The organism is Sphingomonas sp. GM_Shp_2 (genome assembly GCF_026540875.1).
In the GTDB taxonomy this organism is placed as follows: Bacteria; Pseudomonadota; Alphaproteobacteria; order Sphingomonadales; family Sphingomonadaceae; genus Sphingomonas; species Sphingomonas carotinifaciens.
In genome coordinates this window covers 1-42,426 of record NZ_JALNUQ010000035.1, presented here as the reverse complement: position 1 = coordinate 42,426, position 42,426 = coordinate 1, and the positions used below count along the sequence as shown (strand labels likewise).

General features: G+C 67.6%; 50 protein-coding genes. 12 read left to right on the top strand and 38 right to left on the bottom strand.

Going from position 1 to position 42,426, the window contains the following annotated elements; translation table 11 throughout:
- Both OXR08_RS12600 and OXR08_RS12595 read left to right on the top strand, forming a co-directional pair.
- The coding region (locus OXR08_RS12600) for an ectonucleotide pyrophosphatase/phosphodiesterase (protein ID WP_267350305.1) at window positions 1-1,159 on the top strand (1,159 nt) is incomplete at its 5' end.
- A gap of 15 nt (window positions 1,160-1,174) precedes the next feature.
- Window positions 1,175-1,621 carry a MaoC family dehydratase gene (locus tag OXR08_RS12595; RefSeq protein WP_267350303.1) on the top strand — a complete coding sequence of 149 codons (447 nt, stop codon included), beginning with the start codon at window positions 1,175-1,177 and terminating at the stop codon, window positions 1,619-1,621.
- Between the two features lie 5 nt (window positions 1,622-1,626).
- Here the strand turns inward: OXR08_RS12595 and OXR08_RS12590 are convergent, their stop codons facing one another.
- The 6 genes from OXR08_RS12590 to petA all read right to left on the bottom strand — a co-directional run bounded on the left by OXR08_RS12590 (window position 1,627) and on the right by petA (window position 5,944).
- Window positions 1,627-2,193 (bottom strand): hypothetical protein, encoded by a 567-nt coding sequence (locus tag OXR08_RS12590; protein WP_149682102.1) that lies wholly within the window; start codon window positions 2,191-2,193, stop codon window positions 1,627-1,629.
- 95 nt (window positions 2,194-2,288) lie between these two features.
- Complete coding sequence (locus tag OXR08_RS12585) at window positions 2,289-2,477, bottom strand: hypothetical protein (RefSeq protein ID WP_112382136.1); 189 nt, start codon at window positions 2,475-2,477, stop codon at window positions 2,289-2,291.
- 60 nt (window positions 2,478-2,537) lie between these two features.
- Window positions 2,538-3,074, bottom strand: coding sequence for an adenine phosphoribosyltransferase (locus OXR08_RS12580; protein ID WP_267350301.1), 537 nt, complete (start codon window positions 3,072-3,074; stop codon window positions 2,538-2,540).
- Between the two features lie 111 nt (window positions 3,075-3,185).
- Entirely contained in the window at window positions 3,186-4,034 is an 849-nt protein-coding gene (locus OXR08_RS12575; protein WP_112382134.1) for a cytochrome c1, read from the bottom strand.
- A 31-nt stretch (window positions 4,035-4,065) separates the two neighbouring features.
- Complete coding sequence (locus OXR08_RS12570; RefSeq protein WP_112382133.1) at window positions 4,066-5,349, bottom strand: cytochrome b/b6; 1,284 nt, start codon at window positions 5,347-5,349, stop codon at window positions 4,066-4,068.
- A gap of 10 nt (window positions 5,350-5,359) precedes the next feature.
- Window positions 5,360-5,944, bottom strand: a complete 585-nt coding sequence (gene petA, locus OXR08_RS12565; protein ID WP_174236627.1) for a ubiquinol-cytochrome c reductase iron-sulfur subunit — start codon at window positions 5,942-5,944, stop codon at window positions 5,360-5,362.
- A 171-nt stretch (window positions 5,945-6,115) separates the two neighbouring features.
- Between petA and OXR08_RS12560 the strand changes: the two genes are divergently transcribed.
- From OXR08_RS12560 to OXR08_RS12550, 3 genes are read left to right on the top strand one after another with little or no spacing between them, the layout of a single operon-like run.
- The gene (locus tag OXR08_RS12560; protein ID WP_267350299.1) at window positions 6,116-6,571 is read left to right on the top strand and encodes a tRNA (cytidine(34)-2'-O)-methyltransferase; all 456 of its coding nucleotides are present in this window, start codon (window positions 6,116-6,118) and stop codon (window positions 6,569-6,571) included.
- Window positions 6,572-6,600: 29 nt separating this feature from the next.
- Window positions 6,601-7,476: an oxygen-dependent coproporphyrinogen oxidase gene (gene hemF / locus OXR08_RS12555; RefSeq protein WP_267350298.1), complete on the top strand. Its 876-nt coding sequence runs from the start codon at window positions 6,601-6,603 to the stop codon at window positions 7,474-7,476.
- Window positions 7,467-8,060, top strand: a complete 594-nt coding sequence (locus OXR08_RS12550) for a GNAT family N-acetyltransferase (RefSeq protein ID WP_267350296.1) — start codon at window positions 7,467-7,469, stop codon at window positions 8,058-8,060. Before hemF ends, OXR08_RS12550 begins: the two co-directional genes overlap by 10 nt.
- Here the strand turns inward: OXR08_RS12550 and OXR08_RS12545 are convergent.
- Window positions 8,030-8,776, bottom strand: a complete 747-nt coding sequence (locus OXR08_RS12545) for a hypothetical protein (RefSeq protein WP_267350294.1) — start codon at window positions 8,774-8,776, stop codon at window positions 8,030-8,032. The two genes, OXR08_RS12550 and OXR08_RS12545, sit on opposite strands and share 31 nt — an antisense overlap.
- Window positions 8,776-9,636 (bottom strand): hypothetical protein, encoded by an 861-nt coding sequence (locus OXR08_RS12540; protein ID WP_267350292.1) that lies wholly within the window; start codon window positions 9,634-9,636, stop codon window positions 8,776-8,778. Before OXR08_RS12540 ends, OXR08_RS12545 begins: the two co-directional genes overlap by 1 nt.
- Before the next feature lie 133 nt (window positions 9,637-9,769).
- On the opposite strand from OXR08_RS12540, the gene lipB reads away from it, so the two are divergent.
- From lipB to OXR08_RS12525, 3 genes are all read left to right on the top strand, one after another.
- Window positions 9,770-10,432 carry a lipoyl(octanoyl) transferase LipB gene (lipB, locus tag OXR08_RS12535; RefSeq protein WP_267350290.1) on the top strand — a complete coding sequence of 221 codons (663 nt, stop codon included), beginning with the start codon at window positions 9,770-9,772 and terminating at the stop codon, window positions 10,430-10,432.
- An 88-nt stretch (window positions 10,433-10,520) separates the two neighbouring features.
- Window positions 10,521-10,796, top strand: a complete 276-nt coding sequence (locus tag OXR08_RS12530) for a hypothetical protein (RefSeq protein WP_112382128.1) — start codon at window positions 10,521-10,523, stop codon at window positions 10,794-10,796.
- Between the two features lie 264 nt (window positions 10,797-11,060).
- A complete protein-coding gene (locus OXR08_RS12525; RefSeq protein WP_112382127.1) occupies window positions 11,061-11,768 on the top strand; it encodes a hypothetical protein in 708 nt (235 codons plus the stop codon).
- Between the two features lie 40 nt (window positions 11,769-11,808).
- Here OXR08_RS12525 and OXR08_RS12520 read toward each other — a convergent pair whose 3' ends face one another.
- The 9 genes from OXR08_RS12520 to parE all read right to left on the bottom strand — a co-directional run bounded on the left by OXR08_RS12520 (window position 11,809) and on the right by parE (window position 21,228).
- On the bottom strand, window positions 11,809-12,336 hold the full coding sequence (locus OXR08_RS12520) for an AAA family ATPase (RefSeq protein ID WP_267350287.1): 528 nt from the start codon (window positions 12,334-12,336) through the stop codon (window positions 11,809-11,811).
- Window positions 12,336-12,968: a 7-carboxy-7-deazaguanine synthase gene (gene queE / locus OXR08_RS12515; protein WP_267350284.1), complete on the bottom strand. Its 633-nt coding sequence runs from the start codon at window positions 12,966-12,968 to the stop codon at window positions 12,336-12,338. The genes OXR08_RS12520 and queE overlap by 1 nt, the downstream gene beginning before the upstream one ends.
- Window positions 12,969-12,972: 4 nt before the next feature.
- On the bottom strand, window positions 12,973-13,668 hold the full coding sequence (queC, locus tag OXR08_RS12510; RefSeq protein WP_267350282.1) for a 7-cyano-7-deazaguanine synthase QueC: 696 nt from the start codon (window positions 13,666-13,668) through the stop codon (window positions 12,973-12,975).
- A 204-nt stretch (window positions 13,669-13,872) separates the two neighbouring features.
- Entirely contained in the window at window positions 13,873-14,781 is a 909-nt protein-coding gene (locus tag OXR08_RS12505) for an Hsp33 family molecular chaperone HslO (protein ID WP_112382123.1), read from the bottom strand.
- Window positions 14,782-14,904: 123 nt separating this feature from the next.
- A complete protein-coding gene (gene argF / locus OXR08_RS12500; protein ID WP_267350279.1) occupies window positions 14,905-15,828 on the bottom strand; it encodes an ornithine carbamoyltransferase in 924 nt (307 codons plus the stop codon).
- A 51-nt stretch (window positions 15,829-15,879) separates the two neighbouring features.
- Window positions 15,880-17,070: an aspartate aminotransferase family protein gene (locus tag OXR08_RS12495; RefSeq protein WP_267350277.1), complete on the bottom strand. Its 1,191-nt coding sequence runs from the start codon at window positions 17,068-17,070 to the stop codon at window positions 15,880-15,882.
- Window positions 17,071-17,159: 89 nt separating this feature from the next.
- Entirely contained in the window at window positions 17,160-18,344 is a 1,185-nt protein-coding gene (locus OXR08_RS12490; protein WP_150131769.1) for a hypothetical protein, read from the bottom strand.
- A gap of 374 nt (window positions 18,345-18,718) precedes the next feature.
- Window positions 18,719-19,252 carry a hypothetical protein gene (locus OXR08_RS12485; protein ID WP_267350275.1) on the bottom strand — a complete coding sequence of 178 codons (534 nt, stop codon included), beginning with the start codon at window positions 19,250-19,252 and terminating at the stop codon, window positions 18,719-18,721.
- A complete protein-coding gene (gene parE, locus OXR08_RS12480; protein ID WP_267350273.1) occupies window positions 19,249-21,228 on the bottom strand; it encodes a DNA topoisomerase IV subunit B in 1,980 nt (659 codons plus the stop codon). Before parE ends, OXR08_RS12485 begins: the two co-directional genes overlap by 4 nt.
- A 162-nt stretch (window positions 21,229-21,390) precedes the next feature.
- Between parE and OXR08_RS12475 the strand changes: the two genes are divergently transcribed.
- Window positions 21,391-22,260 carry an outer membrane beta-barrel protein gene (locus tag OXR08_RS12475; protein WP_112382118.1) on the top strand — a complete coding sequence of 290 codons (870 nt, stop codon included), beginning with the start codon at window positions 21,391-21,393 and terminating at the stop codon, window positions 22,258-22,260.
- A 241-nt stretch (window positions 22,261-22,501) separates the two neighbouring features.
- Here the strand turns inward: OXR08_RS12475 and OXR08_RS12470 are convergent, their stop codons facing one another.
- Window positions 22,502-23,170, bottom strand: coding sequence for a GcrA family cell cycle regulator (locus tag OXR08_RS12470; protein ID WP_149682115.1), 669 nt, complete (start codon window positions 23,168-23,170; stop codon window positions 22,502-22,504).
- A gap of 81 nt (window positions 23,171-23,251) precedes the next feature.
- On the opposite strand from OXR08_RS12470, the gene OXR08_RS12465 reads away from it, so the two are divergent.
- Complete coding sequence (locus tag OXR08_RS12465; protein WP_112382116.1) at window positions 23,252-24,103, top strand: ABC transporter permease; 852 nt, start codon at window positions 23,252-23,254, stop codon at window positions 24,101-24,103.
- Between the two features lie 30 nt (window positions 24,104-24,133).
- On the opposite strand, the gene OXR08_RS12460 is transcribed toward OXR08_RS12465, so the two are convergent.
- From OXR08_RS12460 to OXR08_RS12445, 4 genes are all read right to left on the bottom strand, one after another.
- Entirely contained in the window at window positions 24,134-24,463 is a 330-nt protein-coding gene (locus tag OXR08_RS12460) for a TM2 domain-containing protein (RefSeq protein WP_235903988.1), read from the bottom strand.
- Window positions 24,464-24,565: 102 nt separating this feature from the next.
- On the bottom strand, window positions 24,566-25,354 hold the full coding sequence (locus OXR08_RS12455) for a LysR family transcriptional regulator (protein ID WP_149682117.1): 789 nt from the start codon (window positions 25,352-25,354) through the stop codon (window positions 24,566-24,568).
- A complete protein-coding gene (apaG, locus tag OXR08_RS12450; protein ID WP_112382285.1) occupies window positions 25,351-25,749 on the bottom strand; it encodes a Co2+/Mg2+ efflux protein ApaG in 399 nt (132 codons plus the stop codon). The genes OXR08_RS12455 and apaG overlap by 4 nt, the downstream gene beginning before the upstream one ends.
- Window positions 25,750-25,801: 52 nt before the next feature.
- On the bottom strand, window positions 25,802-27,010 hold the full coding sequence (locus OXR08_RS12445) for an aminotransferase class I/II-fold pyridoxal phosphate-dependent enzyme (RefSeq protein WP_149682118.1): 1,209 nt from the start codon (window positions 27,008-27,010) through the stop codon (window positions 25,802-25,804).
- A gap of 88 nt (window positions 27,011-27,098) precedes the next feature.
- Between OXR08_RS12445 and OXR08_RS12440 the strand changes: the two genes are divergently transcribed.
- On the top strand, window positions 27,099-28,334 hold the full coding sequence (locus tag OXR08_RS12440) for a phospholipid carrier-dependent glycosyltransferase (protein ID WP_267350267.1): 1,236 nt from the start codon (window positions 27,099-27,101) through the stop codon (window positions 28,332-28,334).
- Between the two features lie 194 nt (window positions 28,335-28,528).
- Complete coding sequence (locus tag OXR08_RS12435) at window positions 28,529-28,774, top strand: hypothetical protein (RefSeq protein WP_267350265.1); 246 nt, start codon at window positions 28,529-28,531, stop codon at window positions 28,772-28,774.
- Window positions 28,775-28,781: 7 nt separating this feature from the next.
- Here OXR08_RS12435 and OXR08_RS12430 read toward each other — a convergent pair whose 3' ends face one another.
- The 16 genes from OXR08_RS12430 to OXR08_RS12355 form a co-directional block, all read right to left on the bottom strand.
- On the bottom strand, window positions 28,782-29,882 hold the full coding sequence (locus tag OXR08_RS12430; RefSeq protein ID WP_267350263.1) for a glycosyltransferase family 2 protein: 1,101 nt from the start codon (window positions 29,880-29,882) through the stop codon (window positions 28,782-28,784).
- Entirely contained in the window at window positions 29,882-30,925 is a 1,044-nt protein-coding gene (gene leuB, locus OXR08_RS12425) for a 3-isopropylmalate dehydrogenase (protein WP_267350261.1), read from the bottom strand. The genes OXR08_RS12430 and leuB overlap by 1 nt, the downstream gene beginning before the upstream one ends.
- Before the next feature lie 56 nt (window positions 30,926-30,981).
- Window positions 30,982-31,713 carry a DNA repair protein RecO gene (gene recO / locus OXR08_RS12420; protein ID WP_267350259.1) on the bottom strand — a complete coding sequence of 244 codons (732 nt, stop codon included), beginning with the start codon at window positions 31,711-31,713 and terminating at the stop codon, window positions 30,982-30,984.
- 6 nt (window positions 31,714-31,719) lie between these two features.
- Window positions 31,720-32,604 (bottom strand): GNAT family N-acetyltransferase, encoded by an 885-nt coding sequence (locus OXR08_RS12415; RefSeq protein WP_267350257.1) that lies wholly within the window; start codon window positions 32,602-32,604, stop codon window positions 31,720-31,722.
- A complete protein-coding gene (locus OXR08_RS12410) occupies window positions 32,601-33,566 on the bottom strand; it encodes a polysaccharide deacetylase family protein (RefSeq protein WP_267350256.1) in 966 nt (321 codons plus the stop codon). Before OXR08_RS12410 ends, OXR08_RS12415 begins: the two co-directional genes overlap by 4 nt.
- A gap of 56 nt (window positions 33,567-33,622) precedes the next feature.
- Complete coding sequence (gene uvrC / locus OXR08_RS12405) at window positions 33,623-35,542, bottom strand: excinuclease ABC subunit UvrC (RefSeq protein ID WP_112382107.1); 1,920 nt, start codon at window positions 35,540-35,542, stop codon at window positions 33,623-33,625.
- Window positions 35,543-35,589: 47 nt separating this feature from the next.
- The gene (locus OXR08_RS12400; protein WP_267350254.1) at window positions 35,590-36,243 is read right to left on the bottom strand and encodes a hypothetical protein; all 654 of its coding nucleotides are present in this window, start codon (window positions 36,241-36,243) and stop codon (window positions 35,590-35,592) included.
- A gap of 36 nt (window positions 36,244-36,279) precedes the next feature.
- Entirely contained in the window at window positions 36,280-36,600 is a 321-nt protein-coding gene (locus OXR08_RS12395) for a multidrug efflux SMR transporter (RefSeq protein WP_112382105.1), read from the bottom strand.
- 145 nt (window positions 36,601-36,745) lie between these two features.
- Window positions 36,746-37,384 (bottom strand): hypothetical protein, encoded by a 639-nt coding sequence (locus OXR08_RS12390; RefSeq protein WP_267350251.1) that lies wholly within the window; start codon window positions 37,382-37,384, stop codon window positions 36,746-36,748.
- Window positions 37,377-37,871, bottom strand: coding sequence for an ATPase (locus OXR08_RS12385; protein WP_267350249.1), 495 nt, complete (start codon window positions 37,869-37,871; stop codon window positions 37,377-37,379). The genes OXR08_RS12390 and OXR08_RS12385 overlap by 8 nt, the downstream gene beginning before the upstream one ends.
- 60 nt (window positions 37,872-37,931) lie before the next feature.
- Window positions 37,932-38,159: a F0F1 ATP synthase subunit C gene (locus OXR08_RS12380; RefSeq protein ID WP_112382102.1), complete on the bottom strand. Its 228-nt coding sequence runs from the start codon at window positions 38,157-38,159 to the stop codon at window positions 37,932-37,934.
- Window positions 38,160-38,228: 69 nt separating this feature from the next.
- Entirely contained in the window at window positions 38,229-39,020 is a 792-nt protein-coding gene (locus OXR08_RS12375; RefSeq protein ID WP_112382283.1) for a F0F1 ATP synthase subunit A, read from the bottom strand.
- A 30-nt stretch (window positions 39,021-39,050) separates the two neighbouring features.
- A complete protein-coding gene (locus tag OXR08_RS12370; RefSeq protein WP_112382101.1) occupies window positions 39,051-39,368 on the bottom strand; it encodes an AtpZ/AtpI family protein in 318 nt (105 codons plus the stop codon).
- Window positions 39,369-39,845: 477 nt separating this feature from the next.
- On the bottom strand, window positions 39,846-40,226 hold the full coding sequence (locus OXR08_RS12365; RefSeq protein WP_149682130.1) for a YdbL family protein: 381 nt from the start codon (window positions 40,224-40,226) through the stop codon (window positions 39,846-39,848).
- A gap of 1 nt (window position 40,227) precedes the next feature.
- Entirely contained in the window at window positions 40,228-40,404 is a 177-nt protein-coding gene (locus tag OXR08_RS12360; protein ID WP_112382282.1) for a YnbE family lipoprotein, read from the bottom strand.
- 32 nt (window positions 40,405-40,436) lie between these two features.
- On the bottom strand, window positions 40,437-42,426 hold a 1,990-nt coding region (locus OXR08_RS12355), incomplete at its 5' end, for a YdbH domain-containing protein (protein ID WP_267350245.1).

Below are 42,426 nucleotides of genomic sequence, written 5' to 3'. Positions count from 1 at the left end.
CGTCACCATCCTCGTCTCCATCGACGGCTTCCGCCCGGACTATCTGAACCGCGGCGTCACCCCTCACCTCTCCGCCCTGGCCCGAACCGGCGTGTCCGCATCGATGCGCCCGTCCTTCCCGTCCAAGACCTTTCCCAATCACTGGACGCTGGTGACGGGCATGGTTCCCGATCGCCACGGCATCGTCGCCAACGGCTTTACCGATCCCGCCCGGCCGACCGAGCCCTTCACCATGGCCTCGGACGATCCTTTCTGGTGGAACGCCGCCGAGCCGATCTGGGTCACCGCCGAGAAGGCCGGCATCCGCACCGCGACGATGTTCTGGCCCGGCTCCAACGTCGCCTGGGGTGGCACGGCGGCCCAAGCATGGCCGCATCGCATCACCGGCGGCACCCGACCGACCGATTGGCAGCAATTCAATCAGCAGGTGAACGACCGCCAGCGCGTCGACGCCGTGATCGACTGGTTGCGTCGCCCGGCCGAAACCCGCCCACGCCTGCTCACGCTCTATTTCGATGAGGTCGATACCGCCGGCCACCAGAACGGCCCCGATGCGGCCGAAACGACCCAGGCGATCGCCGCCGTCGATCGGGCGATCGGCGAGCTGGTCGAGGGTCTGGCCCGCCTGAACCAGCCCGCCAACCTCGTCATCGTCGCGGATCACGGCATGGCCGCGACCAGCAGCACGCGCACGATCGCGCTCGATACGCTTCTTGACCCGGCCGATTACGTCCTGAACGACAGCGGCCCCTACGCCACCTTCACGCCTGTGCCGGGCCATGAGGCGGCGCTTGCCGCCCGCCTCCTCAGCCGGCATCCCCATATGCAGTGCTGGCGCAAGGAGGCGATGCCGGCCCGCTTCCGCTATGGCCGCAACCGCCGGATCCCGCCCTTCCTGTGCCTCGCCGAGACCGGCTGGACGATCAGCGCCAAGGCGCCCGATCGCCCCACCAGCGGCGGCACGCACGGCTATGATCCGGCCGATCCGACCATGGCGGCACTGTTCATCGCCCACGGCCCCGCCTTCATCCCCGGACGACGCCTCGCCCCCTTCGACAACCCGGCGGTCGCCCCCCTCCTGCGCGACCTCATCGGCCTGCCCCCCGGCCAAGGACTCGACGGAACCGACGCCCCGTTCCAAAAGGTGTTGCGGCAATAAGCGAGGGAGGTGCGGATGCAGTATTTCGAGGACATCGCGGTCGGCGACCGCGCCAGCTTCGGTCGCTACCCCGTCCAGCGCGACGAGGTGATCGCCTTTGCCGAGAAATATGATCCGCAACCCTTCCACCTGTCGGACGAGGCCGCCGCCAAAACCCATTTCGGGCGGCTGGCCGCCAGCGGCTGGCATAGCTGCGCGATGATGATGGCGATGATCGTCGAACATGGCAGGGACCATCGCCAGGCCGGGCTCGGCTCCCCCGGCCTTGACGAGCTTCGCTGGCTGAAGCCCGTCTATCCCGGCGACACGCTACGCTGCGAAAGCGAGGTGCTGGCGGCCCGCGCCTCCGAAAGCCGCCCCGCCATCGGGCTGCTCAAGACGCGGGTGACGGTGTTCAACCAGGACGACATCGCGGTACTGTCCTGCGTGTCCAACATCATGATCGCCCGCCGCCCGGACTGATCGTCTCAGCGGCGGCCCCGCCAGTTGCGGCCACGATCCCCGCGATAGCCGCCGCGGTTCACCGCACGGTTCTCGCGGCGCAATTCGCGGCGATCCTGCCGCACGTCGCTGCGATATTCGCGTCGGGCGTCGCGGCGTCCCTGCTGGAACTGATCGCGCGTGATCAGCCCGTTGCGATAGGCCTGCCGATTCTGCCGCAGGTCGCCGCGATAGTCGCGGCGTTCGCGGCGGACGTCGCGGCCGAAATCGGCCCAGTTGTCGCGAATGGCATCGTTGCGGAAGCCACGGCGCTGGCCCTGCCAGTAATTGCGCTGACGATCGTTCCAGCGGAACGGCCGGCGGTCGCGATCATAGACGTAGATGCCGGTGCCCGGATAATAGAAGTCGTTGTACCAGCCATAATAGGACGGAACGTAACCGCCGCCGAAGCCGCCGCCATAGGGATAGGCGTCGTAATAGCCCCGGCCATACCCCAGCGACGTGCCGCCATAGCCATAGCCGTCGGCACAGCCCGACAATGCCGCCACGAACCCCATGGCCAGACCGGCCAAGCCCAGACGCTTCAACACCATCGAACCTCTCCCGAACACGAGGATGCGGCCAAGATACGCGCCGCCTATGGCGATGCAACTCGGCGCGCTTCGATGTTGTTCCGGAAAGCCCGCGTCTACCCTCGCGCGATCGCGACCAGCGCGTCGATCACGCTGCTCCCGGCCAGCGGCCCGAACAACAGCATCAGCAGGTTGAAGCCGATGACCCAGGTCAACACCTTCTCCTCGCGCCGGCTGATGCGGCGGGGCGGCGGCGCCGGGGGCCAGGGCGGTGGTGGCGGCTGATCGCGAAAATCGACGAACATGGGGCAACTCCCGGCGGCCAGTCCTCTGCCCGCTGCGGGATCAACGCATCGTCGCGCGCGTCAGTGCCCGGGAAATGCGATCAGCGACGCCACCGCCACGCCGTCCGCCCGCAAGGCATCGGCTCCGCCCAGATCGGGCAGGTCGACCAGGAACTGCGCCTGCACCAACTCGGCCCCTGCCTTGGCCAGCAACCGCACCGCCGCCCGCGCCGTCCCCCCGGTCGCGATCAAATCGTCAACCAGCAGCACCCGTGCACCCGGCGCAAAGGCATCGGCATGGATCGCGATCCGATCCTGTCCATATTCCAGCGCATAATCCTCGGCGATCGTCGCCCCGGGCAGCTTGCCGTCCTTGCGGATCAGCAGCACGCCGGCGCGCAAAGGCGCCGCCAGCGCTGCGGCAAACAGGAAGCCGCGCGCCTCGATCCCTGCGACGAGGTCGATCGGCCCCGGCACCGCCGCGGCCATGCGGGCGATCGCGGTGGCAAAGCCATCGGCATCGAGCAGCAGCGTGGTGATGTCGCGAAACTGGATGCCGGGCTTCGGAAAATCCGGGATCGTGCGGATCAGCGCCTTCAGGTCGTCATTCTGGGCCATGTCCGCGCCCGTGGCAAAGCCGGCCGGGTCTGTCGAGCGTGAATATGCCGGACCGAGCCCGTTATGCCATCATGCACGGGCTTTTGGGCGGGGCACAGCGGCCCCGCCCGCTCAATGCTTCACGTCGCGCCAGACATTCTGGTACGCGCCCCAGGCGAGGACGCAGAAGATCGCGATGAAGATCATCGCCGCGAAACCTGCCGCATGGCGCTTTTCCAGATTCGGCTCGGCGGTCCAGGTCAGGAAGGCGGCGACATCCTTGGCCATCTGGTCGCGGGTCGCAGCGGTGCCGTCGCTATACTGGACCTGTCCGTCGCTGGTGATCGGCGGCGGCATCGCGATGTTCAGGTTCGCGAAGTACGGGTTGTAGTGCAGCCCTTCCGGCGTCTTCACGTCCGGGAATTCGCGCAGCAGCGCGGCCGGCTGCGGCCGATAGGCATCGGGCCCGACCAGCGAGTAGATATAGTTGCCGCCGTCATGCCGCGCCTTGGCCATCAGCGACAGGTCGGGCGGCAGCGCATTGTTGTTCGCGGCGCGCGCAGCGACCTCGTTGGCAAAGGGCGAGGGGAAGCGATCGGACGGGATGTTCTTGCGCGTCGTCGCCTCGCCCGTCTCCGGATTGATCGTCGGCTGCTCGATCACCCACTGGTTGGCGATCGCCTTCACCTCGGGCTCGTTATAGCCCAGGGCCGCCAGGTCGCGGAACGCGACGAGGCGCAGCGAGTGGCAGGCGGCGCACACTTCCTTGTAGACCTGGAAACCGCGCTGCAACTGGCGCCGGTCGAACCTGCCGAAAATGCCGTCGGATGCCAGATGCGCCTCGCGCGGATGCAGGTGGAACTCCTCCTCCGCTGTCGGGGCGGGCGGCTCCGAGATCAGGCCGGAGACGCTGCCCCACAGCGCGATGGCGAGCACCAGCGTGAATGCGGCGCCGACCAGGAATGCGATCGTACGAACCATGATGTTGTCGGTCCCCTCTCCGGTTCGTGTCTTACGCGAGCGCGGTCTTGGCCGGGCTCGTGCCGCCATGCTTGGCCAGCACCGCCTCGGTGATCGAGTTGGGCAGCGGGCGCGGACGCTCCGACCGTGCGATCAGCGGCAGGATCACCAGGAAGTGCAGGAAATAATAGCCTGCGGTGATCTGGCTGAGGATGATGAAGAACGGCGTCGCCGGAGACCCCCCGCACCAGCCGAGCAGCAGCACGTCCACCACCAGGATCCAGAACGCGATCCGCGCCTTGGGCCGGAAGTTGTTCGACCGCACCGGCGACGAGTCGAGCCAGGGCAGGAAGAACAGCAGCAGGATCGACCCGAACATCGCCAGCACGCCCCACAGCTTGGCCGGCAGGATGAAGTCGGCGGTGAAGGCGCGCAGGATCGCGTAGAATGGCCAGAAATACCATTCGGGCACGATATGCGCGGGCGTGGAAAGCGGGTTGGCCGGGATGTAATTGTCCGGATGGCCCAGATAGTTGGGGAAGAAGAACAGCAGGAAGGCGAACAGCGCCAGGAAGATGCCCAGTCCGAACCCGTCCTTGGCGGTGTAATAGGGGTGGAACGGCACCGTGTCCTGCTCGCCCTTCACGTCCACGCCGGTGGGGTTGCCCGAACCCGGGATGTGCAGCGCCCAGATGTGCAGGATGATGACGCCCGCGATCACGAAGGGCAGCAGATAGTGGAGCGAGAAGAAGCGGTTCAGCGCGGCATTGTCCGGCGCATAGCCGCCGAGCAGCCAGATGCGGATGGTATCGCCGACCACCGGGATCGCCGAGAAGAAGCCGGTGATCACCTGCGCGCCCCAGAAGCTCATCTGCCCCCAGGGAAGGACGTAGCCCATGAAGGCGGTCGCCATCATCAGCAGGAAGATGGTCACGCCGAGCAGCCACACCATCTCGCGCGGCGCCTTGTATGATCCGTAATACAGCCCGCGGAAGATGTGGATATAGACGACGATGAAGAACATCGACGCGCCGTTGGCGTGCGCATAGCGCAGGAACCAGCCGGCATTCACGTCGCGCATGATGCTTTCGACCGAATCGAACGCCACCGCGCCGTTGGCGGCGTAATGCATCGCCAGCACGACGCCCGTCACGATCTGGATCGCGAGCGCGGCGCCGGCAAGGACGCCGAAATTCCAGAAATAGTTCAGGTTGCGCGGCACCGGATAGCCGGCGCCCACCGCATTGTAGACGAGCCGCGGCACCGGCAGCTTCTCGTCCAGCCAGCGCATCAGCGGCTGCTTCGGCTCGTAATGCTTCGCCCAGGGAAAGCTCATCTGCCGCTCCTCAGCCGACCGTCACGACGGTGTCGGACGTGAATGCATAATCGGGCACCACCAGGTTGGTCGGTGCCGGGCCTTTGCGGATCCGCGCCGCGGTGTCGTAGGCCGATCCATGGCATGGGCAGAAATAGCCGCCGAACGGCCCCTTGTTCTCGCCCTCGCCGGCGCCCAGCGGTACGCAGCCCAGATGGGTGCAGACGCCCAGCGTGATCAGCCAGTTCTTCTTGCCCTCCTTGGTCCGCTCGGCCAGCGTCTGCGGATCGCGCAGCTCGGCGAGCGGTACCGCATCCGCCGCGGCAATTTCCGCCGGGGTCAGGTTGCGCACGAACAGCGGCTGCTTGCGGAAACTGGTCTTGATCGCCTGTCCCGGTGCGATCTTGGACAGGTCGATCTCGGTCGTCGACGCGGCCAGCACGTCGGCGGACGGGTTCATCTGGTTGATCAGCGGCAACACGATCGCCACCGCGCCGACGCCCGCAAAGGACACGGCCGCGATATTGATGAAATCGCGGCGGCGGGGATCATGCACCTCTTCGTGGAACGGCTCCGGCGCCTCGCCCGGTGGTATTACGTTGTCCGCTACCGCCATTCCCGATCCCTCAACCCGTTTGCATCTCGTCCGTCCGGCGGCCTGTCGCCACCGTCGACGCCCCTCCGTCCCCGCGGGAGGCACACAAGTGTTAGCCGCGCCCGCCCCGTTTTGCCAACTGCCAATTTCCCATGCGCGCTTTCCGCGGCGAATTCCGCTAGGGACGCGCCCATGCGGATCGCCCTTTTCGAACCCGATATCGCTGGCAATGTCGGCACCATCCTGCGCACCGCCGCCTGTTTTGGCGTCGGCGTCGACCTGATCGAGCCGATGGGTTTCGCCTATTCGGACCGCGCCCTGGCCCGCGCCGGCATGGACTATGCCCGCGCCGCGCAGGTGGTACGCCATGCCGACTGGGATGCCTTTCGGGCGACAACCCCGGCACGGATCGTCCTGGCTACCACCGCCGGCGCCGTACCGCTGCCCGACATGCGCTTCACCGCCGACGACGTCATCCTGCTCGGCTCGGAAAGCGCAGGGGTGCCGCCGCATGTCCATGCGGCCGTGGACGCGCGCGTCCGCATTCCCATGTGCCCCGGCTTTCGCTCGCTCAACGTCGCCGCCTCCGCCGCGATCCTGCTGGCCGAGGCGCGGCGCCAGACCGGGTGGGACAGGATGACCGATTGACCCCCGCCGCCCCGCCACCGATGACCCCCATGATGACTGCTATGATGAAGACCCGCCCGCTCGACCTGTTGCTCGATGCCGAACAGGACGCCGCCCGCATCTGGTTCGAATCCCTGCGTGATCGCATCTGCGCCGCGTTCGAGGCGATCGAGCGCGAGACCGGCTTCGACGCCGCCTTCGACTATGTCGCATGGGACCGACAGGACCCGTCGGGCATCCCCGGCGGCGGCGGCGTGCGCGGCGTGATGAAGGGCCGCGTCTTTGAAAAGGTCGGCGTCAACGTCTCCACCGTCGGCGGCACCTTCGAGGGCGAGTTCGGCAAGACGATCCACGGCGCGGGCGACGACCCCCGTTTCGTCGCCACCGGCATCAGCCTGGTCGCGCACATGGCCAACCCGCACGTGCCTGCGGTGCACATGAACACCCGCTTCCTGACCACCACGAAGCGCTGGTTCGGCGGCGGTGCCGACCTCAACCCGCCCTTGCCGGTGGCCGGGGACACCGCCGACTTCCACGCCGTGCTGCAGGCCGCCTGCGACGCGCATGATCCGGCGCATTATCCCCGCTTCAAAGCTTGGGCGGACGAATATTTCTACATCCCCCACCGCCAGGTCCACCGCGGCGTCGGCGGCATCTTCTACGATCATCTGGAGGGCGCGTTCGACGCCAATTTCGCCTTCACCCGCGCGGTGGGCGAGGCGTTTCTGGACGTCTACCCCCGCATCGTCCGCCGCCGCATGCACGATGCCTTCACGCCCGAGCATCTCGCCGAGCAGCGCCGCTGGCGCGGGCGCTATGCCGAGTTCAACCTCGTCTATGATCGCGGCACGCTGTTCGGGTTGAAGACCGGCGGCAATATCGATGCGATCCTGATGAGCCTGCCGCCGGTCGCCGAATGGGACTGACGCGGATCGCCGACGATCAGCTCGCCACGATCGTCACCACGCTGGAGATGCGCGAGCGGCCCCGCCCGCGCCCCCTGCCCGATTCGCCGCTGCGGCTGGTGCTGTGGAACAGGCCCGATCCCGCCAAGTACCGCGCCCTGTTCGCGCGCGTCGGCGCGCCGTGGCTGTGGTTCTCCCGCCTTGCGATGGACGACGCGGCGCTGACCGCGATCATCCATGACCCCGGCATCGCCGTCTTCGCCGCCACCGACGCGCGCGGGATCGAGGTCGGCTTTCTGGAACTCGACCACCGCCATGCGAACACGTGCGAGATCGGCTATTTCGGCCTGATCCCCGAACTGGCGGGGGCCGGCCATGGCCGCTGGCTGATGGCGCACGCGCTGATGCGCGCCTGGACGCCGAGCGTCACGCGGGTATGGGTCCATACCTGCACGCTCGACCATCCGAGCGCGCTCAACTTCTACCGCGCCCAGGGCTTCACCGCGACCGGCCGCACGATCGAGACCTTTCCCGATCCGCGCGTGCTCGGCCTGTTGCCGCCGGATGCCGCGCCTCAGATTCCCCTGCTCGCCAGCCGGCGATAGGCGACCACCGCGATCAGCGCCTGTGCCACGGCGGTCGCCGCAACGACCGCCGCCGCGCACGCCTCCACCACCGCCACGCCGATCGGATTGCCGCCGCCCTCCCCGCTCAGCCAGTCGCCCAGCCACAGGAACGGCTGCCCTGCCAGAAACCCGCCCAGATACGTCACCGACGCCAACCCCATCAGCGCCAGCCCCGCCCCCCGGCTCATCCTGAAACTACGCCGGAGCGCACCCGCGGCCGACATCCGCCCCTCCGCGACCAGCGCCGGCCCGGTGACCAGCAGACGCCCGGCGACATACAGGCCCGGCACGATCCACAGCAGCATGCCCGCCCCCGTCGGCAGCGACACCAGCACCATCGCCAACAGGAAGCGCGGCCACAGCCGCGCCGCCCGGGTCAGCGCCTGGCCCACGGTCTGTTGCGGCGCCAGATACAGCAGCAGGATCGCCGCCGTGCCCAGAAAGCCGATCGCATAGGCGAGCAGATACCAGCCGCCATGCGCTGCGCCCCAATCGCTCAGCGCCTGCATCCACGCATCGGTCCGCGCGGGGCCTGCCTCCGCGCCGCTCTCGGGCATCGGCGGCTCGGGTACCAGCAGCGCCAGCGCGAATGCCGGCAGGAAATGAAACACGCCCGCGATGCGCAGCAACAGGTCCCGGTCACGCCGGAACAGGGCCCACGCGTCGCGCAACACGGCGACGGGATCGATGGTCATCAGAATGCCGGAGGCACGTCCTTCTGCAAATCAACGGTCGCGGGCGCCACGACGCCGGCGGTGGCGACATAGAGCCGCGCCACGAAGACATAGGCGATGGTCAGCAACACGGCGTTCACCGCCGCCCCCGCGATCCCGGACAATGCGACCGCGACGCCGCTGGACCCCAGCAGCAACCGGGCGACGACGCCCACTACGCCCTGCGCCGCGAGCAGCACCACCAAAAAAACGATGCCGAACAATATCATGACGCCGACCAGCTTCAGCGTCAGCCCCCGCGTCAACTGAATCGAACGGCGAATCGCGCCCAGCCCCAGCCGCTCGTTCAGCACCACGGCATAGACCAGCATCAGCCGCGCACTGGCCCAGATCGCCAATATCCCTAGGGCCAGCCCATAGAGCGCGATGAACGCCGCCGCACCGCCGGAGAGCCGGGGGATCGCCATCGTATTTCCCTGTGTCGCGGCGGCCGCGGCGAAATCGAAGCCTCCCGCGATCAACGCCGCGAAGATGGGAACGAACAGCACCATGGCGATCACCGCGATCATCAGGGCGATGCCCAGCACGGGCAACAGGCGTGCCCAGCCCTGTCGGCTGGCATCGGCCCGCGTCGTCGCGGGGTGCGTCGCGACCGCCATCACCGCCATCTGCCCCCAGATCATCAGCACCGCCGCGGCCAGTGCGACGAGCGCGGTCAGCCCGCCGTGCAGCACATTGTTCTGGTCCACCACCAGCCCGACCAGCGTCTGGACGACGGACGGCAGGAAGAAGCCCAGCACCGCGATCGGCATCAACACGCCCGTGCGACCGCCCAGAACCTGCGTGGTGCTGTCCCAAATCGCACCGATCTTCACCGTCATGCCGTCCCCCGCTCTGGCGCCTTGCCCTGGCGCCGTACGCTAGCGCACGCCGCTTGCTTTGACCATCGGCGTCGCGCCGGCCGCGGCTGCCCGCATCTTGCATGTCGGGCCGGGCGCGCGCACAGACGCAGGCGTGACCGACATTTCCGATATCGAATGGCGGGTCAGCGGCGGCCTGATCCCCTACCCGCAAGGATTGGCCGAGATGGAGACGCGCGCCGCGGCGGTGCATGACGGCTCTGCGCGCGAACTCGTCTGGCTGCTCGAACATCCGCCCGTCTATACCGCCGGGACCAGCGCCGATCCGGCCGAGCTGGTCGATCCGCGCTTCCCCGTCTTCGATACGGGGCGGGGCGGCCGCTACACCTATCACGGCCCCGGCCAGCGCACCGGCTATCTGGTGCTGGACCTCAACCGGCGCGGACGCGACGTGCGCGCCTTCGTCCATGCGCTGGAGGACTGGCTGATCGCCGCGTTGCGCGAGCTAGGTGTCGAGGCCTACAGCGTGTGCGGCCGCGTCGGCATCTGGACCCGCGACGGCGGGACCGAGGCCAAGATCGGCGCGATCGGGGTACGGGTAAAGCGCTGGGTGACGCTGCATGGCTTTGCCGTCAACATATCACCTGATCTCAACCACTTCGGCGGCATCGTGCCGTGCGGCCTGCCCGATTATCCGGTGACCAGCCTGGCGGCGCTGGGTCGCGAGGGTTCGATGGCAACCTTTGATCGCGCCCTTGCGTTGACATTCCCGGCCTTCCTTGAAACTCTCGCTTTGGCCCGACAAAAGCAGGCTTGAGGGCCAGTCGGTATCCGGGTAATGTCCACCGAGATTTGGGTATTAAGGCCATCAAGCCGTTCCAAATCCTCTATCTAGGGAGCTTCCAATGCGTGCAATCATCTCCAAGGTCCTGACCGGCTCGCTCATCGCCGGCGCAGCACTGGCCGTTTCCGCTTGCGGCGGCTCGAACGAAGCCACGACCGAGAACACCATGGTCACCGACATGAACGCGACCGAGGGCATGGACACCATGACCGACAACATGACTGCCGTCGACGGCACCATGAACGGTGGCATGATGGCCAACGACACCATGGGCAACGACATGATGATGTCGAACGACACCATGATGATGTCGAACACCACCACCAACGCGATGTAATCATCGCCACGGGCCTTCGGGCCTTGGTGTGAAAAGGGCCGTCCGGGCGACCGGGCGGCCCTTTTGCCGTCTGGCGCACCGCCATCGGCCGCCAAATTCCCTTGGGTGCGCCATTATCCTTGCGCAACGATCGGCCATTCCCGCCGCTCCCCGCCTCATCCTTCGGAATCGCACGGTATTCCGCCGATTTCTATTGGGTCGCTTGGCGAAAAGCGGTATATTTTGCGGCGCTGAGGAGCACTCCGGGGGAAGGATCGGATCAAGATGATTGTGTTGCGTACCGCGCTCGCGCTCGGCGCGGCGTCGATGGGTTTGGCGGTGGCGGCGCCGGCTTCGGCGCAGTTCTTTTTGCAGTCGCGCGATTTTTCGGGCGCGCCGGTGCAGGGGGACGAGCCGGGGATTATCGGCCAGCCGCTTCCCGGGGCCACGCCGACCGAGCTTCGCGCCGGCCTGACCTGGACGATGCGCGCCGCGCTCAACGTGGCGGCCTTGCAGTGCCAGTTCGAACCGACGCTGGCCTCCGTCGCCAACTACAACGCATTGCTGGGCGACCATTCGGAGGAGCTGAAGAATACCTTCACCACCCTCGACAAGTATTTCCGCCGCAATGCCAAGACGGTGAAGGAAGGACAGATGGCGCTCGACCAGTTCGGCACGCGCACCTATTCCAGCTTCGCCACCGTGTCCGCCCAATATGGCTTCTGCCAGACCGCGGCCTCGATCGCGCGCGAAGCGGTGTTCGCGCCGCGCGGCGCGTTCGGCGATATCGCGTCGCGTCGCATGCGCGAGCTGCGCAACAGCCTGACGCCGTGGGGCGAACAGCGCTTCTCGCGCTATATCGGCCGCGACTACACCACCATGCCGCGCCTGGACCCGATCTGCTGGAACAAGAAGGCGGAATGGGTCACCAAGAAGTGCGGCTTGCAAAACTGGCCACCCGCCGGCGGCACCGGCCTCGCTGCGCGTCGATAACCGATCGTGAAAAGGGCCGGGGGCATCGCTCCCGGCCCTTTTAACAGCCCAGCGCCGCGCTTACTTGGGCGACGCGCTCGGCTACCGGCGCCGGCGCCACCATGACGATCTCATGGCCCAGCCATGTCAGCGCGCGGTGCAGCCGGTCATATTCCGCTATCGCTTCCGCCAGTCCATGCCGGCGATCGGGGTCGGCGACGTAGATCTCCGGCCATGGCGGCACCAGCAGCACGGGATCATCATAGCGATAGTCCGGCGCGAGCACCGCCGATGGCGGCCGCCCCGCCGCATGATCCAGCGCGACGCGCGCGTCGACGATCCCGCGGTCGAAGATCGTCGTGCCCGCGCCCACCCGCTTGAAGTCGTCGATCGCCATGGCAAGCGCGCGCTCGGCGAATGCCGCCGGGTCCACCCAGGGAAGCGCACGACCATCGCCGGCCTGTTCGGCCGCGATGATGCGTCGTCCCGGCTCCGGCACGATCTGCACGCCCCTTCTGGCGAGTGCGTTCAGCAGCGTCGATTTCCCGCCGCCCGAACATCCCGTCATCAGGATGCGGCGGCGGTGCATCAGCGCAGGCCGAGCAGCTTGTGCGTCTGCAACGACAGCCGCCAGCGCGGCCGCGCCAGCACCATGTCGACGCAGGCCTCGCGATTGGCGTCGGCCCGTGGATCGTCCAGCGGCTGGAGCAGATGATGGGTGAACGCCCATTCCTCCAGCGCTGCCGGGTCCAGCCCTGCCTGTGGCCATACCAGCTTCAATTCGTCGCCCGCGCGCTGCACCACCACGCTGCCCGCCTTGGGGCTGATGCACACCCAGTCGATACCGGCATGCGCCGCGATCGTGCCGTTCGACTCGATCGCGATCGTAAAGCCTGCGCCATGCAGCGCATCGACCAGCGCATCGTCGATCTGGAGCATCGGCTCGCCCCCGGTCAGCACCACGAAGCGGTTGGCGACACCCTCGCCCCAGAAGCCCGCGACCGCGGCCACCAGCGCGCCGGCATCGGCAAACTTGCCGCCGCCCAGGCCATCGGTGCCGACGAAATCGGTGTCGCAAAAGCGGCACACCGCGGTTGCCCGGTCCTGCTCGCGTCCCGACCACAGGTTGCACCCGGCGAAGCGCACGAACACCGCCCGGCGGCCGGCATGCACGCCCTCCCCCTGCAGGGTCAGGAACATTTCCTTGACGGCGTAGCTCATCGGCTCAGCCCTGCGGGTTTACCGCATAGGCGGTGGGATCGGCGATGCCCGCATCCGCAAAGCCCTTGGAGCGCAACCGGCAACTGTCGCACGCGCCGCAATGCAGGTCGCCCGGCGCCGGGTCGTAGCAGGACCAGCTCATCCCCAGGTCCAGCCCCAGCCGCGTACCCTCACGCACGATATCGGCCTTGGTCATGTGCTGCAGCGGCGCCTGGATCTTGAACGGCTCGCCTTCCACGCCCGCCTTGGTGGCAAGCTCGGCGAGGCGCTCGAACCCGGCGATGAATTCGGGCCGGCAGTCCGGATAACCGGAGTAATCGAGCGCGTTGACGCCGATGAACAGGTCGCGCGCGCCCGCCGCCTCCGCCCAGCCCAGCGCCAGGCTCAGAAAGATCGTGTTGCGCGCCGGCACATAGGTGATCGGGATGCCGGGTTGCACCCCGTCCTTGGGCACCGCAATATCGGCGGTCAGCGCCGATCCGCCGAACGCGGACAGGTCCAGCGGCAGCACGATATGCCGCTCCGCGCCCAGTTCGCGTGCGATCCGGGCGGCCGCCGCCAGTTCGACCTGGTGCCGCTGGTTATAGTCGACCGACAGCGCCAGCAGGCGGTATCCCGCCGCGCGTGCCAGGGCTGCGGAAATCATCGAGTCCAGCCCGCCCGATACGAGCGCGACCGCAAGGGGTGCAGTTGATGTCATGATCCGCCCGCCGCTACGCCTGTTGGGCCATGCTTGCAACGAAAAGAAGGGCCGCACCGGCATGGTGCGGCCCCAGAGAACCAGGCTCGAAGAACCCGATCAAGGGAGAAAGCGTGCTGAAAAACTTCAGGCACGCCAGCGCGTTAGCACGGCATTGGTGAAGGCGGAGTTAAGGTACGCTTTCGCACATACCCCCTCGCCCGATCAGGCGGGTTCCTCCACCGGCACCGGGAACTTCGTCGCGCAGAAGGCGCAGTCGACATGGATCATCCCGTCGGCATCCGCCATCTCGCGCCGTTCCTCGACCGAGAAGCGCGCGATCACGCCGGCAATATAGTCCGCCGTGCACCGGCATCCGCGCACGATCGGGGTCGAGGCCAGGACGCGCACGTCCTTTTCCTCGTTGAACAACCGCCAGATCAGCGTTTCCAGCGACACGCCCGCATCGGTCAGTTCGTCCGCGCCGATCGTGGTGCCCAGCGCCACCACATGGTCCCATTCGGGATGGTCCAGCCGGACGTGCAGCCGCTCGCGCCCCACCTCGCCCTCGGGCAGGTGCTGGAGGAACAGACCGCCCGCCACCGTCCGCCCGTCCGCATCCTTGGACACGCCGATGCGCACCAGGCTGGGGATCTGTTCGGACTGAACGAAATAGGCCTCCGCCGCATCGGCCAGCCGTGCGCCATCGAGCGGCACGATGCCCTGATACCGCTCGCCCGTCGTCGCCAGGTCGAAGGTGATCGCCAGATAGCCCTGCCCGAAGAGCGCGAACAGCGTCGGCTCCGCCGGCAGTTCCGCCAGCCGCTCGGCATCATACTGGATATAGCCGCGCAGCTCGCCGCCCCGGTAATCGCAGACCAGCAACTGCACCACGCCGGTGTCGCTGCGCGTTTGGATGGTCAACTGCCCGTCGACATCCTTCAGCGTCGCGCCGATCAGCGCGGTCAGCGTCAGCGCCTCGGTCAACAGCGCCTCGATCGCAGGGGGATAGGCATGGGCCGACAGGATCGTGTCCAGCACCGGCCCCAGCCGCACGACGCGGCCACGCGCATGGCGTTCCGGGATGGTGAAGCCCAGCGTGCGGTCGAAGTCGGGAAGCGTCGTGTCGTGCATCGGTCTGTCCTTGGCGCCGCGTCCATCCCCCCGCCGGTCGCAACCGGCGCGGCAGGCACGCGCACGCATGAAGGGGGAAGAAGTCTCGCCCCTAGATGGGACGCACCCCCCGCCCCCGCAAGTTCAGCCGATCTGGCCCATGCACCAGCGCAGCACCGCCTTTTGCGCGTGCAGCCGGTTCTCCGCCTCCGCCCAGATCAGCGACTGCGGACCGTCGATCACGTCCGCGGTCACTTCCTCGCCGCGGTGCGCGGGCAGGCAGTGCAGGAACTTCGCATCGGCCTTGGCGAACGCCATCAGCTCGGGCGTGACCTGATAGGGCGCAAGCGCCGCCAGTTTCGCCTCGGCATGCGTCTGCCCCATCGAGATCCAGGTGTCGGTGACGACGATGTCCGCGCCCTCGACCGCCTCGCGCGGGTCGAGCACCACGCGCGCCCGCCCCGACGCCGCGGTGATCGCGGCCTCGTGCGGCGCATATTCGGGCGGGCACGCCGCCACCACGTCGAAGCCGAGCAGCCCGCCCGCCTCCACGATCGAGGCGAGCACGTTGTTGCCGTCGCCCAGCCACGCGACCTTCATGCCCGACAGCGTCTTGCCCGCCTCCTGGATGGTCAGCAGGTCCGCCATGATCTGGCAGGGATGCGACGCATCGGTCAGCCCGTTGATCACCGGGACGGTCGCATAATGCGCCATCTCCTCGACCTTGGCATGGTCGTCGGTGCGGATCATGATCGCATCGGTATAGCCCGACAGGATGCGCGCGGTATCCGCGATCGACTCGCCCCGGCCCAGCTGCATGGTGCCGGCATCCATCACGATGGAGGTGCCGCCGAGCTGGCGGATCGCCATGTCGAAGCTGACGCGGGTGCGCGTCGAGTTCTTTTCGAAAACCATCGCCAGCACATGGCCGGCCAGCGGCGCATCGGCATCGGCGCGCCCCTTGGTGAAGCCGGCGCGCGCGGCCTTGCGCGCCGCCGCATCGGCCAGCATGGCGACGACGCCATCGGTCCCCGCATCGGCGAGGTTCAGGAAGTGACGGAGGCTCATCGGATCAACTCCTTTTCGCCCCGGCCACGATCCGGGGCGAAACAATCATCATCAATCGTCGGCAACGGGCACATAGACCCGCGCGGCGTCGGACAGCTTGGTGGCGAACTCGGCGACATGGCTTTCGTCGATCACCAGCGGCGGCAGGATGCGCACCACATTCTCGCCAGCCGATACCAGCAACAGGTTATGCTCGTCGCGGCAATGCGCGACGAAGCGGCGGCTGTCGCTCTTCATCTTGAGGCCGAGCATCAGGCCATGGCCGCGCACTTCCTCGAACAGATGATCGTGATTGGGGATCATCTGCTCCAGCGTGGCGCGCAGTCGCTGACCCATCGCCTCGACCTGCTCCAGGAAGCCCGGCTCCTGCAACACGTCCAGCACCGCCTCGCCTGCCGCCATGGCCAGCGGATTGCCGCCATAGGTGGAGCCGTGCGTCCCTGCGACCATGCCCTTGGCCGCTTCCTCGGTGGCAAGGCACGCGCCCAGCGGGAAGCCGCCGCCAATGCCCTTGGCCACCGCCATGATATCGGGCGTTACGCCGTACAGTTCATGGGCGAAGAACTTGCCGGTGCGGCCATAACCGCACTGCACCTCGTCCAGCACCAGCAACAGGCCGTGCTTGTCGCACGCCTCGCGCAGGCCGCGCAGGAACGCGGGGCTCGCCGGGCGCAGGCCGCCCTCGCCCTGGATCGGCTCCACCAGGAAGCCCGCGGTATTGTCGTCGATCAGCGCCAGCGCCGCATCCAGATCGTCGAACGGCGCATAGGCGAAGCCTGGCAGCAGCGGCTCGAACCCGTCGCGCATCTTGGCCTGGTTGGTAGCGGAAATCGCCCCCAGCGTCCGGCCATGGAACGCGTTGTTGAAGGTGATCAGCGTGTGCCGCTCGGGATTGCCATTGGCATAGTGGTAGCGGCGCGCGGTCTTGATCGCGCATTCCACCGCTTCCGCGCCCGAATTGGTGAAGAACACCGTATCGGCAAAGGTCGCATCCACCAGCCGCTGCGCCAGATGCTCGCCCTGCGGGCTGCCATACAGGTTCGACACGTGCATCAGCGTCGCCGCCTGATCGGCGATCGCCTTGACCAGCTTCGGGTGGCCGTGGCCCAGCGCGTTCACCGCGATGCCGCTGGCAAAATCCAGGAACTGCTGCCCGTCTTCGCCATACAGATACACGCCCTCGCCTCGGACCGGACGCACCCCGCACCGTGGGTAGACGGGCATCAGGGCGGTGATGGTCACGGGCGTGCTCCTTCAAACAGCAAGGGCGACCCGTGGTGGGCCGCCCGGAGCGGTGTGTTAGCGGAGATGGGATAGGGGAATCAACACCGCTACGAGGTGGCGGGCGTCGTGGCCGATGCCTGCTGCTGCGGCAGGCTGATATCGATCACCTCCACGCGGCGCTGCGACGAGCGGACGGGAATGCGGCTGCGCAGGGAGTCGCGGCTCCGGCCGAAGGGCACGAAGTCCGCCACGAAACTGTATCGCTCCACCCGCGCCAGGCCACCCGCCGGAATCGTGGACGGAGCATAGCGCCGGTCGCGCAAGCCGCGCGTGGCGATTTCCACCCAGCGTTCATCCACCTGCTCGGCGCTGCGCAGCGTCTCCACGTCTGTCACCCGGCCATCGGGCGCGATGTGAAAAGCGACATCGGCCCAGAGCGGCGTGTCGTTCGCCACGGTGCCGAACACCGCGTCCTGCATGTCGATGGGCGGACCATAGATCAGCAGCGGCCCCTTTGCGTTGGGATCGGGCTCGATCTGGCGCATCGCCGTCCGCACCGCCGCCTCGCGTTCCCGCTTCGGCGCCAGTTGCGCGCGCAGCACGCGCACGCCGTTGCGATAAGGCAGGAACGCGGGTTCCGGCCGCGCCAGGATCGCATCGGCCGCGCGCCGTGCGGCCGGTTCAAACCGCTTGATCATCGACCCGACCGCGGCCAGCAGGACGGCGGAACGCAACATTGCCTGCCCCTCGATATCGGGCAGCCCCGCGCTTTTGGCGCCTTTCGCCACCCAGTCATAATGGTCCAGCGCGCCGATCAGTCGCCCTTCGCGCGCAAATGCCTCGCCGACGTGCAACCGCTCCATGAAGATGCGCGGATCGTTGTCGGGCAAGCCCTTCTTCAGCGCATCGACCGCGTCGATCGCCCCGATGCGGGCGGGATCGGGAAAGCCGTTGACGTTGGACAGCAGCGCCGTCGCGCGGTGCAGGTCCGCCACGTCGGTCGGGAATTGCGCGGCATGGCGGGCGTTGCGCCCGCGGGCCTTCAACAGCGTCCCACGACTTTTCGCATAGTCACCGGCGATGAACTGCGTCTCGGCCAGGGCCAGCGAACGCTTGATCTCTTCGGGCGGCGGGCACTGCCGCGCGATGCACGCCGCCAGTTCGTCGCGCAACGTCGACAGTCGCTCTCCCGTCACGACGATGCTGGGCGGGTCCGGCAGGGAGGGCGGAGCAGATGAAGGTGACGGAGCAGCGGTGGCCTGTGCGGCCCAGAACAGCGCAAGCATCATCATGTCGTGGCCCCTCCCGTGGCCGTCGGCCCACCTCCCCGGCGACCGACGCCGAATGGGCGCAAGCATCAGGCCATGAAGGGCCCGTCCGATCAAGCCCCTACTGCATTGTTTTCAGGCTTTCTTCGGTTCCTCTCCAGCAGCTGTCGCGTAGCAGCCAGGCAGCATATCGAGCCGGCGTATCGAGAGACAGGCTGCCCCACTCCCGGTCCCCTCGCGTAACCGTCGAGTAGCCGCGAACCTGCATATCCACCCGCTGTACCGGGAAACATGCCCCCCCGTTCGTCTCGAGTAAGTGTCGAGTAGCAGCGACGCTGCGTATCGAGACGCTGTATCGAGAGACAGGTGGCGCGAAAGCGATACCCGACGCCCCCCACTCAGGACGCTGAAGCCGTCCCCTCCGCCGCATCCAGCCGCGCCTGAAGCAAATTGCGGCAATCGCGATTGAACCGTTCCGCCTTGGCCGCGAAGAAGCCCGCCGATCCGACCGCATAGGCCGATACCGCCACTGTGACCCAGGGCACCGCACGCCCGGCGACACCCGCCGCCTTGGCACCCTTGGCCACTCGCGCCGCCCCCGGCAGGCCCTTGGTCACCAGATGCCGCCCCGTCTTCATCAGCGTGCCGGCGCGCCTGGCATCGGCAACGATCTCCATCCCCTTCATCACGCCCGCGGACTTGCGCGCCATGTCCGCCAGCTTGCCCGCGCCTTCATGCAGGTCGATCCCCGCGGTCGGGCGCAGCCGCGCGCGGTCCTCTTCGGACAGGCCGTACGCATCGGCGATCTGCCCGATCAGGGCGTCCAGGCTTTCGCGTCCCACGGTGAACGCCTTGATACCCGCCGATCCCGTCTTCTTCGCGATCAGCCAGCGATTGGCCTTGTAGATGCGGTCCAGATCCTTTTCCGTCATGCGTCGATCACCTCTTCGTCCAGCCGGGCCGCATTCTCCTGGATGAAGGCGAAGCGGTGCGCGGGATTGTTGCCCATCAGCCGGTCGACCAGATCCTTCACCCCCGCCCGCTCCTCATATTCCTGCGGCAGGGTGATGCGGATCATGCTGCGCTTGGCCGGGTCCATCGTCGTTTCGCGCAATTGCTGCGGGTTCATCTCGCCCAGCCCCTTGAAGCGGGCGACCTCCACCTTCTTGCCGCGAAACATGGTGCGCTCCAGTTGCGCGCGGTGCGCGTCGTCCCGCGCATAGGCGGACTTGGCGCCCGCGGTCAGGCGGTAGAGCGGCGGTTGCGCCAGATACAGGTGCCCGCGCCGTACCAGGTCGGGCATTTCCTGGAAGAAGAAGGTCATCAGCAGCGTCGCGATATGGGCGCCGTCGACATCGGCGTCGGTCATGATGACCACCCGGTCGTAGCGTAGCTGCGTCGGGTCGCAATCCTTGCGCGTGCCGCATCCCAGCGCCTGGATCAGGTCGGCGATCTCCTGATTCTGCAGGATCTTGGCGCTGGTCGCGGACGCGACGTTCAGGATCTTGCCGCGGATCGGCAGGATCGCCTGGCTCTTGCGGTCGCGCGCCTGCTTGGCCGATCCGCCGGCCGAATCGCCCTCGACGATGAACAGTTCGGTACCCTCCGGGCTGTCCGCCGAACAGTCGGTCAGCTTGCCGGGCAGGCGCAGCTTCCTTGCGCTGGTCGCCGTCTTGCGCTTGACCTCGCGCTCCTGCTTGCGGCGCAGGCGCTCGTCCATCTTCTCCAGCACATAGCCGAGCAGCGCCTTGCCGCGCTCCATGTTGTTGCTGAGATAATGGTCGAAATGGTCGCGCACCGCCTTCTCGACCAGCCCGGCCGCCTCCGCACTGGTCAGCCGGTCCTTGGTCTGGCTCTGGAATTGCGGATCGCGGATGAAGACCGACAGCATCACCTCGGAGCCGACCATCACGTCGTCCGCGGTCAACTCCTTGGCCTTTTTCTGTCCCACCAGATCGCCGAACGCGCGCAAGCCCCGGACCAGCGCCTGGCGCAGTCCCTGTTCGTGCGTGCCGCCATCGGGCGTCGGGATGGTGTTGCAATACCAGCTATAGCTGCCGTCGCTCCACAGCGGCCAGGCGACCGCCCATTCGACGCGCCCCGCCTCGCCCGGAAAATCCTGGTTGCCGCTGAAGAAATTGGCGGTGGCGCATTCGCGGCTTCCCACCTGTTCCTTCAGATGGTCCGCCAGACCGCCGGGGAACTGGAACACCGCGTCCGCCGGCGTATCGTCGGCGATCAGCTCGGGCGCGCAGTGCCAGCGTATCTCGACACCCGCGAACAGATACGCCTTGGACCGCACCAGCTTGTGCAGCCGCGCCGGCTTGAAGTGCAGCTCGGGCCCGAAGATCTCGGTGTCGGGCGTGAAGGCGACGCTGGTGCCGCGCCGGTTGGGCGCTGCGCCGACGCTCTCCAGCGGTCCCAGCGTCACCCCGCGCGAAAAGCGCTGGCGATACAGTTGCCGCTCGCGCGCCACCTCCACCACCGTGTCCGACGACAGCGCGTTCACCACCGACACGCCGACGCCGTGCAAGCCGCCCGACGTCGCATAGGCCTTGCCGGTGAACTTTCCGCCCGAATGCAGCGTCGACAGGATCACCTCCAGCGCCGACTTGTCGGGAAATTTCGGGTGCGGGTCGACGGGAATTCCGCGGCCATTGTCGACAATGGTAAGTCGGTTGCCCGGCTCCAATTTTACCTCGATCCGCGTCGCATGGCCGGCCACCGCCTCGTCCATCGCATTGTCCAGCACCTCGGCCGCCAGATGATGCAACGCCCGCTCATCCGTCCCGCCGATATACATACCCGGCCGCCGCCGCACCGGCTCCAGCCCCTCCAGCACCTCGATCGACGAGGCATCATAGGCGGGGGCCGGGCGGGCCGAACCCGCAAAGAGATCTTCGGACATAACGAGAACTATAGGGCGCGATGCGCCCGAGTACCAGCGTCGCCCTTGCCCATCTTAGGTGTGGCATAGCCGCAACAGATTAATTTGAATTAGGTAGGTTCCGGATAAAACCCAGCAAAACGAACGTTCCGCCGCCCGAGTATCATGAAACCGGGAGACACCATGCGCATCGCTTTCACCGTGGCCACCGCCGCCCTGACGCTGGTCGCAGCGCCTGCCTTCGCACAGGACAGCTACAACCAGGGTGCCGAGACGACCGCCGATGCCCCCTTCGCCGGCGTCTATGTCGGCGGCAGCTTCGGCTATGACGTCCAGCCGAACGACCAGGGTTCGCGCCTGCTGTTCGATCGCAATCTGGACGGCCGTTTCGGTGACACGGTAACGCTGCCCACCGGCGCCAACGCCTTCTCGCCCGGCTTCTGCAAGGGCGCGGCGCGCAGCACCCTGTCGCCGCAGAACGCCGCCACCGGTTGCCGCAACGACAAGAACGGCATCGCCTATTACGCCCGCGTCGGTGCGGACCATCAGGTCGGCAACATCGTGTACGGCGTCGTCGGCGAGTTCGGCAAGGCCGAGATCAACGACAGCGTCAGCGGCTTCTCCACCACGCCCGCCAACTATGTCATGACCCGCGAGCTGGATTGGGAAGCCTCGATCCGCGGCCGCGTCGGCTATGCGGTCGATACCACGCTGTTCTACGGCACCTTCGGCCCCGGCTATGCCCGCATCGACCGCAGCTTCACCACCTCCAACACCGCCAATGCCTTTGCCCTGTCGGGTGATCGCAACCAGTTCGGCTTCCTCGGCGGCGGCGGCATCGAGCAGAAGCTCGGCCGCAACTTCTCGGTCGGCCTGGAATATATGTACCATCAGTATCAGGACGACGACGCGCGCGTCCGCGTGACCCAGGGTACGGCCCCGGCGACCAACCCGTTCGTGCTGGCCCCCAACACCAGCGGCACCGACATTCGTCGTTCGGACGACAAGTTCCGCTGGCACTCGATCCGCGCGACGGCGGCGTTCAGGTTCTAAGGCGCAGGCGTGGGTGCCAGTCGGCACCCACGCCGAAGCCCGGCCGGCGGCACACCGTGCCGACCGACGACGCGGCTTCGCCGCGGCGGGACCCGCAAAGAAAACACCCGCCCGGAGCGATCCCGGCGGGTGTTTTCGTATCTTAATGCAGCCCGTCATGGGCAAAAGCCCATGACGTCGGACGCGGCGATAGCCGCGCCGGCCGGGCGGCCCGCGCGTGCCGCCGGCGGCTTTGGCCGCCTTAGCGCACGCGCGGGCCGCCGAACGGCAACGGCGGCGGCGGGCGGCGATCACGCCGCGGCAACTGCGCCTGATAGGCATGGCCGCAATGCTGCACGCAGTATGGGAAGCCCGGATTCACCTTCTGCCCGCAGAAATGAAAATCCGGCTCGCCCGGATGACCCAGCGGCCATTTGCAGATGCGGTCGTTCAGGTCGAGCAGCGTGGTCTTGCCCGCCATATCGGCGTTCGGCTTGGCCGGTACCAGGCGGCGCGGCGGCGCCGGGGTGGATGGCGGCTGCTGCTCACCGGGCGACTGGCGCACGAAGCCACCGGGGCCGACCGAACGCAACACCGGCTGCGGATCGCGCACCGGCTCCGGCGCCGGGGCGGTCTCGCGGACCGGCTCGGGTGCGGCTTCGCGCACCACCTCGCGGACCGGCGCCGGCTCGGCCGGTGCAGGCGGGGGCGGTGGTGCGGGCTCGGGCGGCGCGGCGGCGACCGGCTGCTCCTTCACCTCGGGCTCGTTCGGCTTCACCGGCGAGGGGCGCGCCTGCAGCCCCAGCCGGTGCGCCTTACCGATCACCGCATTGCGGCTGACCCCGCCCAGCGCCTCGGCGATCTGGCTGGCGGTCTGGCCCGCTTCCCACATCGTCTTGAGCGTCTCGATCCGCTCGTCCGTCCACGACATCAACACATTCCCTGCATTTTACCGCGCCTGCATCACGCCACCGGTTGCGGGCGACCCCGGCAGCGGTTACGCGCTTTGCCGATGAGCAGCCAGCCCCCAATCGGCGAAATCCAATCGGCGGTACAGCACGCCCCCGGCGTGCCCGTCATCCGGAACATCAACTGGGGGGGCCTTCGTACCCTCTATATCAAGGAGGTGCGCCGGTTCTTCAAGGTGCAGCTCCAGACGATCTGGGCGCCGGCGGTCACCACGCTTCTGTACCTCATCATCTTCACCACCGCGCTCGGCGGCCGTCATGCGGTGCCGGTCGCGGGACAGCAGGTTCCCTTTGGCGACTTCATCGCACCCGGCCTGATCGTCATGGGAATGATGAACAACGCCTTCGCCAATGCCAGCTTCTCGCTGCTGGTCGGCAAGATCCAGGGCACCATCGTCGATTACCTGATGCCGCCCTTGTCCACCGCCGAACTGCTTGCCGCGCTGGTCGGCGGCGCGGTGACGCGCGCGGTGCTGGTCGGCCTGACCGTATGGCTCGCAATGGCGATCTGGCCGGGCGTCCATGTCACGCCCCACGCCATTTTCGCCGTTATCTGGTTCGGATTGCTCGGTTCGGCCTTTCTGGCACTGCTCGGCGTGCTGACCTCGATCTGGGCGGAAAAGTTCGACCATGCCGCCGCGGTGACCAACTTCGTCGTGCTACCTTTGTCGCTGCTGTCGGGCACCTTCTATTCGGTCGACTCGCTCGCCCCCACCTTCCGCGCGATCAGCCACGCCAACCCGTTCTTCTACATCATCTCGGGCTTCCGCTACGGCTTCCTCGGCCTGGCCGATTCGCCGGTGACGATGGGCGGCATCGTCATGCTGGCCGCCGACATCGCCATGGCGGTGCTGTGCTACACGCTCCTGCGCAAGGGCTGGAAGCTGAAGAATTGAAGCGGCGGGGCGCTTCCGCCCCGCCCCCGTTCAGGCGGTTTGAGGAGAGCCGCCCGTCAGGTCATTCGCCAGCCGCATATTGTAGCTTCGTGCCATGCCCGGCACCAAGAACAGGTCCACGAAAAGCCAAACCCAGGCGATGCCGAGCAAAACCAAACCGACACCGGCAATCAGCGTGATCCAGCCAAGGACATTCAGCGCCAGCATTCCGGCGCCCGAACCTATCCGGCCGAGATAAAAGCGGTGGGCGCCAAATCCGCCCAGAAAGATCAGCAGGATATAAGCAACGCCCGCGGACTTCCTGCTGGCGTCGTACATCAATTGCGAGCGCGCCACATGCGCCCGGTCCATATCCGACATCGAAACCCTCCCTGTTCCTCGGAAAAAGGGAGAAGAGCCGAAAACCTCTTACGATACAATTAGGATCGGCGCGATCACCGCAGAATGATGCGTTGCCGTCCCCTAGCCCCCCAACGCCTCCACCAGCGTCTTCACCTTCTGCTGCCGCCACTGCGGCAACGGCGCGACCAGCCAATAACCCTGTCGCGAGGGCAGCGCCTCTCCCACCTGCACCAGCCGCCCGGAGGCAAGATCGCGCGCGGCCAACAGATGCGGCACCACCGCCCGGCCCAGTCCGGCTGCGGCGGCATCGATCGCCAGTCCGGCGTCCGTCACCCGGATCAACGGCACGCCCTCGTCGGGGCTGCCCGGCCAGCCGATCAGCGCGGCGCCGGCGTTGCCGGGTGCCACCACCACGACCATGCCGTCCGATTCCAGCGCCTCGCCTTCATGCCCGCCGGGCCCGTCGCCCCAGCGGATCGCCAGGTCCAGGTTCGCTTCGGTGAAATCCAGCCCCTCGTCCGCCGCGATCAGGGTGAAGCGCAGGTCGCCGTCTCCGCCCGCAATCTCGGCCAGACGCGGCATCAGCCACTTTTCGGTCACGTCGCGCGGCGCTGCGATGGTCAGCGACTTGGACGATTGCCCCGCCTGCATGGCGCGCACCGCTTCCTCGAATTGCAGGAAACCGGCGCGGAGAGGGGCAAGCCCCGCCTCCGCCTCGGGCGTCAGTTCCAGCCCGCGGGTCGTGCGCCGGAACAGCACCACGCCCAGCGTATCCTCCAGCGCGCGGATCTGCTGGCCCACCGCGGCGGGCGTCACCGCCAGTTCGTCCGCGGCGCGCGTGAAGCTCAGGTGCCGTGCCGCTGCGTCCAGCACGCGCAGACCGTTCAGCGGCAGGTGCGTCCGCTTCAAGACGCCACCGCCGGTGCCAGCAGGGTGAAGCGCGGGATCGCCACGTCGAAGGTGACGCCGTCCGCGCCGATCATCCGGTACGTGCCCTGCATCGCCCCCGACGGGGTGGCGAGCGGACAACCGGATACATAGTCGAAGCTCGCGCCCGGCTCGATCAGCGGCTGCTCGCCCACCACGCCCTCGCCCTCCACCGAATGGCGCGCGCCGCGCCCGTCGGTGATGACCCAGTGGCGGGTCAGCAGCTGCACCGCCGCCGCGCCGTCATTCTCCAGGCGGATATGATAGGCCCAGAACCAGCGCCCACGCGCCGGCTCGGATTGTTCGGGCAGATAGCTGACCGACACGCGCACGGTAACGCCCGCGGTGGTGGCCGCATGCGGGAACAACGCCTTCACTGCGCCCTCGGTCAAGGCCATCAGCGTCTCCCCCGCACGCCGCCGCGCATCGTCACAGGCCCGCCTGCCGCAGCGCCTGGTCCAGGTCGTCGATCAGGTCGTCGGCATCTTCCAGCCCGACGTTCAGCCGCAGCATACCCTCGGATATGCCCATCTCCAACCGCTTGTCCTCGGCGACCCCGGCATGGGTGGTGGAGGCCGGATGCGTCATCAGCGACCGCGAATCGCCGATGTTGTTCGAGATGTCGATCAGTTGCAGCCCGTCGAGCAGCGCATGCGCCTGGCTGCGCCCGCCATCCAGTTCGATCGCGAAGATCGCGCCTGCCGCCTTCATCTGGCGCATCGCCAGTTCGTGCTGCGGGTGGCTGGGCAGGCCGGGGTGCAGGACGCGCGGCACGCGGCCCTCCAGGAAACGGCCGACCTTCAGCGCGCTTTCCGACTGGCGGTGGATGCGCAGGTCCAGCGTCTCCAGCCCCTTCAGCACGACCCAGGCGTTGAACGCGGACAGGGTCGGCCCGGTGTTGCGGGTAAAGGGCAGCAGGGTGTTGGTGATGAAATCCTCGGTCCCGCACACGGCGCCCGCCAGCACGCGTCCCTGCCCGTCCATCATCTTGGTCGCCGAATAGGCGGTGACGTCCGCGCCGAAATCCATCGGGCGTTGCAGCGCGGGGGTGGCGAAGGCGTTGTCCACCACGGTCACGATCCCGCGCTCGCGCGCAATGGCGCAGATCGCCGCCAGATCGGCGATGTCCATCGTCGGATTGGCCGGCGTCTCGAAGAAGAATACCTTGGTCTCGGGCTTCACCGCGTCCAGGAAGGCCTGCGGATCGCGTGCATCGACCACGGTCGTGCCGATGCCGAACTTGGGCAGCAGCGTGTCGGTCAGCCAGCGGCACGATCCGAACGCGGCGCGGCCGCCGACCAGATGGTCGCCCGCCTGCAACTGGCTGAGCAACACCGCGGTCATCGCGGCCATGCCCGATGTCATGGTGCGGCACGCCTCGGCGCCTTCCAGCAGGGCGATGCGTTCTTCCAGCATCTGCACCGTCGGGTTCTGCAGGCGGGAATAGGTCATCCCCTCCTGCTCGCCGGCGAACCGCGCCGCCGCGTCGCCCGCACAATCATAGGCGTAGCCGGAGGTGAGGAAGATCGCCTCGGAGGTTTCGCCATATTCCGACCGCGCGGTGCCCCCGCGCACGGCCTGCGTCGCGGGACGCCAGCCGGCGGTGATCGAACGGTCCTGACCAGTCTTGCGCTTCATGATTGCAGCCTTTGCCGGGGCCGGCGGTCATCGGCAAGCCCCGTTGCGGCCTTCCCAACCGCCATGTGGCACGCCACCATGGCGCACGATGCATGTCCCCGCCCCACTTCGTCGCCCCCTGCCCGTCGCGCTGCTGCTGATGGCGGCGGCGCAGGCGCTGTTCACCTGGCGGCTGACCATTCCGCATCGCCTCGTCTTTGACGAGGTGCATTACGTGCCCGCCGCGCGCACCCTGCTGGCGCTGGCCGGGCACACCAATATCGAGCATCCCCTGCTCGGCAAGACGCTGATCGCACTCGGCATTCTGCTTTTCGGCGACGGTCCCGCCGGCTGGCGCGCGTTGTCGACGCTGGCGGGCACGGCGACGGTGGGCGGGGTGTTCTGGATCCTGTGGCTGACCACCCGGCGGCTGCGGCCCGCGATCCTCGGCACCCTGCTCGCGCTGTTCAACTTCACCCTGCTCGTCCAGGCGCGCATCGCCATGCTCGACGGCTTCATGGCCGCCTTTGTGGTGCTGGCCGTCGCCGCCATGCTGTGGGCGATGCGCGGGCCGCATGCCACCGCCCGCTGGACGCTGGGCGCCGTTCTGCTCGGGCTGGCCGCGGGGACGAAATGGACCGCGATCCCCTATGTCGGCTATGCCGCGCTCGCCATCGCGATCCTCCGGCACCGCGACCCGGCGCGCTGGCCCGGCCTGTCGGTCGTGCGCGCCTGGCTCATCCTCGGCCTTGTCGGCGGCGTCACCTATCTCGCCACCTTTGCGCCCGCCTTTTTCTACTCGGACAATCCGCTGAGCATAGCCACGCTGCTCCCCTTCCAGCTCGACATCTATCACCAGCAGACCCAGGTCCTGTCGGCGCACACCTATCAGTCGGACTGGTGGAGCTGGCCGCTGATGCTGCGCCCGATCTGGTATTTCTACGACGTCGCAGACGGCGCACAGCGTGGCATCCTGATGGTCGGCAATCCGGTGGTGATGTGGGGTGGCCTGGTCGCGGTCGCCGCCTGCATCTGGGGGGCGGTGCACCGCCGCGATGTCCGGCTGGGCGCGGTCGCCGCACTGTGGCTGGGCAGCTACCTGATCTGGGCGGTCATCCCGAAATCCCTCGGCTTTTTCTACTATTACTACCTGCCCAGCCTGTGGCTGCCGATCGTGATCGCGGTGGCCGCCGACCATTGGCGCGGTGCGTTGCGCGACGGGGACGATATGCTCCTGATCGGTGCCGCGGCCCTGTTCCTGTGGTTCTACCCGATCCTCTCCGCCGCCCCGCTGGCCCATGCCGATTCGTTCCGTCGCTGGACGCTGTTGCCGGACTGGAATTGATGCACGGCGAATCACCCCTGTGCTGAAATCGGCATAGCGGCGTGCAATTTTCCGCCAACGCGCCGCAGACGTCTCTTACAAAACCCAAGATTTCGAACGATTTTCGTTTGTTACACGATAGTAATCTCCCGGCTGGCATGTGGTCATCATGCGTGGGATAGTTGGACAAGATGTAGCGAACCGGACCGTCAGCCATGCCTTTCCGCCTGGAAGCCGAACGACTCACCTTGATCGAACTGGAGCAGCAGGACATCCTGAATGCGATCGACGCGGCCTTGGATGCCATGCGCTATTTCGAGGGACCGGTGATGTCCGACCTGGGGCGGTTCGACGATCCGTTACAGGCCGACCGGCAACTCATCGCCGCCCGCCAGGCGCTTGCCGAAGCCACCGAAGCCCTGCACCGAACCTATCCGGAGCTTGCCGTCGCGCCCCGGTGAGACGCCCTCAATACCGTCCCCAGACGAATCGGGACGACAGCGCATAATTCCACACCGCGCCGATCAGCACCCCGACCAGCGCGGAGGCCGCCCATTCGCTGCTGCGCACGTCATGCAGGAAGGCGGCGACGCCGACATTGGCGACTGCGCCCACCGAACACACCACGCAGAACGACACCCATCCGTCGATCAGCGCGCGCACCCCCTTCAACCGCCGGTCGCGATAGGTCAGCGCGTTGTTCAAAAGGAAGTTGAACGTCATCGCCACCACCGTGGCAAGGATCTGCGCCAGCAGGAAACTGGCCCCCGCCCCCAGGAACACCAGGCTGAGCGTCGCCATGTGCACGCCCACCCCGAGCACCCCGATCGCCGAGAACATCGCAAAGCGCACCGGCACGAACCGCCCGAACATGCGGTCGTACAGCGCGATCAGATATTCCATCGCGACGACGTGATCGAGCTTCGACTCGCCCTCGGTCCGCACCCGGAAGGTATAGGGCATCTCGACAAAGGCCAGCGGCCGCGGCGCCGCGGTCATGATGTCGAGCAGGATCTTGAAGCCGATTGCCGACAATTCGGGCACCACGGACCGTGCCACCGTGCTGCGGATCATGAAGAAGCCGCTCATCGGATCGGACAGGTCGGCCTTCAGCACGCGACGCGACAGCCGGGTCGCCAGCGCCGATTTCGCCACCCGGTCGCGGTCCCATTCGCCGGTGCCGCCACCGGCCACGAAACGCGATCCCACCACCAGGTCCAGCGCCTCGTCCCGCTGCAACCGGTCCAGCATCGCGGGCAGCAGCGTCTCGTCATGCTGGAGGTCGCCGTCGATCACCGCGACGAAGGGGGCCGCGGTCGCGCACATCCCCTCGATACAGGCGGAGGACAGGCCACGCCGGCCGATACGCTGGATCACCCGCACGCGTGCGTCCACCCGGCCCAGTTCGCGCGCCGCCTCCGCCGTGCCGTCCGGGCTGTCGTCGTCGACGAAGATCGCCTCCCACCGCCGCCCCGCCAGAGCCTGGGTCAGCCGCGCGATCAGCACGGGCACGTTCGCCCGCTCGTTGAACGTCGGGATGACGACCGCAAGCTCCAGCAGGTCGGCCATTACAGGTGGGCCAGCACCGCGTCCGTCATCGCCTCCGTCGACAGCGTCCCGCCCAGGTCGGCGGTACGCGCGCCGCCGCGGATCGCATCCGCCACCGCCGCGTCGATCCGGTCGGCCGCGGCCGCCTGCCCCAGCGAGTGGCGCAGCATCATCGCGGCGGACAGGATCGCCGCGCACGGATTGGCCTTGCCCCGCCCGGCGATATCGGGTGCCGAGCCATGGATCGGCTCGTACAGCCCCTTGCCGGTCGCGCCCAGCGCGGCGGACGGCAGCATCCCGATCGATCCTGCGCACATCGATGCCTGGTCGGACAGGATATCGCCGAACAGGTTGCCGGTCACGATCACGTCGAACTGGCCGGGATTGCGCACCAGCTGCATCGCGGCATTGTCGACATACATGTGCGACAGCGTGACATCGGGATAATCGCGCGCCACCTCCAGCACCACGTCGCGCCACAATTGCGAGGTTTCCAGCACATTGGCCTTGTCGACGGAGGTCAGCTTGCCGCGCCGCTTGCGCGCCGTCTCGAATCCGACCCGCGCGATCCGCGCCACCTCCGCCTCGTCATAGCGCATCAGGTCATGCCCCTCGCGCAGGCCCTCCGCATTCCGGCCCTGCCCCTTGGCACCGAAATAGACATCGCCGGTCAGTTCGCGCACGATCACCATGTCGATCGCGCTCGCCACCTCGGGACGCAGCGCGGAGGCATCCTCCAGCCCGGCGAACAGCCGCGCCGGACGCAGATTGGCGAACAGCCCGAAATGCTTGCGCAGGCCCAATATCGCCTGCTCCGGCCGGAACGCCCGCTCCAGCATGTCGAAGCGCGGATCGCCCACCGCGCCGAACAACAGGGCGTCGGCGCGCTCGGCCACCGCGATCGTCTCGGGCGGCAGGGGATGGCCCGCCGCCTCGTACCCGGCGCCACCGACCGCCGCTTCCTCGAAGGAAAGCCCCAGGTTCAGCGTTTCCAGCACGCGCCGCGCGGCGGCCGTCACCTCCGGACCGATGCCATCGCCTGCGAGTACCGCGATCGTCGCCATCCTGAACCCCTTCGCTTGTCGTCTGGATGCGCGGCCTCTTGCCGGCCGCGCCGCCGTCACGCAACCGCCCTTTTCAACCGCTCCACCAGCCGCTCGCGCGCGGCCAGCACGTCGCTGCGCGGCCCCGGCAGCAGGTCGCGTGCGAGGAAATGCCCGGTGATCCGCAATCCATCAAAGATGTCGGGCCATTCCGCCGCCCCCCCCTCGCGCAGGAAATCGGGCAGGGGCAGCAGCTTGGCCTCATAGCCCCGCGCGGCACCGCGTGCCACCGCCGCGCCGCTGCGGGGACTGACATAGCCCAGATCCTCCGTCGCCCGGCTGACGGTGCAGGCGGACAGGTCGAGCCCGAAGCCCAGTCCGGCCAGCAACAGCAGCTCATAGCGCACCAGCCCCGTCGCCCAGCCCCGCGCAGAGGGGGCCGCCGCGATCGCGCCCAGCACGCCGTCCAGCGCGTCATAGACCCGCGGATAGGGCTGTGCCTCCGGCAGCGCCGCCGCGGTCAGCGCGGTCAGCCATTCCAGCGCGCCCGCCGCCAGCGGCTCGCCGTGCAGCGTCGCGCGCGTATCCACCAGTTCCACGGTCAGCGCCGGCAGTTGCTCGGCGGTGCGCGCCCGCCATTCCCCCGATATCGTGTTCGCCGGCTGCAGGATCGGCCGCAACGTCCGCGACCGGCCGCCCCGGACATAGCCGGCCTGCACCCCGTCGCTGCGCGTGAGTGCGCGCACGATCGCGCCATGCTCGCCATGTGCGCGGATCGACAGGATAATGGCGGGCCCCGCGATGCGCATGCGGGTTCAGCGTCTAAGGGTTCGCATCCAGCCACGCAACGGTGACGCCGCCAGGCCCCGGCGCGCCAGCCCGACGCCGCCCTCGAACCCGCCCAGCGCCGCCAGCACCACCCGGTTGGCGATGGTCGGGCGCAGCATCAGCAGGTCCAGACATTCGGTGCCACCGGTCGCGAACTGCCGTTTGTGCTGCCCGTCGCCTTCCAGAAAGTCGAACCAGGCGAAGCGGTCGCCGAACAGATCGGCCAGCGCCTCCGCCATCAGCACCGTGCCCGGCGACCGGTCGGCAAAATCGGGATCATGCCCGACATGATCGTAACGAAGCGTCCGCCCCTGCCCGGTACAGCATAGATAGGCGATCGGCCGCTCCCCGACGAACATCGCCCAGGCACGCACCCGGTCTTCGCCCGCAGCTTGCACGATCCCCCGCCGGAACGCGGGATCGTCGGACAGTGCCGCATCCAGTCCATGGCGTGCCTGATAGGTGCGCGCCGCCAGCGGGATCGCCAGGTCCAGGAAGGCGCCGACCTCGGCCGCGCTGCGATATCCGCGCACCGTCCCGCCCAGCCGCTTCGTCTTGCGACGCAAGCCCGACCGCGCCTGACCCGACAGCCCGGCCATCCACGCCTCATGTCCGCGGGCAAGGTCGACATGATGGCGGGTATAACGCTGGCGCACCGCGGTCAGCGGCCACGCCCCCGACAGCGCGTCCAGATGCGCGGCGGACAGCGAGGTGACCAGATACCCGTCCGCCGCCCCGATCGGCGGCAGCGCAGGGATCTCCCTGGAAAGCACCGCCTCCAGCCCGAGTGGAAGACGCTCCAGACGGCGGGACACGCCGGCCAGGGTCCGCGCGCCGACCTGGAATTTCAACCTTACCCGCGTCGCGGTCACGCCCGCCGCTCTTCCACCAGGTTCGACCAAAGCTGTTCGGCCTGCCGCCAGCGGGTCCGCAGGCTGTCGGGGCCAAGGACCGCGTCCTCCTGCCCCAGCCGCAACGCCGGCATCTCGGCGAAATGCCGGGTCGGCAGCACCGACGCCATCTGGTGCAGTATTTCGCACAGCGCCTCGAACCGGCGGACATGCACCGCATTGGCACGGGTGGCGGACCGGTTGGCCAGTTCGAAACTGTGGCTGACGATCGTCACCGCCGCGTGCCCGGATGCGGCGGCATGTTCCAGCGCGTCGCAGCTTTCCTCGGTCGACAGCGCGCAGATCTGAAAGGTCCGCAAATGTCCCGGCCGGTCCTCGATCACCGTTACCGGCACCTCGATGATGCCCGGTGACCCCGACGGCCATGTGACGGGCGCCACCTGCCGTGCGGGCAGGGTGATGCGGCTATGCTTCGGCTCCGCCCCGTTATGGCTGCTGTCATAGGTGAAGCCCAGCGCCGCCAGCGCCGCCAGCGTGTCGTCATTGGCGGCATAGCTGCCCGCGCGGAACGCGACCGGGCGCGGCGCCCCCGCCGCCATCAGCAACTCGGTCGCCCGGGCCAGCACCACCTGCTGCTCGTCGCGATCATATTCGTACAACTGGAACCGGTCATGCGCCGCGCCGCGATCATCGACCCGCGCCTGCTGCCAGTGCGGGTGGCAGTGCAACTGCACCTCCTGCCCCGCTTCCAGCACCGCCTCCACCATCCGCCGGACGGGATCGATGCCGAAGATGTCCGCCGGCATCGGATCGATGAAAAAGGTCGCCTTCAAACCATGACGACGCAACACATTGAGTTGATAGCTTAATCCGACGCCCATCGGCTCGATGGAACGGTCATAGATCGCCTTCATGTTCAGTCCGGCGCGATGATGGCGCCAGGCGAACTCGGTATCCACGGTCAGGAAGACAGGCGTCACCATGTCCCTGTGCATAACACAGGACAATGAACATTTCGCTTCCGGATTTCTATTCTCGCTCAACGCGCATGGTAGAAGTCGTAGACCTGCTGCGCAACGCCGGCCGACACGCCGGGCGCGCGCTTCAGGTCTTCCAGGCTGGCATTGCGCACCGCGCGACCGGTGCCGAAATGCATCAACAGCGCCTTCTTGCGCGCCGGGCCGATGCCGGGCACCTCGTCCAGCGGGCTCGCGCCCATCGCCTTGGCGCGCTTTTCGCGGTGCGCGCCGATGACGAAGCGGTGCACCTCGTCGCGCAACCGCTGGAGGTAGAACAGCACCGGCGCGTTCACCGGCAACTGGAACTCCCGACCGTCCATCATGTGAAATACCTCGCGCCCGTCGCGGCCGTGGTGCGGCCCCTTGGCGACGCCTACCAGGCAGACATCCTCGATGCCCAGATCCTCCAGCACCGCCTTGGCGGCGTTCAGCTGTCCGCGGCCGCCGTCGATCAGCACCAGGTCGGGCCAGGTGCCGTCGTCGCGGTCGGGCGCTTCCTCCAGCTGCCGGGCAAAGCGGCGACGGAACACTTCGCGCATCATCGCGAAATCGTCGTTGGTGGCGGCTTCGTTGCCCTTGATGTTGAATTTGCGATACTGACCCTTACGGAACCCTTCGGGCCCCGCGACCACCATCGCGCCCAGCGCGTTGCTGCCCTGGATGTGGCTGTTGTCATAGATTTCGATGCGGTCGGGCGGCTCGGGCAGGTCGAACAACTCCGCGACTTCGCGCAACAATTTGGCCTGGGTCGTACTCTCCGCCAGACGCCGCTCCAACGCCTCCACCGCATTGCGCTTCGCCTGGTCCATCAACCGCCGCCGGTCCCCCCGCTGGGGCACCGCAATCGACACCCGGTACCCCGCCCGCTCGCCCAGCGCCTCGCTCAGCAGCGGAGCCTCGGCAAGATCCCGGTCGAGGAGGATCGACTTGGCCGGCGGCACTTCCTCGTAGAATTGCGTCAGGAAGCTCGTCATCACCTCGTCTTCGGGCACATCGGTGGTGTGCGCGGGGAAGAAGCTGCGATGCCCCCAATTCTGCCCGCCGCGGATGAAGAAGGCCTGGATGCCGATCACCCCGTCCTTGCACGCCAGCGCGAAGATGTCGGCATCGCCCACCCCTTCCGCGTTGATCGCCTGCGTGCCCTGGATGAAGGTCAGCGCCTTCAACCGGTCGCGCAGCACCGCGGCCAGTTCAAAATCCATGTTCTCCGCCGCGGCCTGCATCTGCGCGCCCAGCTTGGCCTGCACCTGCGTCGATTTGCCGCCCAGGAAGCTCTTCGCGTCCGCCACCAGCTCGCCATAGCCGGCGGCGTCGATCCGCCCCACGCACGGCGCCGAGCAGCGCTTGATCTGGTAGAGCAGGCACGGTCGGTCGCGCGTCTTGAAGAAGCTGTCGGTGCAGCTGCGCAGCAGGAACAGCTTTTGCAGTGCGTTCAGCGTGTTGTTGACCGACCCTGCGCTGGCGAAGGGGCCGTAGTAATTGCCCACCGCCCGCCTGGCGCCGCGATGCTTCTGCACCCGCGGGAAATCATGGTCCGACCGCAGCAGGATGAAGGGGAAGCTTTTATCGTCGCGCAGCAGCACGTTATAGGCGGGGCGGTAATGCTTGATCAGCTGCGCTTCCAGCAGCAGCGCCTCCGCCTCGTTGTTCGTCGTGACGATGGTCATCGACCGGGTCAGCGACACCATGCGCTGCAACCGCTTGGGCAGCCGGTCGACCTGGGTATAGTTCGCCACCCGATTCTTCAGCGCCCGCGCCTTGCCGACATACAGCACGTCGCCGCGCGCATCCTGCATCCGGTACACGCCCGCACGCAGCGGCAGCGTCGCCAGCACGTTGCGGATCGCCGCCACCCCCACCGCCAGATCGGGCGTATCGGCGCCGCGGATGGAGAAGGTGGATTTTTCTTCGTTGAAGCGGTCGACGGTTTTCTCGGACATCGCCCAGGAATTTAGGAGCGGTCACCCCGCCCCGCCAGCCCGTCGCCTCAGCCGAAGCGGAAATTGACCGGCCTGGCGAGCGCGGCATTGCCGTCGAACGCATGCGCGTTGAACGCCCCGTCGCGCCCGACCCAGTGGCAGAAGAGATGCGCCGACCACGCATTGGGATTGGGCGTGATGCGCCCATGCCGCCGATGCACCCCACGATAGAGCACCGCATCCCCCGGCTCCATCGCCAGGCTGGCATAAGGCTGCCCGGCAAAGTCCGCCGTCACCTCCGGCCTGGGATCGACCAGCGCCTCCGTCCCCACCTCCAGCGGCCACGGCTCGCCGTCGCTATAGTCGAGCGTCAGCGAGAGGCTGTGTTCGCACGAGGGCCGATCCGAATGCACCCGGCACACATCGCCGTCGCGGTAGATGCGGAAATAATCATAGGTCGGCAGCAACGCCGCCCCCACCAACGTCTCGATCGTCGGGGTCAGCGCCCAGAGGAAGCCGAGCAGCGGTGGATAATGATAGCCGTAAAGCTCCACTGCCGGCCGCGCGAGCAGCGGCGATTCGCGGGCGATCGACTCCAGCCGCCCGCCCGCGCCCTCGATCTCGCCCTTCATCTGGTTGAGCAGCGCGTTGCACACGGTCCGGGGGATCAACCCGCGGACAAGCGCGTAACCATCACGCTGATAATCGCCGACAATCTCCATAGCCGATGGCTATCGCGCCGCGCTCTGGCCGACAAGTCAGGCAGAGGCGAAGAACTTCGTCCCCATCACCCCGATCACGGTCAGTGCCATGAAGGCGACCTGCACGCCGTTGAGCCGGTCGCCGAAGATCACCGCGCCGCCGATCACCACGCCGACCGCGCCCAGCCCGGTCCAGATCGCATAGGCGGTGCCCGCGGGAAGTCCGCGCATCGCCAGCGCCAGCAGACCCATGTTCACGAAGCTGAGCGTGATCGGCACCGCCGATGCCTGCCATGTCGCCACCGTCGCTGCCCATTTCAGGCTGAGCGCCCAGCAGATTTCGGAAAACACCGCGATACCCAGAATGACCCATGCCATCGGATTGCTCCTTTGCAACGGGCTCGTGTCTGACACGCCCGGCGCCGGAAACCCGAAAGAGGCGGCGGGCAAAAAAGAAAAAGAGGGGCAGCGCCAGCGGCACGCCCCTCTCATACCCCTCGCGATGGAGGGGATGATCCGTCGATCAGTTCGGCCGACCCAGCCCCGCAATCGTGCGATCCACCATCGCACGGTCGGCGGCGGCGCCGTGATGCTCGGCGATCAGCAGACCGGCGGCACGGGCGGCGGCTTCGGCGGCGCGGGCGCGCACCTCGGCCAGGGCCTGACGCTCGGCCGCGGCAATCTTGTCCTCGGCCATCTTGGCGCGGCGGTCCATCAGCTGTTCGGCATCGATCTTGGCCTTGGCCAGGATCTGGTTCGCCTCCGCCTGGGCATGGGCCCGCATCGTCTCGGCATCGGCATGCGCCGACTTCGCCTTGGCCTCATATTCGGCCTTCAGCGCCTCGGCTTCCTTGCGGAGCTTGGCCGCCTCGTCGAGTTGCGTGCGGATCGCGGCGATGCGCGTGTCGAGGGTGCGACCGATCATGGCCGGCACCTTCTTCACGATCATGCCGATCAGCACGACCAGCGCGGCGATCCCAACCCAGCCGGTGGAATCGAATCCGAACGCGGTCGGGCTGGCGACGTGCTCGGCGCCGCCCGGCTCGGTGGTGGAGCCGTGCAGCCCCTCGCCACCGCGTACCGCCTGCGGCTGCAGCCCCTCGGCCGACGCGGCGCCGGAAAGGTTCTCCGCCACCAGCGCGCTGCCATTTGCATTAGCCATGCGCCGTCACCTTCCGCACCGCATCCGCCGCCGCGTCCTGGCCCACCTGGGCTCCGGACAGCTTGGCGACCAGATCGCGCGCCGCATCGGCGGCCACGCCCTGAAGATTGGCCAGCGCTTCCGCCTTGGCGTTCGCGATGGCAAGGTCATGATGCCCCAGCCGCTCGGCCAGGTCGGCATCCGCCGCCTTGACCTGCGCCTCGAAGGCCTGTGCCGCACGCTGCTTGGCGGCGGTGGTTTCGGCCTGCGCCGCGCCGCGCGCCGCGTCCATTTCGAGCCGCCACGCCTCTTCGACCGTATCGGCCTGTGCCCGCGCAGCCTCGGCCGCGGCAAGATCGCCGGCGATACGGGCTTCACGGTTGTCGACGGTCGCCTGGATCTTGGGCACCATTCCGCGGCCGACCACGAAGTACAGCAGGCCGAAGGTAATCAGGAGCCAGAAGATCTGCGACGCGTAGGTCGCTGCGATCTGAGCAATCTGTGGCATGGGGTCCTCGTGGCCATGTCCACCGGGCGACCAGCATGGCCGCCCGGCGCAACGACGATATTAGGCGACGAACACCAGGATGATCATCGTCACGAAGGCGAGCAGGCCGAGAAGCTCGGCACCGGCGAAGCCGATGAACAGACGGCCCTGCTGGCTGTCGGCCGCACCCGGGTTGCGCAGTGCGCCTTCCAGGAACTTGGCGAACACGTTGCCCACGCCCAGCGAGGCGAGGCCCATGCCGATCGCGGCCAGACCGGCACCCAGCATCTTTGCGGCTTCTGCGTCCATTTCAATCACTCCAGTTCAAACACGTTCAGGTATAAAGTCGAAAGGGTCACGCCGTCGGGCGCCTGCCGATCAGTGCAGGTTCACCGCGTCGTTCAGGTACACGCTGGTCAACAGCGCGAACACATAGGCCTGGATCGCCGCCACCAGCAGTTCCAGCAGCGTGATGCCGATCATCAGCAGGAAGCTGGGCACGGTGATGAGCGCGGCATAGGCCGGACCCAGGTTGATGCCGTTGATGACGAACGCCGCCAGCACCTTCAGCAGGATGTGCCCCGCGGTCATCGCGACGAACAGTCGCAGACCCAGCGAGAAGGGGCGCACCAGGAAGCTCATCAGCTCCACGACGAAGATCAGCGGGATCATCAGCGCGGGCGTGCCGTGCGGCACGAACAGCGCGAAGAAGTGGAAGCCGTGGCGGCCGAAGCCGACGATCAGCACGATCGCGAACGAGATCAGCGCCAGGACACCGGTCACGGTCAGGTGGCTGGTCACGGTGAAGGGATGCACGCCCGGCACCACGCCGAACGGCATCAGGCCGATGACGTTGGCGAACAGGATGAACATGAACAGCGAGAAGACGTACGGCAGGAAGCGCTTGCCCTCCGGCCCGATGTTCGACGTCAGCATGCCGTTGACGAAGCCGGTGAAGCCCTCCACCGCGGCCTGCCAGCGGCCGGGCACCAGATCGCGCTTCATGCCGCCGATCATGAACACCCACAAAGCGACCAGCGTCACCACCATCCACAATGCGGAATTGGTGAAGGACAGGTCGTATCCGCCGACGATCCACTTCTGGCCGAACACCGGTTCGATCAGGAACTGGTGCATCGGATCGATCTTGCTACCCGATTCTGCCGCCACGCCCGTTTCCCACATACGAAGAACGCCCGGTTATTCCGGGCGCTCGCCTGATATCCGAATAATCTGCCTGAACGCGACGGCTATCCCGAGGAACAGCATCACGATCAGCCCCCAGGGCGCGGTGCCGAACCAGCGGTCGATAAGCCAGCCGATCAGCGCGCTGCCGACGAGACTTCCGATCAGCGCGGAGATGATGCGACTACCCTGGGCATAACCCTTGTCGGTATCGACCTTCACCCCCTGCCGCGACGCTTCGCGGGCCCTGGCATCCCGTAGCCGCTCATCGAGCGCGGAAAGCCGCGGGTCCTCCGCGCCGTGGAAATCCTGTCCGGGTTCGTTCTCCGCCACGCGCCCACCTCGCCTTTTGAACCTGTCAGCCGGAAGGAAAGCGCACGAACGGCGAGCGACCCCGCCAAGGCGCCGTCCGTTTAGAAAGCGCGGCCACCCAAGTCAACCGGCTGGGCACTGAAGTGTCACAATCGAAATCTCATCCCCTCTCCCCTTGTGGGAGAGGGAGGGGCCCATCGCGAAGCGATGGGAGGGTGAGGGGTGCCAAGCAGTGCAACACTGCTGGGCCATCCCTCCCCCTTCCAACCGGACTATCACGATCAGTGCCCTCTACCCCCCTCCCCCACGGGGAGAGGGGGGGACCCACCGCGTTAGCGGTGGGAGGGTGAGGGGCTGCCAAGCAGCGCCGCACTGCTGGTTTACCCCTCACCCTTCCCACTGCCCAAGGGCAGCGGGCCCCTTCCCTCTCCCCGAAGGGGCGAGGGAATTATTGCGCCCCAAACCTGAACCGTCAGTCCGGGACCGCAACCACCCCCATCAAACGCAGCGCGAATCCCGCTCCGGCGCCGCGCCGGTGCGCGTCTTCCACACCCCGTCCGGCCCCTTGTACTTCTCCCCCGCATCGGTCTGGGCGATCAGGTTGCACCCGCTGGTGAACGCCATCTGCTCGACGGTGGCGCCACTGGCCTGCGCCTTCTGGGTATAGGCGGATTTGCGCTGGATATTGATGTTGTTGACCAACGCGCGCAGTTCCGGCGTCGCGGCGCCGACGATGCCGATATAGCCGTCGGGCTGCTCGCCCACTTGGCCCGCCGAGCGCGCCGCCGCATAGGCGGGGTCGCGCTGCGCCCAGGCCGCCGCCGAAAGGCCGCCGATCGCCGCCGTGGCGACCATCATGTTCAACACGAAGCTGCGCATCTTAGAAAATCCCCGGGTTCTGCTGGATCAGCGACTTCGCCTCATTGTCCAGGCGATACACCACTTCCTGCGTCACGTTGATGTTGAGGTTGATCTCGATCGGCTTGTCGGGCGCCGAGATGTTCACGCATCCCCCCGGCGCCATGCCGACCAGCGCGATCGTTATCGCCCCAGCCATCTTCCCCAAGATCGGTGTCCTCTTGTCCATCGTCAATCCCGTCTCGTTTTTGGCACGGTTCCGCTTGCCGGCGGCTGAATGACCCCGCCCGTCGGGGCGGTGCCGGCGGGCGGCGCCGCGCGCTTGTTCTGTTCCTCGATCAGGCTCTGGAGGTTGCGCTGCACCAGTCGCTTGGGGTCCCAGAAGGACTGGGCGGAATCGAGCAGCCCGCGAAACGGCGCCTTGATCCGGATGTTGAACACGAAGGGCAGGCGCTGGAGCCGCCGGATCAGGAAGTTCGACTTGGCCCCCTTGCCCTGGCTCACGCCGGTGAAGCGCACATCGGTCACCATCTCGCCGGCCAGCGGCCCGTTCATCGTCACCCCCAGCGTGCGATAGCGCAGCGAGCGCAGCGCACCGAACGCCAGATTGCCCCACAACCCCAGATCCTTCTGGCTGAGATCGCCGACATAGGCGAGGGTGCCGCCGCCTTCGCGCACCATCAGCGATCCCTGCTCGATCCGTCCGCCCCTGTCATCGAACACCATCGGCAACTCGCCATCGAACACACCGGTCGCATTCAGATTCTCGAAGTCGAATTGTTGCAGGAACTGGTCGGCCGCCGCGCCGCGCACGTGAAAGGTCATCCGCCGCTCGGCCGGCTGCGAAAAGTCGAGCAGCGTCGGGTCCAGCGTCAGCGATCCGCCGGCAAAGGGCCATGCGCCGCCCTCGACCTTCACCCGCGTATCGCGCAGCGTCCGGTAACGGATCACGCCATCGGTCACCGCGATGCCGGGGTTGATCGACTTGATCGTGGCCACCTGATCCGGCGCGCTCTCCAGCGCCAGCAGGTCGGTGAAGCGGATCGTCCCGGTGATCCCCTTCACCGGTCCGAACGCTGCGGCCAGATCGGTGCCGTCGGTGGCGAACGTTCCCGTCGAGGTGACGCCGTCCGCGCCCCACGCGATATGCCCGTCGCCGCGAACCGTGCCCCGCACATCGGCGATCACGCCATAGGTCAGCATGGTAAGCAGCGTGGGCTGGAAGGTCTCGGTAAAGGTCAATCCGGGCACGCGCAGGTCCGCCGCACCCGTCCCGCTCGACAATTGGTGATCGATGGTGACATCGGCGACCTTCACCGTCTGCGACGGCTCGTACAGCGTTCCCGCGGCATGGACCCTGCCGTTCACCAGCGACAGCGTCACGTCGCGTGCCGCCATGCGCTGGAAGCGCGCCGTCTCGGCCGCATCATCCACGTCCAGCACACCGTTCAGGGTCAGCGCGCCGCCCGCCAGCCGCCATGTCCCGCGCGCACCGTTCAGCAGCAGCGGCACATTGGCGATCTGCCCGCCGGCGCCGGCAAAGAAGCCGCTCACCGCTCCGCCCCCGATCCGGCCCTCCAGCCGCCCGATATCCAACCGCGTCACCCGCTCCGCGCTTCCCAGTCGCGCCGCGACATCGCTCAGCACGAAGCCGCGGTCGGACAGGCGCAGCGTCGCATCCTGCGCCGCCAGCGTCACCGGCGTGCCGCCCAGCCGCCCCGCCAGCCGCGCCGTCGCCACGCGCGCGCCGCCGCTCACCCGCGCGCCATCGATCCGCACCACCGCCCCGTCCACCGGACACAGCCTGAGCGCCACGCCCGACAGCACCAGCCCCGACACCGCCACCCGGTCCGCTGCCACCGGCGCGCAACCGGGATTGACGATCAACCGCCGCCGCCCGTCCCAGCGCGCCTCCACCGGCACCACCAGTCGCTCGATCCGCCCGTCGCCCAGCGGCCCCGACAGGGTCGCGCGCGTCTCGATCCGGGTCGCACCGTCCAGCGCCGCCGAAAAGCGCATCCGGTCCAGCGCCAGCATCGCGCCGCCCGCCCGGTACGGGGCCAGTGTGGCGGTGCCGCGCACCGGTGCGCCGACCCGCGCCTGGGCCAGCGTCGCCGTCACCTGCGGCATCCCGCCGCCCGCCATCGCCAGCCGCGTGTCGATGCGCGCACCGTCCGCACGCCAGTGCAGCCCGCTCCCGCCCGCCAATGCCACGCGCGCC

Bases quoted from the DNA above. Each gene is read 5' to 3' on its own strand.
- OXR08_RS12530 (WP_112382128.1), top strand. From the start codon at position 10,521: ATGCGTGCAATCATCTCCAAGGTCCTGACCGGCTCGCTCATCGCCGGC.
- queE (WP_267350284.1), bottom strand. From the start codon at position 12,968: ATGAGCTACGCCGTCAAGGAAATGTTCCTGACCCTGCAGGGGGAGGGC.
- OXR08_RS12505 (WP_112382123.1), bottom strand. From the start codon at position 14,781: ATGCACGACACGACGCTTCCCGACTTCGACCGCACGCTGGGCTTCACC.
- uvrC (WP_112382107.1), bottom strand. From the start codon at position 35,542: ATGTCCGAGAAAACCGTCGACCGCTTCAACGAAGAAAAATCCACCTTC.
- OXR08_RS12465 (WP_112382116.1), top strand. From the start codon at position 23,252: ATGAGCAGCCAGCCCCCAATCGGCGAAATCCAATCGGCGGTACAGCAC.
- leuB (WP_267350261.1), bottom strand. From the start codon at position 30,925: ATGGCGACGATCGCGGTACTCGCAGGCGATGGCATCGGTCCGGAGGTG.
- OXR08_RS12460 (WP_235903988.1), bottom strand. From the start codon at position 24,463: ATGTCGGATATGGACCGGGCGCATGTGGCGCGCTCGCAATTGATGTAC.
- OXR08_RS12490 (WP_150131769.1), bottom strand. From the start codon at position 18,344: ATGATGATGCTTGCGCTGTTCTGGGCCGCACAGGCCACCGCTGCTCCG.
- hemF (WP_267350298.1), top strand. From the start codon at position 6,601: ATGATGACTGCTATGATGAAGACCCGCCCGCTCGACCTGTTGCTCGAT.
- OXR08_RS12475 (WP_112382118.1), top strand. From the start codon at position 21,391: ATGCGCATCGCTTTCACCGTGGCCACCGCCGCCCTGACGCTGGTCGCA.
- OXR08_RS12545 (WP_267350294.1), bottom strand. From the start codon at position 8,776: ATGACCATCGATCCCGTCGCCGTGTTGCGCGACGCGTGGGCCCTGTTC.
- OXR08_RS12560 (WP_267350299.1), top strand. From the start codon at position 6,116: ATGCGGATCGCCCTTTTCGAACCCGATATCGCTGGCAATGTCGGCACC.
- OXR08_RS12395 (WP_112382105.1), bottom strand. From the start codon at position 36,600: ATGGCATGGGTCATTCTGGGTATCGCGGTGTTTTCCGAAATCTGCTGG.
- parE (WP_267350273.1), bottom strand. From the start codon at position 21,228: ATGTCCGAAGATCTCTTTGCGGGTTCGGCCCGCCCGGCCCCCGCCTAT.
- OXR08_RS12440 (WP_267350267.1), top strand. From the start codon at position 27,099: ATGCATGTCCCCGCCCCACTTCGTCGCCCCCTGCCCGTCGCGCTGCTG.
- OXR08_RS12575 (WP_112382134.1), bottom strand. From the start codon at position 4,034: ATGGTTCGTACGATCGCATTCCTGGTCGGCGCCGCATTCACGCTGGTG.
- recO (WP_267350259.1), bottom strand. From the start codon at position 31,713: ATGCGCATCGCGGGGCCCGCCATTATCCTGTCGATCCGCGCACATGGC.
- OXR08_RS12430 (WP_267350263.1), bottom strand. From the start codon at position 29,882: ATGGCCGACCTGCTGGAGCTTGCGGTCGTCATCCCGACGTTCAACGAG.
- OXR08_RS12445 (WP_149682118.1), bottom strand. From the start codon at position 27,010: ATGAAGCGCAAGACTGGTCAGGACCGTTCGATCACCGCCGGCTGGCGT.
- OXR08_RS12435 (WP_267350265.1), top strand. From the start codon at position 28,529: ATGCCTTTCCGCCTGGAAGCCGAACGACTCACCTTGATCGAACTGGAG.
- OXR08_RS12400 (WP_267350254.1), bottom strand. From the start codon at position 36,243: ATGGAGATTGTCGGCGATTATCAGCGTGATGGTTACGCGCTTGTCCGC.
- OXR08_RS12520 (WP_267350287.1), bottom strand. From the start codon at position 12,336: ATGCACCGCCGCCGCATCCTGATGACGGGATGTTCGGGCGGCGGGAAA.
- OXR08_RS12390 (WP_267350251.1), bottom strand. From the start codon at position 37,384: ATGGCTAATGCAAATGGCAGCGCGCTGGTGGCGGAGAACCTTTCCGGC.
- OXR08_RS12550 (WP_267350296.1), top strand. From the start codon at position 7,467: ATGGGACTGACGCGGATCGCCGACGATCAGCTCGCCACGATCGTCACC.
- OXR08_RS12590 (WP_149682102.1), bottom strand. From the start codon at position 2,193: ATGGTGTTGAAGCGTCTGGGCTTGGCCGGTCTGGCCATGGGGTTCGTG.
- OXR08_RS12580 (WP_267350301.1), bottom strand. From the start codon at position 3,074: ATGGCCCAGAATGACGACCTGAAGGCGCTGATCCGCACGATCCCGGAT.
- OXR08_RS12360 (WP_112382282.1), bottom strand. From the start codon at position 40,404: ATGGCTGGGGCGATAACGATCGCGCTGGTCGGCATGGCGCCGGGGGGA.
- queC (WP_267350282.1), bottom strand. From the start codon at position 13,668: ATGACATCAACTGCACCCCTTGCGGTCGCGCTCGTATCGGGCGGGCTG.
- argF (WP_267350279.1), bottom strand. From the start codon at position 15,828: ATGAGCCTCCGTCACTTCCTGAACCTCGCCGATGCGGGGACCGATGGC.
- OXR08_RS12380 (WP_112382102.1), bottom strand. From the start codon at position 38,159: ATGGACGCAGAAGCCGCAAAGATGCTGGGTGCCGGTCTGGCCGCGATC.
- OXR08_RS12540 (WP_267350292.1), bottom strand. From the start codon at position 9,636: ATGACGGTGAAGATCGGTGCGATTTGGGACAGCACCACGCAGGTTCTG.
- OXR08_RS12470 (WP_149682115.1), bottom strand. From the start codon at position 23,170: ATGTCGTGGACGGACGAGCGGATCGAGACGCTCAAGACGATGTGGGAA.
- petA (WP_174236627.1), bottom strand. From the start codon at position 5,944: ATGGCGGTAGCGGACAACGTAATACCACCGGGCGAGGCGCCGGAGCCG.
- OXR08_RS12365 (WP_149682130.1), bottom strand. From the start codon at position 40,226: ATGCGCAGCTTCGTGTTGAACATGATGGTCGCCACGGCGGCGATCGGC.
- OXR08_RS12410 (WP_267350256.1), bottom strand. From the start codon at position 33,566: ATGGTGACGCCTGTCTTCCTGACCGTGGATACCGAGTTCGCCTGGCGC.
- OXR08_RS12525 (WP_112382127.1), top strand. From the start codon at position 11,061: ATGATTGTGTTGCGTACCGCGCTCGCGCTCGGCGCGGCGTCGATGGGT.
- OXR08_RS12385 (WP_267350249.1), bottom strand. From the start codon at position 37,871: ATGCCACAGATTGCTCAGATCGCAGCGACCTACGCGTCGCAGATCTTC.
- OXR08_RS12485 (WP_267350275.1), bottom strand. From the start codon at position 19,252: ATGACGGAAAAGGATCTGGACCGCATCTACAAGGCCAATCGCTGGCTG.
- OXR08_RS12570 (WP_112382133.1), bottom strand. From the start codon at position 5,349: ATGAGCTTTCCCTGGGCGAAGCATTACGAGCCGAAGCAGCCGCTGATG.
- OXR08_RS12595 (WP_267350303.1), top strand. From the start codon at position 1,175: ATGCAGTATTTCGAGGACATCGCGGTCGGCGACCGCGCCAGCTTCGGT.
- OXR08_RS12585 (WP_112382136.1), bottom strand. From the start codon at position 2,477: ATGTTCGTCGATTTTCGCGATCAGCCGCCACCACCGCCCTGGCCCCCG.